At 71.5% G+C, this 56448-nt stretch carries 52 protein-coding genes, 1 pseudogene and 1 riboswitch (2 of these 54 only partly in view); of the genes and pseudogenes, 28 read left to right on the plus strand and 25 right to left on the minus strand.

Features of this window, described 5'->3' with window-relative positions:
• Positions 1-839, minus strand: the 5' portion of a protein-coding gene (locus I8N67_RS04885) for an ABC-F family ATP-binding cassette domain-containing protein (RefSeq protein WP_200301325.1). It extends 760 nt beyond the left edge of the window; the window shows 839 of its 1599 coding nt (coding positions 1-839); its start codon is at positions 837-839; its stop codon lies beyond the left edge, outside the window.
• Between the two features lie 285 nt (positions 840-1124).
• Between I8N67_RS04885 and I8N67_RS04890 the strand changes: the two genes are divergently transcribed.
• Positions 1125-1547 (plus strand): VOC family protein, encoded by a 423-nt coding sequence (locus tag I8N67_RS04890; protein WP_200301326.1) that lies wholly within the window; start codon positions 1125-1127, stop codon positions 1545-1547.
• A gap of 33 nt (positions 1548-1580) precedes the next feature.
• On the opposite strand, the gene I8N67_RS04895 is transcribed toward I8N67_RS04890, so the two are convergent.
• From I8N67_RS04895 to I8N67_RS04905, 3 genes are all read right to left on the minus strand, one after another.
• Positions 1581-2831 (minus strand): hypothetical protein, encoded by a 1251-nt coding sequence (locus I8N67_RS04895; RefSeq protein WP_200301435.1) that lies wholly within the window; start codon positions 2829-2831, stop codon positions 1581-1583.
• Positions 2832-3191: 360 nt separating this feature from the next.
• Positions 3192-4319, minus strand: coding sequence for an alpha/beta hydrolase family protein (locus I8N67_RS04900; RefSeq protein WP_200301327.1), 1128 nt, complete (start codon positions 4317-4319; stop codon positions 3192-3194).
• A 103-nt stretch (positions 4320-4422) separates the two neighbouring features.
• Entirely contained in the window at positions 4423-5154 is a 732-nt protein-coding gene (locus I8N67_RS04905; protein WP_200301328.1) for a class II aldolase/adducin family protein, read from the minus strand.
• A gap of 198 nt (positions 5155-5352) precedes the next feature.
• On the opposite strand from I8N67_RS04905, the gene I8N67_RS04910 reads away from it, so the two are divergent.
• The 5 genes from I8N67_RS04910 (at position 5353) to I8N67_RS04930 (ending at position 9351) form a co-directional block, all read left to right on the plus strand.
• Positions 5353-6105, plus strand: coding sequence for a lysozyme (locus I8N67_RS04910; RefSeq protein ID WP_200301329.1), 753 nt, complete (start codon positions 5353-5355; stop codon positions 6103-6105).
• A 113-nt stretch (positions 6106-6218) separates the two neighbouring features.
• The gene (locus tag I8N67_RS04915) at positions 6219-7469 is read left to right on the plus strand and encodes an inorganic phosphate transporter (RefSeq protein ID WP_200301330.1); all 1251 of its coding nucleotides are present in this window, start codon (positions 6219-6221) and stop codon (positions 7467-7469) included.
• A 27-nt stretch (positions 7470-7496) separates the two neighbouring features.
• The gene (locus I8N67_RS04920) at positions 7497-7718 is read left to right on the plus strand and encodes a hypothetical protein (RefSeq protein ID WP_200301331.1); all 222 of its coding nucleotides are present in this window, start codon (positions 7497-7499) and stop codon (positions 7716-7718) included.
• A 221-nt stretch (positions 7719-7939) separates the two neighbouring features.
• Positions 7940-8797 carry a helix-turn-helix domain-containing protein gene (locus tag I8N67_RS04925; RefSeq protein WP_200301332.1) on the plus strand — a complete coding sequence of 286 codons (858 nt, stop codon included), beginning with the start codon at positions 7940-7942 and terminating at the stop codon, positions 8795-8797.
• Between the two features lie 41 nt (positions 8798-8838).
• Positions 8839-9351 carry a hypothetical protein gene (locus tag I8N67_RS04930; RefSeq protein WP_200301333.1) on the plus strand — a complete coding sequence of 171 codons (513 nt, stop codon included), beginning with the start codon at positions 8839-8841 and terminating at the stop codon, positions 9349-9351.
• A gap of 272 nt (positions 9352-9623) precedes the next feature.
• Here I8N67_RS04930 and I8N67_RS42285 read toward each other — a convergent pair whose 3' ends face one another.
• On the minus strand, positions 9624-9932 hold the full coding sequence (locus I8N67_RS42285; protein WP_307835153.1) for a DUF397 domain-containing protein: 309 nt from the start codon (positions 9930-9932) through the stop codon (positions 9624-9626).
• A 219-nt stretch (positions 9933-10151) separates the two neighbouring features.
• Positions 10152-10271, plus strand: a riboswitch (cobalamin riboswitch).
• A 106-nt stretch (positions 10272-10377) separates the two neighbouring features.
• Between I8N67_RS42285 and I8N67_RS04940 the strand changes: the two genes are divergently transcribed.
• Genes I8N67_RS04940 through cobI form a run of 7 tightly spaced genes read left to right on the plus strand, consistent with a single transcriptional unit; the run spans position 10378 to position 21360 of the window.
• Positions 10378-11367 carry a cobalamin biosynthesis protein gene (locus I8N67_RS04940; RefSeq protein ID WP_200301335.1) on the plus strand — a complete coding sequence of 330 codons (990 nt, stop codon included), beginning with the start codon at positions 10378-10380 and terminating at the stop codon, positions 11365-11367.
• On the plus strand, positions 11364-12872 hold the full coding sequence (locus I8N67_RS04945; protein ID WP_200301336.1) for a cobyric acid synthase: 1509 nt from the start codon (positions 11364-11366) through the stop codon (positions 12870-12872). Before I8N67_RS04940 ends, I8N67_RS04945 begins: the two co-directional genes overlap by 4 nt.
• Complete coding sequence (gene cobN / locus I8N67_RS04950; RefSeq protein WP_200301337.1) at positions 12869-16525, plus strand: cobaltochelatase subunit CobN; 3657 nt, start codon at positions 12869-12871, stop codon at positions 16523-16525. Before I8N67_RS04945 ends, cobN begins: the two co-directional genes overlap by 4 nt.
• Positions 16522-18522, plus strand: coding sequence for a putative cobaltochelatase (locus I8N67_RS04955; RefSeq protein ID WP_200301338.1), 2001 nt, complete (start codon positions 16522-16524; stop codon positions 18520-18522). Before cobN ends, I8N67_RS04955 begins: the two co-directional genes overlap by 4 nt.
• Positions 18522-19121 carry a cob(I)yrinic acid a,c-diamide adenosyltransferase gene (cobO, locus tag I8N67_RS04960; protein WP_200301339.1) on the plus strand — a complete coding sequence of 200 codons (600 nt, stop codon included), beginning with the start codon at positions 18522-18524 and terminating at the stop codon, positions 19119-19121. Before I8N67_RS04955 ends, cobO begins: the two co-directional genes overlap by 1 nt.
• Positions 19118-20629, plus strand: coding sequence for a cobyrinic acid a,c-diamide synthase CobB (locus I8N67_RS04965; RefSeq protein WP_200301340.1), 1512 nt, complete (start codon positions 19118-19120; stop codon positions 20627-20629). The genes cobO and I8N67_RS04965 overlap by 4 nt, the downstream gene beginning before the upstream one ends.
• Positions 20614-21360, plus strand: coding sequence for a precorrin-2 C(20)-methyltransferase (gene cobI / locus I8N67_RS04970; RefSeq protein WP_200301341.1), 747 nt, complete (start codon positions 20614-20616; stop codon positions 21358-21360). The genes I8N67_RS04965 and cobI overlap by 16 nt, the downstream gene beginning before the upstream one ends.
• Before the next feature lie 29 nt (positions 21361-21389).
• On the opposite strand, the gene I8N67_RS04975 is transcribed toward cobI, so the two are convergent.
• Entirely contained in the window at positions 21390-22118 is a 729-nt protein-coding gene (locus I8N67_RS04975) for a ZIP family metal transporter (protein ID WP_200301342.1), read from the minus strand.
• 152 nt (positions 22119-22270) lie between these two features.
• Here I8N67_RS04975 and cobM point away from each other — a divergent pair, with 152 nt between their 5' ends.
• From cobM to cobC, 6 genes are read left to right on the plus strand one after another with little or no spacing between them, the layout of a single operon-like run.
• Positions 22271-23122 carry a precorrin-4 C(11)-methyltransferase gene (cobM, locus tag I8N67_RS04980; protein ID WP_200301343.1) on the plus strand — a complete coding sequence of 284 codons (852 nt, stop codon included), beginning with the start codon at positions 22271-22273 and terminating at the stop codon, positions 23120-23122.
• Positions 23119-24393: a precorrin-6y C5,15-methyltransferase (decarboxylating) subunit CbiE gene (gene cbiE / locus I8N67_RS04985; protein WP_200301344.1), complete on the plus strand. Its 1275-nt coding sequence runs from the start codon at positions 23119-23121 to the stop codon at positions 24391-24393. The genes cobM and cbiE overlap by 4 nt, the downstream gene beginning before the upstream one ends.
• Entirely contained in the window at positions 24390-26165 is a 1776-nt protein-coding gene (gene cobJ / locus I8N67_RS04990) for a precorrin-3B C(17)-methyltransferase (protein WP_200301345.1), read from the plus strand. Before cbiE ends, cobJ begins: the two co-directional genes overlap by 4 nt.
• Complete coding sequence (locus I8N67_RS04995; RefSeq protein ID WP_200301346.1) at positions 26162-26764, plus strand: precorrin-8X methylmutase; 603 nt, start codon at positions 26162-26164, stop codon at positions 26762-26764. The genes cobJ and I8N67_RS04995 overlap by 4 nt, the downstream gene beginning before the upstream one ends.
• Positions 26761-27702, plus strand: a complete 942-nt coding sequence (locus tag I8N67_RS05000; protein ID WP_200301347.1) for a sirohydrochlorin chelatase — start codon at positions 26761-26763, stop codon at positions 27700-27702. The genes I8N67_RS04995 and I8N67_RS05000 overlap by 4 nt, the downstream gene beginning before the upstream one ends.
• Positions 27692-28813, plus strand: a complete 1122-nt coding sequence (cobC, locus tag I8N67_RS05005) for an Rv2231c family histidinol phosphate aminotransferase CobC (RefSeq protein WP_200301348.1) — start codon at positions 27692-27694, stop codon at positions 28811-28813. The genes I8N67_RS05000 and cobC overlap by 11 nt, the downstream gene beginning before the upstream one ends.
• Before the next feature lie 72 nt (positions 28814-28885).
• Here the strand turns inward: cobC and I8N67_RS05010 are convergent, their stop codons facing one another.
• From I8N67_RS05010 to I8N67_RS05040, 7 genes are all read right to left on the minus strand, one after another.
• Positions 28886-29536, minus strand: a complete 651-nt coding sequence (locus tag I8N67_RS05010; protein WP_200301349.1) for a hypothetical protein — start codon at positions 29534-29536, stop codon at positions 28886-28888.
• A gap of 104 nt (positions 29537-29640) precedes the next feature.
• Positions 29641-31560 (minus strand): DUF2264 domain-containing protein, encoded by a 1920-nt coding sequence (locus tag I8N67_RS05015; protein WP_200301350.1) that lies wholly within the window; start codon positions 31558-31560, stop codon positions 29641-29643.
• Positions 31561-31661: 101 nt separating this feature from the next.
• On the minus strand, positions 31662-32747 hold the full coding sequence (locus I8N67_RS05020) for a LacI family DNA-binding transcriptional regulator (protein ID WP_372443635.1): 1086 nt from the start codon (positions 32745-32747) through the stop codon (positions 31662-31664).
• Entirely contained in the window at positions 32744-33427 is a 684-nt protein-coding gene (locus I8N67_RS05025) for a hypothetical protein (protein ID WP_234045080.1), read from the minus strand. The genes I8N67_RS05020 and I8N67_RS05025 overlap by 4 nt, the downstream gene beginning before the upstream one ends.
• 128 nt (positions 33428-33555) lie before the next feature.
• Positions 33556-33843 (minus strand): DUF7848 domain-containing protein, encoded by a 288-nt coding sequence (locus I8N67_RS05030; protein WP_443729039.1) that lies wholly within the window; start codon positions 33841-33843, stop codon positions 33556-33558.
• Complete coding sequence (locus I8N67_RS05035; protein ID WP_234045082.1) at positions 33836-34123, minus strand: hypothetical protein; 288 nt, start codon at positions 34121-34123, stop codon at positions 33836-33838. Before I8N67_RS05035 ends, I8N67_RS05030 begins: the two co-directional genes overlap by 8 nt.
• Before the next feature lie 207 nt (positions 34124-34330).
• Positions 34331-35578 carry a helix-turn-helix domain-containing protein gene (locus I8N67_RS05040; protein ID WP_200301352.1) on the minus strand — a complete coding sequence of 416 codons (1248 nt, stop codon included), beginning with the start codon at positions 35576-35578 and terminating at the stop codon, positions 34331-34333.
• A gap of 345 nt (positions 35579-35923) precedes the next feature.
• Between I8N67_RS05040 and I8N67_RS44500 the strand changes: the two are divergent.
• Positions 35924-36112 (plus strand): annotated as a pseudogene (locus I8N67_RS44500) (transposase); the annotation flags it as partial.
• A 77-nt stretch (positions 36113-36189) separates the two neighbouring features.
• Here the strand turns inward: I8N67_RS44500 and I8N67_RS05045 are convergent.
• Genes I8N67_RS05045 through I8N67_RS05060 form a run of 4 tightly spaced genes read right to left on the minus strand, consistent with a single transcriptional unit; the run spans position 36190 to position 39857 of the window.
• Entirely contained in the window at positions 36190-37281 is a 1092-nt protein-coding gene (locus tag I8N67_RS05045; RefSeq protein ID WP_200301353.1) for an amidohydrolase family protein, read from the minus strand.
• A gap of 10 nt (positions 37282-37291) precedes the next feature.
• A complete protein-coding gene (locus I8N67_RS05050) occupies positions 37292-38095 on the minus strand; it encodes an amino acid ABC transporter ATP-binding protein (protein ID WP_200301437.1) in 804 nt (267 codons plus the stop codon).
• Positions 38096-38115: 20 nt separating this feature from the next.
• Positions 38116-39009 (minus strand): amino acid ABC transporter permease, encoded by an 894-nt coding sequence (locus I8N67_RS05055; RefSeq protein WP_234045083.1) that lies wholly within the window; start codon positions 39007-39009, stop codon positions 38116-38118.
• On the minus strand, positions 39006-39857 hold the full coding sequence (locus tag I8N67_RS05060) for an ABC transporter substrate-binding protein (RefSeq protein ID WP_200301354.1): 852 nt from the start codon (positions 39855-39857) through the stop codon (positions 39006-39008). Before I8N67_RS05060 ends, I8N67_RS05055 begins: the two co-directional genes overlap by 4 nt.
• Before the next feature lie 192 nt (positions 39858-40049).
• On the opposite strand from I8N67_RS05060, the gene I8N67_RS05065 reads away from it, so the two are divergent.
• The 5 genes from I8N67_RS05065 (at position 40050) to thpD (ending at position 44794) form a co-directional block, all read left to right on the plus strand.
• Positions 40050-41150, plus strand: a complete 1101-nt coding sequence (locus I8N67_RS05065) for a pyridoxal-phosphate-dependent aminotransferase family protein (protein ID WP_200301355.1) — start codon at positions 40050-40052, stop codon at positions 41148-41150.
• A gap of 358 nt (positions 41151-41508) precedes the next feature.
• Complete coding sequence (gene ectA / locus I8N67_RS05070; RefSeq protein WP_234045084.1) at positions 41509-42072, plus strand: diaminobutyrate acetyltransferase; 564 nt, start codon at positions 41509-41511, stop codon at positions 42070-42072.
• 68 nt (positions 42073-42140) lie between these two features.
• On the plus strand, positions 42141-43412 hold the full coding sequence (gene ectB, locus I8N67_RS05075) for a diaminobutyrate--2-oxoglutarate transaminase (RefSeq protein ID WP_200301357.1): 1272 nt from the start codon (positions 42141-42143) through the stop codon (positions 43410-43412).
• A 61-nt stretch (positions 43413-43473) separates the two neighbouring features.
• Entirely contained in the window at positions 43474-43878 is a 405-nt protein-coding gene (locus I8N67_RS05080; RefSeq protein WP_200301358.1) for an ectoine synthase, read from the plus strand.
• 19 nt (positions 43879-43897) lie between these two features.
• The gene (gene thpD, locus I8N67_RS05085; RefSeq protein WP_200301439.1) at positions 43898-44794 is read left to right on the plus strand and encodes an ectoine hydroxylase; all 897 of its coding nucleotides are present in this window, start codon (positions 43898-43900) and stop codon (positions 44792-44794) included.
• A gap of 137 nt (positions 44795-44931) precedes the next feature.
• Here the strand turns inward: thpD and I8N67_RS05090 are convergent, their stop codons facing one another.
• The 7 genes from I8N67_RS05090 to I8N67_RS05120 all read right to left on the minus strand — a co-directional run bounded on the left by I8N67_RS05090 (position 44932) and on the right by I8N67_RS05120 (position 51622).
• Complete coding sequence (locus I8N67_RS05090) at positions 44932-45957, minus strand: maleylpyruvate isomerase family mycothiol-dependent enzyme (RefSeq protein ID WP_200301359.1); 1026 nt, start codon at positions 45955-45957, stop codon at positions 44932-44934.
• Positions 45958-46033: 76 nt separating this feature from the next.
• Positions 46034-46642: an RNA polymerase sigma factor gene (locus I8N67_RS05095; RefSeq protein ID WP_200301360.1), complete on the minus strand. Its 609-nt coding sequence runs from the start codon at positions 46640-46642 to the stop codon at positions 46034-46036.
• Between the two features lie 78 nt (positions 46643-46720).
• Positions 46721-47770, minus strand: a complete 1050-nt coding sequence (locus I8N67_RS05100) for an aminotransferase class V-fold PLP-dependent enzyme (RefSeq protein ID WP_200301361.1) — start codon at positions 47768-47770, stop codon at positions 46721-46723.
• Positions 47771-47873: 103 nt separating this feature from the next.
• Positions 47874-48596 carry a DsbA family oxidoreductase gene (locus tag I8N67_RS05105; protein ID WP_200301362.1) on the minus strand — a complete coding sequence of 241 codons (723 nt, stop codon included), beginning with the start codon at positions 48594-48596 and terminating at the stop codon, positions 47874-47876.
• Between the two features lie 79 nt (positions 48597-48675).
• The gene (locus I8N67_RS05110) at positions 48676-49188 is read right to left on the minus strand and encodes a GNAT family N-acetyltransferase (protein ID WP_200301363.1); all 513 of its coding nucleotides are present in this window, start codon (positions 49186-49188) and stop codon (positions 48676-48678) included.
• 169 nt (positions 49189-49357) lie between these two features.
• Complete coding sequence (locus I8N67_RS05115) at positions 49358-49966, minus strand: DUF1349 domain-containing protein (protein WP_200301364.1); 609 nt, start codon at positions 49964-49966, stop codon at positions 49358-49360.
• Between the two features lie 126 nt (positions 49967-50092).
• Positions 50093-51622 carry an aldehyde dehydrogenase (NADP(+)) gene (locus tag I8N67_RS05120; RefSeq protein WP_200301365.1) on the minus strand — a complete coding sequence of 510 codons (1530 nt, stop codon included), beginning with the start codon at positions 51620-51622 and terminating at the stop codon, positions 50093-50095.
• A gap of 146 nt (positions 51623-51768) precedes the next feature.
• Between I8N67_RS05120 and I8N67_RS05125 the strand changes: the two genes are divergently transcribed.
• Together I8N67_RS05125 and I8N67_RS05130 are read left to right on the plus strand one after the other, a co-directional pair.
• Entirely contained in the window at positions 51769-52542 is a 774-nt protein-coding gene (locus tag I8N67_RS05125) for an IclR family transcriptional regulator (protein WP_200301366.1), read from the plus strand.
• 93 nt (positions 52543-52635) lie between these two features.
• Entirely contained in the window at positions 52636-54087 is a 1452-nt protein-coding gene (locus tag I8N67_RS05130) for a peptidoglycan D,D-transpeptidase FtsI family protein (protein WP_200301367.1), read from the plus strand.
• Positions 54088-54160: 73 nt separating this feature from the next.
• Here the strand turns inward: I8N67_RS05130 and I8N67_RS05135 are convergent, their stop codons facing one another.
• Positions 54161-55612, minus strand: a complete 1452-nt coding sequence (locus I8N67_RS05135; RefSeq protein WP_200301368.1) for an NCS2 family permease — start codon at positions 55610-55612, stop codon at positions 54161-54163.
• Positions 55613-55883: 271 nt separating this feature from the next.
• Between I8N67_RS05135 and I8N67_RS05140 the strand changes: the two genes are divergently transcribed.
• Positions 55884-56448, plus strand: the 5' portion of a protein-coding gene (locus I8N67_RS05140; protein ID WP_200301369.1) for a SigE family RNA polymerase sigma factor. Its footprint extends 5 nt past the window's final position; only the first 565 of its 570 coding nucleotides appear in the window; its start codon is at positions 55884-55886; its stop codon lies beyond the right edge, outside the window.

Raw genomic sequence — 56448 nt, forward strand, 5'->3', positions numbered from 1 at the left:
TTGGCGCGCATCTTGTCGGCCTGCGAGTGCAGCGCGGCGGCCTTCTTCTCGGCGTTCTGCCGCTCGCGCTTGCGGCGCTTCTCGTCGGCCTCGCGCTGCTGCTGGTAGAGCCGCCAGCCCATGTTGTAGACGTCGATCTGGGCACGGTTGGCGTCCAGGTAGAACACCTTGTTGACGACCGTCTCGACCAGGTCGACGTCGTGGGAGATCACGATGAAGCCGCCGCGGTAGGTCTTGAGGTAGTCGCGCAGCCAGACGATCGAGTCGGCGTCGAGGTGGTTCGTCGGCTCGTCGAGGAGCAGGGTGTCGGCGTCGGAGAAGAGGATCCGGGCCAACTCGATACGGCGGCGCTGACCACCCGAGAGGGTGTGCAGCGGCTGGCCGAGCACCCGGTCGGGCAGGTTGAGCGCGGCGGCGATGGTGGCGGCCTCGGCCTCGGCGGAGTACCCGCCCTTGGTGAGGAACTCCGTCTCCTGGCGCTCGTACTGCCTCAGGGCCTTCTCGCGGGTGCCGCCCTGGCCGCCTGCGATGCGCTGCTCGTTCTCGCGCATCTTGCGGATCAGTACGTCGAGGCCGCGCGCGGAGAGGACGCGGTCGCGGGCGAGTATGTCGAGGTCGCCGGTGCGGGGGTCCTGCGGGAGGTAACCGACCTCGCCGGAGCGGGTGATGGTGCCGCCGGCCGGGATGCCCTCGCCGGCCAGGCACTTGGTGAGGGTGGTCTTGCCGGCGCCGTTGCGGCCGACGAGGCCGATGCGGTCGCCCTTGGCGACGCGGAAGGTGGCGGACTCGATGAGGACGCGGGCACCGGCACGCAGCTCGATACCGGAGGCGGAGATCACGGACAGACTCCAGGGCGAAGGGGGAGGAGGGCGGGCGGCTGAGGACGTTCCCGCCGTCTAATGCGCGAGGAGAAGGGCCATGGGCCCGATTCTAACTGCGGGCGGCAAGCGGTTTTCCGCCTGTGCCACAAGGGATCACGTGGTATCGGTCACCGGCCCGCGGGAGCACTTCGAGCGGTGGACCTGACGCCGTGGTGGTGGGCGGGGGCCGTTCCCTCGGCGGGGTCTTGTCGGTGGTGGGTGCAAAACTGAGCAGCAGGTCGTATTCCGGACGACGGAGAGGTCGTGATCGGTATGGCAGGCAGGAGCGACGGACGCCCGAGCATCTACCCGACACTGTTGTACGCGGACGCCAAGGCGGCCATCAGGCAGCTCACGGAGGCGCTGGGCTTCACCGAGCTGTCGGTGTACGAGGGCGAGGACGGGACGGTGCTGCACGCCGAGCTGACGCAGGGCAACGGCGCGGTGATGGTCGGCTCCAAGGGCAGCGGCAGTGCCTTCGACGCCGCGATGAAGGGCGCGGGCCCCAGCGGGGTGTACATCGTGGTGGACGACGTGGACGCCCATCACCGGCGGGCCGTGGAGCACGGCGTGGAGATCCTGACGCCCCCGACGGACCAGGAGTACGGGTCGCGGGACTACATGGCCCGGGACGCCGAGGGCAATGTGTGGAGCTTCGGTACGTACGCGCCCGAGACGGGCGGCTGACACCCGCCCGTCCCGGCACCGGCCCCGCCCGGGTCAGCTGCCGCCGGTGTGCACCTGGAAGGCGGCCCGGCGGACGGCCTTGGCGAGCGCCGGGTCGGGGTGGGCGGCGGCGAGGGCGACCAGGACCTGGACGGTACGGGGGTGCCCGACCGCGCGGACCTCGGCGAGCAGCGCGGGGACCGTGGGCTGCACCGCGGACTCCAGATGCCGTACGAGCAGGGGTGCCTCGCCGTGGTCGGCGACGGCGGCGGCGGTGTCCACCCAGAGCCAGGTGGACTCCTCGCGGGTGAGCACCTCGTGGGCGTCCTCGGGGTCGGCGCCGTCGTGCTCGGCGAGCCAGAGCAGGGCGTAGGGGCGCAGCGGGGTCTCGTCGGCGACGGTGCGGACGTCCGGTTCGGCGGGGGCGCCGACGACGCGCAGCGCCTCGAAGGCGAGGCCCCGGATGAGGGCGTCCTCACCGCGGGCGGCGTCGATGAGCTCGGTGACGGCGCCGCCGACGGGGCGGGCGGCCAGCCAGGCGCGGTATTCGGCGCGGGCCGCGTTCGGGCGGAGCTGGGCGCAGCCGCGGAGCATGTCCTCGGCGGAGACCTCGATGTTCCCGGCAGGGCTCTGTGCGGCGACGCAGATCTGCTCCAGCTTCACCCAGACCGCCCAGCTGCCGAGCGGGGTGAGGGTGGCCTGGCCGTCGCCGTAGGTGAGGGCGCCGACGGAGGCGAGGGCGCGCAGGGACCAGTCGAGCAGCGGGGCGAGCGGGGTGTCCTCGGTGTTCGGCTCCGCGCCGGGCTCGGGCTGCGGGCCGTAGGGGATCTCGCAGCGCTCGGTGCGCAGTTCGGTGACCCGCTGTTCCAGGAGGTCGAGGAGCTGCTCGACGGGGACGGGCCCGGCGGAGAGCTGGAGGAAGGAGAGCACCTGGGGCATGGCCGAGACGACCTCGGCCACGGCGGCGGGCGCCCGGTCCGCGGGCTCGGGGTGGGCGATGGACCAGGCGTCGAAGAAGGCGACCCAGCCGCGCAGTACGGCGCTGTCGTCGCGGTGCCAGGCGCGCAGGCGCCAGCCGGGGCGCGCGGTGTCGCCGTGCACCTCGATGAGGCCGGCCAGCCGTGCGGTGTCCCAGTCGTGGCGCACCTGATCCGGGGTCAGCCCCAGGTGGTCGGCGGCCCGTTCCGCGGTCGCGTCGGAGAGGGTGCCGGTGCCGTCGGAGCTCGCGCTCTGGCGGCCCGGGCGCAGGGCGGCGTCGGCCCAGTGGGCGACGCGGGCCGCGTCCGCCAGGACGGCGCGGGCCATGCGGGCGAGTTCCACGGGCGGCGGGGTGCCCTCCGGGGGCCGGGGAGCCGGTCGGCGGCGCTGGGTCACTGCTGCTCGGGGAGCGGCGGCCAGGGTTCGCGGGCTGACGAGTCGGAGCCTGGAGTCGCGCGGGTTACGGGACGTCACGGGGGCAGTCTTCCGGTTGACGGTCCGAAAACCCAAACGGAATGTCACAGCGGGCGACAGGGGTGGCCAACGCACGCGTTCCCAAGGAGGGCGATATGGGTGAGGATCGCCTTGGTCCAGCGCTAAACGGAATGGGTCGTACCTGTCTGTGCGGGCTTGGATTCCGCCCCCCTGCGGCGACTGCGCTCCGCCCCTGGCTCTGCCGCGTCCGCGCTACATGAGCGGGGTGAGGAAGCGGCGCAGGGTTTCTTCATAGGCCTTGGGGTCGGCGTTCCACATGGCGCCGTGCGGGGCGTGGCGGACCGTGCGCAGCGTGACGCGGCCGGGGAGGCGGGCGGCGAGCCGGCGGGAGGGGCCCCAGGGGGCGACGACGTCGTCGGGGCCGTGGAAGATCAGGGTCGGGACCCTGAGGTCCGGGGCGACCGCCGGCTGGTCGACGGGGGCCGCGCGCAGTCCCGTGCGGCCCTGGGCGGCGCGGACCGCGAGGGGCAGCAGGGCGCCGGGGGTGCGGCGGGCGGCGGCGAGGGCGCGCAGGGTGGTCGCCCAGTCGAGGACCGGCGAGTCCAGGACGAGCCCGGTGACGCGGTCGCGCAGCGGGGAGTGGGTGGCGGCGCGCAGGGCCATGGTGGCGCCGGTGGACCAGCCGTGCAGGACGACCCGCTCGGCGCCGGACCGGACGGCGTACCGGATGGCCGCGTCCACGTCCCGCCACTCGGACTCGCCGAGGTGGCTCAGGCCGTCCGGGGAGCGGGGCGCGCCGGCGTCGCCGCGATAGGCGAGGGCGAGCACCGGGAAGCGGTGGCGGTGCAGGAACTCCATGACGTTCATGGTGTGCTCGCGGGTGGCGCCCAGGCCGTGCACGGTGATCACCCAGATGTCGCGGGCCGCGGGCACGAACCACCCGGGCAGGGCACCGAGTTCGCCGGGCACGTCGACGTCGGTGTGGTCGAGGCCGAGCGCGGTGCGCGGGTCGCCGACGTGGGTGTTCGGGGTGAGCCGCACCCGGTCGCCCGGCTCCAGCGTGCCCTGGGTGACCCGTTCCAGGCGGCGTACGACGGTGTCGGGGGCCTGTGCGGCGCCGTCGAGGACATTGCCGACGACCGCGTGGGAGCCGTCGCCGACGAGGCCGTAGACGCCGGGGCGCTGTGCGGCGAAGGCCCGGGTCAGGGCGATCCGGCCCGCCGCGGTGGAGTGCACGGTCAGCCGGGGTTCCGTGGGCAGTGGTCCGCCCGGCGGTGCCTTCAGCGCGGCATCGCTGGCCAGCCGGCCGGCGGCGACACCGGCCGCGCCGGCCGCGAACGCGACCCCTGCAGCCGTGGCTGCCGCTCTGACTGCACGCACGGGTCCAGTGTCCTGGCGGACTCCGTCGGTGGCCAGTGGGCGGGGGTTTCCGGGTGGTCGGGGGTTTCCGGGTGGTCGGGCTGGTCCGGGGGCGAGCAGGGTCTCACCCCGGCTGCCCGTACCCCCGAAGCCGCTCCCCCACCTCCGCCACCTGGTCCGGCGTGAGCAGTGTCGGGGAGAGGCCCGGGACCGAGGACGCCGTCAGCCAGACGCGGGACATCCATTCGAGCTGGGCCGTGCGGTCGTAGGCTTCGGAGAGGGTGTTTCCGTATGTGATCGTGCCGTGGTTCTGGAGCAGGCATGCGGTGCGCCCTGTCAAAGCGCGGAGCATGTTCTCGGCCAACTCAGGGGTGCCGTAGGTCGCATACGGGGCGACTCGGACGGGTCCGCCGAGGGCGCCGGACATGTAGTGGATCAGCGGCAGCTCGCGTACGAGGGTGGAGACGGCCGTCGCGTGGACGGCGTGGGTGTGGACGACGGCGCGGGCGTCGGTGGTGGTGTGGATCGCCAGGTGCATGGGGAGTTCGCTGGTCGGGCGGAGGCGGCCGAGGACCTGCCGGCCGGTGAGGTCGACGCCCGTCGCGTCGTCCGGGGTCAGGCGGTCGTAGGGCACTCCCGTCGGTGTGACCAGGACGGTGTCCCCGACGCGTACGGACACGTTGCCGGAAGTGCCGACGACCAGACCGTCGGCCACCGTCCGGCGGGCCGTCGCGACGAGCTCGTCCCACGCGCGTGCCACGTCGTCCGGCGCGGCTTGCTGTCGTGCCGTTCGCGAATCCTGTGAATCCTCACCCGTGTCCCGCTCGTCCCGGGCGTTCCGCCGCTCCTCAGCCATGCGGCGATCCTGCCAGGCGACCCTCGGCCGGCGCTTCCGGGCGAGCGCACTCCAGGGCGGGAGCCGGACCCTCGATAGGGCTCATATGCACATACATCACCCCCTGTTGGTGATTGGCCGGTGATCGACGGCGATTCGGTGATCTTCCAGTAGCCTCCGGATGTTTTGTCGCACACGTCGCCATTCCGGGGGGAAAACATGGCCCGTGACACCACCCGACCGTCCCGTCGTCGCAACCGCGTATTCGCCGCGTCGGTCGCGGCGCTCGCCCTGGGGGGTACCGCTCTCGTCGAGATCCCCGCCTCGGCCGCCGCCAAGCCCAAGGGGCACGACGTCTCCTCGCACCAGAAGAAGGTGAACTGGCCGAGCGCGAAGTCGAAGGGCGCCAAGTTCGTCTACGTCAAGGCGACCGAGTCCACCACCTACCGCAACCCGTACTTCGGCCAGCAGTACGACGGCTCGCGCAACGCGGGCCTGATCCGGGGCGCCTACCACTTCGCGGTGCCCGACAAGTCGTCCGGCAAGGCCCAGGCCGCCTACTTCGTGCGCAACGGCGGCGGCTGGCGCGCCGACGGCTGGACGCTGCCGCCGGCCCTCGACATCGAATACAACCCGTACGACAAGAAGAAGAAGTGCTACGGCCTGAGCGACAGCAGGATGGTCGGCTGGATCAAGTCGTTCAGCGACGAGGTCAAGCGTCTCACCGGCCGCCGTCCGGTGATCTACACGACCACCCACTGGTGGAAGACCTGTACCGGCAACAGCGCGGCGTTCGCCGGGAACCATCCGCTGTGGCTGGCCCGGTACAACTCCGCCGGGGCGGGAGAGCTCCCCGCGGGGTGGAAGTTCTGGACGATCTGGCAGTACGACAACGGCAGCGGGAGCCTGCCGGGTGACCAGAACCTCTTCAACGGGTCCATGCGCCGGCTGAAGAAGTTCACCAAGGGCTAGACCGACACCCGCACCCGATTACTACATCCACACGCCTGTCCTAGTTCATCTTCCGTTCACCCAGGTTGCCTACGGTCCCCGTACCACTGGACATCCAAGAGAAGCCTGGGTAAATGGAAAACTTCTCGCTGATCCTCGCGATCGTGGTGATCACCGCGCTCGCGTTCGATTTTACGAACGGTTTCCACGACACCGCCAACGCGATGGCCACCACCATCTCGACCGGCGCCATGAAGCCCAAGGTCGCGGTGGCCATGTCCGCCGCGCTCAACCTTGTCGGCGCGTTCCTGTCCATCGAGGTCGCCAACACCATCTCCAAGGGGCTCGTCGACGAGTCCGGCATACAGCCAGAGGTCATATTCGCGGCGCTCGTCGGCGCCATCCTCTGGAACCTGCTGACCTGGCTGGTCGGGCTTCCCTCCAGCTCCTCGCACGCCCTGATGGGCGGCCTCATCGGCGCCACGATCGCCTCGGCCGGCTCCGGCGCGGTGCACGGCGACGCGCTCGTCACCAAGGTGCTGATCCCGGCCGTCGCGGCCCCGCTGGTCGCGGGCCTCGCCGCGATGCTCGCCACCAGGCTGACGTACAGGCTCGGGGAGCACACCAGCGAGAAGGCCTCCGGCAAGGGCTACCGCGTCGGTCAGATCGCCTCGGCGGGCCTGGTCTCGCTGGCCCACGGCACGAACGACGCCCAGAAGACGATGGGCATCATCACCCTGGCGCTGGTCGCCGGCGGTGTGCTCGCGCCCGACTCCGATCCGCCGGTGTGGGTCATCGTCTCCGCCGGTATGGCCATCGCGCTGGGCACCTACCTGGGCGGCTGGCGCATCATCCGCACCATGGGCAAGGGCCTGACCGACCTCCAGCCGCAGCAGGGCTTCGCCGCCCAGACCAGCGCGGCCACGGTCATCCTCGCCTCCTCGCACCTCGGCTTCTCGCTCTCCACCACGCACTCGGTCTCCGGTGCCGTGATGGGCGCGGGCCTCGGCCGCAAGGGCGGTGTGGTCCGCTGGTCCACCGCCACCCGGATGTTCGTCGCCTGGGGACTGACCCTGCCGGCCGCCGCGCTGGTCGCCGCGCTCGCCGAGTGGGTGACCTCCTTCGGCACCTGGGGCACGGCCCTCGTCGCGTTGTTCCTCATCGCCTCCAGCGCCGCGATCTGGGTGCTCTCGCGCCGCGAGGTCGTCGACCACACCAATGTGAACGACGCCGAGGAGCCCCCGGGCGTGGTGACCACGGCGATCGCCGCCGTGACCCCGCCGCCGACCGGTGCGACGGCCGAGGAGCTCACGGCGACCATCCCGGCCCCCGCCGCCGAGTCCACGGCCTCGGCGACCCCGTCCACGCCGACGCCCGCCGTCTGAGCCCCGCGACCCCTGAGGAACACCACCATGCACATCGACTGGGCAGCCCTCGGCTCCGTCTTCGGAGTCAGCCTCGTGGTCACCGTGACCCTCGTCGGCCTCTTCACCCTCGGCATCGTCGGCCTCTCCAAGCGGGAGGCGGCGACCGCCGGCGGCGGCTCGCCGGCAATCGCCACGACAGCGGCGTACGCCTGCTTCGCGGCCTGCGCGGCGGCGGTGGGGTACGGGATCTACCTGATCATGGCCTGAGGCCCCCCGCACCCCTCTCACCTCGCACGACACGCCACACGAAACCCCCGTACCGATTTGACCGGTACGGGGGTTTTGCCTACTGTTCACAACAACTGTGACCCCCGTCGAAATGACACATGTCATTTGGGCAATGGCTGTACGACGGTACCGAATCGGCGTAAGCTATCAGATACTCGCCGTTCGACGATGGCCACCTGACATGCAGACAGGGGAGCGCCATGCCCAGGGACCTCGATCCGAGCCTGAATCGACGCAGGCTCCGCGTCGAGTTGCGCAAGGCCCGTTACAAATCAGGGCTGACCAAACAACAGACGGCTGACGCCCTGGACTGGTCACTTTCGAAGATCATGCGCATCGAGGCCGGCACGGTCGGCGTCAGCGTCACCGATGTCCGGGCGCTGATGCAGCAGTACGAGATCACGGACCCGGTACTCGTCGGCGAGTTGGAGGAGGCCGCGCGGGGCTCGAAGGGGCCGTCCTGGTGGGCTCCGTGGGGCAATCTGGTGTCCCAGCCGTACGCTCAATACCTGGGCTACGAGGGGGCCGCGACCTCCATCCGCATCTACAACCCCATCGTGCTGCCCGGCCTTGTCCAGACCGAGGACTACGCCACCGCCCTCCTCTCACCCACGACCGAGGGCACGGACGTACGGCGGTCGGTGGAGCTCCGCACCACGCGGCAGGAGCGGTACCTCGACTCCGAGTCCGGGCCGCGCGTCGAGATCGTCCTGGACGAAGCCGCCGTACGGCGCGTGATCGGCGGCCCCAAGGTGATGCGTCATCAACTGGAGCACATCAAGACCCTGGCCCAGCGCCCGCGGATGGGCATGCGGCTCCTGCCGTTCACCGTGGGAGCCCACTTCAGTACCCTCAGCCCGTTCATCCTGCTCGGGTTCAAGGACGACGACGACCTGCTGTACCTGGAAGGCCCCAACGGCGGCCTGTCGAACCGCGAGGATCTCGACCTCACGGTTCGCTATCAGGAGTGCTTCGCGAACATCAGTGACAGCGCGTACGAAGGTGACCGGATGATCGAGTTCCTCGACACGGTCAAGGAGAGTCTGGACAACGACTGAGCCCCGGGACGGAACGTCCGGGCGGACACGGGGGAGGGCCGATGGCGGTCTTCGGACAGCGAGAGTGGTGGAGGCGGCTCACGGCGCGCCGCACCGTTCCTGGCAACGGAGATCCAGCCGGTTCTCCCCCACCGGATGCCTCCGATCCCGGCGGCCCGGCCACACTCGACGACTGCACCCTCAAGTCGTACGCCATGCGGCAACAGGAGTGGGCGGAGGCGCTCATCCGGCTGGAGAGCGCCCGTGTCGACGGCGAGATACGGCTCATGTCGGTCCGCATGCTGCTGGGCACGTTCTGCGCGAGCGTCCTGCTGCTGAGCATCGCCGTGACCAGTCGGGTCGTGCCCACGACTCAATTCAACGCCACGACACCACTCGCCACGGCGATCACCGGCGCCATCGGCGCCGCTCTGCTCACGTCGCTCGCCGCGGGTCTCGGCAAGATACTGCGCGCCCGTGCCGACGCCTCGCGCCCCACCGGCCTCAGCGCCGCTCCGGCCCCCGCAGCCGAGCCCCGGCCAGAGCCCGGTCCAGGGCCCTCAGCCGCTCCGTGACCGGAGTCAGTCCCCACCACAGGCCCGCCCCCGCCGCGATGAGGGCGGTCACCACCAACCAGACGACACCCCGCGCTTCCGTCCCTGGCACCAACAGAGCGGCGAGAGCGCCCACACCTACGGCGAGCACTCCGGCAACCGTACTGAAGAGCACCAGCGGGGCCGCGGCGGACAACAGCGTTCGCCGGTCCCTCGACGCCCTCGTGTCCGCCGAGGCGGATCCCTTGGCCCGATCTTCCATCGCGTGTACCTCCCGTCCCCCGGACGGATCTTCAAGAGCCGCCCGCTCCCGGGTCCACAAGCCCCGCCAGAAAACCACACCACGCGGCGTGACGGAAGGCGAGCACAGCGTTCTTCTTCGAGTTTGAGTCACGTACCAGAACCTGCCTCTCCCCGAACGACGCTTCCACACAGAGGCTGGTTTCGCCCGAATAACTGCTCTTGAACCAAGTCCGCGGCACCGACACCCTGTCGAACACTCCGACCTCCACCTCACAAGTCAGCGCACCGACACGGCGTCCACCGCGACGACCCGAGCGCCGTGTCCAGCCGCCGCACGGGCGCGGTGGAGGACCGGCCACACCAGGTTCGTCTCCCAGCAACGAATCACCCAATGCCGCTCGTCGGCGCTCAGTTTTCGTACTGCCGTTCCCTCAAGTGTTCCCAGCTTGGGCGTTGGGAAAGAGCACAGATAGAGCCGATTCGGGCGTCTGACGATATTTCAGCGGTGTGGGGCTCAGCACACCACTGCGCCGCAGGTCAACGGCAAGTTGACGGGTCTTCCGGGCGCGTGGTGGACTGCCGGGGCCATGTACGACGGTAGGAGAGGAAGCCGGTGCGAGTCCGGCGCGGTCCCGCCACTGTCACCGGGGAAGACCTTCCCGGGAGCCAGGAACTCTCGCCGTCGGTCTCGTCGAACCAGGGCGTGGACACCCTGAGTGAGGACACATATCGCCATGCGCGGCTGCCGTTCGAGTCTCGGTACCAGGCCCTCACCCGACCCCGACCTCGCGATCGGCTGAACCGATGCGTGCCGATCGCGTCTTCGCGTACGGCGCCGCCGCCGGACTCCTCGGTGACCTGCTGCTCGGCGATCCGCGCCGGGGGCATCCGGTCGCCGCGTTCGGGCGGGCGGCCGGGGCCGTGGAGCGGGTGCTGTGGCGGGACCACCGCGGGTGGGGCGCGCTGCACACCGCTGTGTGCGCCGGTGGCGCCGTGGCGCTGGGGGCCGTCGCCACAGCCGCCGTACGGCCGTCGCGGGCCGCCTCCGTCGCGTTGACCGCCGCCGCCACCTGGGCCGTCGTCGGGGGGACTTCGCTCGGGCGGGAGGCCCGCGCCATCGGGCGGTACCTGGAAGCGGACGACCTCGCGGGTGCCCGGGCGCGGCTGCCGCATCTGTGCGGGCGGGATCCGCAGGCGCTCGACGCGGACGGGATCGCGCGCGCCGTCGTGGAGTCCGTCGCCGAGAACACGTCGGACGCGGTGGTCGGCGCCCTGGTGTGGGGGGCTGTCGGCGGTGTGCCGGGGCTCGTGGGGTTCCGGGCCGTCAACACGCTGGACGCCATGGTCGGCCACAAGTCGTCGCGATATCGCCGGTACGGGTGGGCGTCCGCCCGGCTGGACGACGTGGCGGGATGGCCGGGCGCCCGGCTCACGGCGGTGCTGGCCGCGGCCACCGGCGGGAACGCGCGGGGTGCCGTCCGGGCCTGGCGTGCGGACGCGGGGAAGCATCCGAGCCCCAACGCCGGGCCGGTGGAGGCGTCGTTCGCGGGTGCGCTGGGCGTGCGGCTTGGCGGGACCCTGTCGTACGGGGGCCGGATCGAGCACCGGCCGGTGCTGAACGGGGACGGGCGGGCCGTCGTCGTCGGGGACATCGAGCGGGCCGTCCGGCTGTCCCGGCGCGTGAGTTGGCTGGCCCTGGGGGTCAGTGCGGGGGCGGCCGTGCTCCTGGACCGGATGGCGAGGCGCCCGGCGCTGTGGGCACAGCGGTCGCGGTGTGTGAAGGGGGCTTCATGAGTGGCGGGTTGCTGGTCGCCGGTACCACCTCCGACGCCGGCAAGAGTGTCGTCACCGCCGGTATCTGCCGGTGGCTGGTGCGGCAGGGCGTCAAGGTCGCGCCGTTCAAGGCGCAGAACATGTCGCTGAACTCGTTCGTGACGAAGGAGGGCGCCGAGATCGGGCGCGCCCAGGCGATGCAGGCGCAGGCCTGCCGGGTCGAGCCCACCGCGCTGATGAATCCCGTGCTGTTGAAGCCGGGCGGCGAACAGAGCAGCCAGGTCGTGCTGTTGGGCAAGGCCGTGGGCGAGATGAGTGCCCGCGGCTACCACGGCGGGCGGCAGCGGAAGCTGCTGGGGACGGTGCTGGACTGTCTCGCCGAGTTGCGGGGCACGTATGACGCGGTGATCTGTGAGGGCGCCGGCAGCCCTGCCGAGATCAACCTTCGGCGGACCGACATCGTGAACATGGGGATCGCCCGGAACGCCGGGCTGCCCGTGCTCGTCGTCGGCGACATCGACCGCGGGGGCGTCTTCGCCTCCTTCTTCGGGACCGTCGCGCTGCTCTCGCCCGAGGACCAGGCCCTCGTCGCCGGGTTCCTCGTCAACAAGTTCCGCGGCGACGTCTCGCTGCTGGAGCCGGGCCTCGACATGCTGCACGGGCTCACCGGACGGCACACGTACGGCGTGCTGCCCTTCCGGCACGGCCTCGGCATCGACGAGGAGGACGGGCTGAGGGTCTCGCTGCGCGGGACGGTCCGGGAGGCGAACGTCGCGCCGCCCGTCGGTGAGGACGTGCTGCGGGTCGCCGTGTGCGCGGTCCCGCTGATGTCCAACTTCACCGATGTGGACGCCCTCGCCGCCGAACCCGGTGTCGTCGTGCGGTTCGTGGACCGGGCCGAGGAGCTCGCCGACGCCGACCTCGTCGTCGTACCCGGCACCCGGGGCACGGTCCGGGCCCTGGAGTGGCTGCGCGAACGGCGGCTCGCGGACGCTCTCGTGCGGCGGGCGGCCGAAGGGCGGCCCGTGCTCGGCATCTGCGGCGGCTTCCAGCTGCTCGGCGAACACATCGAGGACGACGTCGAGAGCCGGCGCGGCCGGGTGGACGGGCTCGGACTGCTGCCCGTACGGGTCCGGTTCGCCCTGGAGAAGACCCTCACCCGGCCCGTCGGCGAGGCCCTCGGGGCGCGGGTCGAGGGGTACGAGATCCATCACGGGGTCGCCTCCGTGGAAGGCGGGGAACCCTTCCTCGACGGCTGCCGGGTCGGGCAGACCTGGGGCACGCACTGGCACGGCTCCCTGGAGTCGGACGGCTTCCGGCGGGCCTTCCTGCGCGAGGTGGCCGCCGCCGCGGGCCGCCGCTTCGTACCGGCCGCCGACACCTCCTTCGCCGCGCTGCGCGAGGAGCAGCTCGACCGGCTCGGCGATCTGATCGAACAGCACGCGGACACCGACGCGCTCTGGCGGCTCATCGAGTCGGGCGCGCCGACAGGACTGCCTTTCATCCCACCGGGAGCGCCCGCATGAGCACTGTGTTGTTGTTGTCCACCGCCGACACGGACCTGTTGGCGGCCCGGGCCGCCGCCGGCGCCTCGTACCGGATCGGCAATCCGACCCGGGTGGACGTGGCGGAGGAGCTGCCCGCGCTCGTCGAGGGCGCGGACATCGCCGTCGTACGGCTGCTGGGGGGCAAGCGGGCTTGGGAGGACGGGCTCGCCGCGCTCAAGGCCTCGGGGGTGCCGACCGTGCTGCTCGGGGGCGAGAGCGTGCCCGACGCCGAGCTGATGGCCGAGTCGTCGGTGCCCGCGGGTGTCGTGGCGGAGGCCCTGCGCTATCTCGTGGAGGGCGGGCCGGCCAACCTGACCGAGCTGGCGCGGTTCCTGTCCGACACCGTGCTGCTGACGGGTGAGGGGTTCGTCGAGCCGCAGAAGATGCCCGAGTACGGGGTGCACGGGGACCGGGAGTTCACCGGGGGACGGCCCACCGTCGGGGTGCTCTTCTACCGGGCGCACCAGCTGAGCGGCAACACCGCCTTCGTGGACACCCTGTGCGACGCGATCGAGGCACACGGGGCCAACGCCCTGCCCGTGTACTGCGGTTCGCTGCGCGGCGCCGATCCCGGACTGTACGAGATCCTTGCCACGGCGGACGCGCTGGTCGCCACCGTGCTCGCCTCCGGCGGCACACACGCCTCGCAGGCGTCGGCCGGCGGTGACGAGGAGGCCTGGGACATCGGGGCGCTCGCCGACCTCGACGTCCCCGTCCTGCAAGGACTCTGCCTCACCTCCTCGCACGCGGCCTGGGCCGCGTCGGACGCCGCCGTCTCCCCCATGGACGCGGCGATGCAGGTCGCGATCCCCGAGTTCGACGGGCGGCTCATCACCGTCCCGTTCTCCTTCAAGGAGCAGGGCCCCGACGACGTACCGGTGTACGTCGCCGACCCGGAGCGGGCCGGGCGGGTCGCCGGAATCGCCGTACGGCACGCACGGTTGAAGCACCTGGCGAACGCGGAGAAGAAGCTCGCCATCGTCTTCACCGCCTACCCGACCAAGCACTCGCGGGTCGGCAACGCGGTGGGTCTGGACACGCCCGCGTCGGCGGTACGGGTGCTGGACGCGCTCCGGGACGCGGGGTACGCCGTCGAGGGCCACCCGGACAACGGTGACGAGCTGATCCACCGGCTCATCAACGCCGGTGGCCACGACGTCGAATGGCTGACCGAGGAGCAGCTGGCCGCCGCGCCCGCGCGGGTGCCGCTCGCCGACTACCGGGCCTGGTTCGACACGCTCGACCCGGCGCTGCGCGACGGGATGCTTCAGGCGTGGGGCGAACCGCCGGGCAACCTGTACGTCGACGGGGACGACATCGTGCTCGCGTCCCTCCAGTTCGGGAACGTCGTCGTGATGATCCAGCCGCCGCGTGGCTTCGGCGAGAACCCGATCGCGATCTACCACGACCCCGACATGCCGCCCTCGCACCACTACATGGCGGCCTACCGGTGGCTCGACAACTCCTTCGGCGCCGACGCGATCGTCCACATGGGCAAGCACGGCACGATGGAGTGGCTGCCGGGCAAGGGGCTGGGGCTGAGCGGCGGCTGCGCGCCGGACGCCGTCCTCGGCGACCTCCCCCTCATCTACCCGTTCATCGTCAACGACCCCGGCGAGGGCACCCAGGCCAAGCGGCGCGGGCACGCCACCGTCGTCGACCACCTCGTACCGCCGATGGCGCGCGCGGACACGTACGGCGATCTGGCGAAGCTGGAGCAGCTGCTCGACGAGTACGCGTTGGTCTCCGACCTGGACCCGACGAAGGCGCCGGCCGTGCGGGCGCAGATCTGGACGCTGGTCACGGCGGCCGAGCTGCACCACGACCTGCATGTCGACGACCAGCCGGGCGACGACGCCTTCGACGAGTTCGTCATGCACATCGACGGCTATCTGTGCGAGATCAAGGACGTGCAGATCCGCGACGGGCTGCACATCCTCGGTGGCGGGCCGGTGGATGAGGCGAGGGTCAACCTGGTACTTGCCGTGCTGCGCGCCTCGCAGGTGTGGGGTGGGAAGGCGAACGCGCTGCCGGGGCTCAGGGCCTCCTTCGCGGCCCATTTCGGGCTCGTCGAGAAGGAGTTGCTGGCCGAGCCCGGAGCGCCGCTGAAGGTGCCGGCCGAGCTGACCGACCTGGTGGACGGGCCGGCCCGTACGGCGGCCGACGCCATCGACCTGCTGGAGCAGCTGTGCCGGCGGGTCGCCGAGGGCATGGAGGCGCGGGACTGGGACGTCGCGGTCGTCCCGGCGCTCGTACGCGGCGTGCTCGGCGTCGAACTCCCGGACGCCGTCGCGGTGTTGGAGTTCGCGTGCGACGAGGTCGTGCCGCGGCTGGCGAAGACCACGGACGAGATCGACCACATCCTCAAGGCGCTCAAGGGCGGGTATGTGCCGGCGGGTCCGTCCGGTTCGCCGACGCGCGGCCTGGTCAACGTGCTCCCCACCGGCCGCAATTTCTACTCCGTCGACCCCAAGGCCATTCCGTCCCGGCTGAGTTGGGAGGTCGGGCAGTCGCTCGCCGACTCGCTCGTGCAGCGGTATCTCGCCGACACCGGGGAGTATCCGAGGTCGGTCGGGCTGACGGTGTGGGGTACGTCCGCGATGCGTACGCAGGGCGACGACATCGCGGAGATCCTGGCGCTGCTGGGGTGCCGTCCGGTGTGGGACGACGCGTCGCGGCGGGTGACGGGGTTCGAGATCATACCGCCGGCGGAGCTGGGCCGACCGCGTGTCGACGTCACGGTTCGTATCTCCGGGTTCTTCCGGGACGCGTTCCCGCATGTGGTGGGGTTGATCGACGACGCGGTGCGTGCCGTGGCCGAACTGGACGAGCCGGCCTCGCAGAACTTCGTGAAGGCGCACGCCGACGAGGACACGGCCGAGCACGGGGACCGGCGGCGGGCGACGGCTCGTATCTTCGGGTCGAAGCCGGGGGCGTACGGGGCGGGGCTGCTGCCGCTGATCGACGCCCGGAACTGGCGCTCCGACGCCGATCTCGCCGAGGTGTACGCCGTCTGGGGCGGTTACGCGTACGGGCGGGGGCTCGACGGGCGGGCGGCTCGGGGGGACATGGAGACGGCGTTCCGGCGGATCGCGGTGGCGGCGAAGAATGTCGATACGCGGGAGCACGATCTTGTCGACGCCGACGACTATTTCCAGTACCACGGCGGCATGGTCGCGATGGTGCGGCATCTGACGGGGGCCTCCCCCGAGGCGTATGTCGGTGACAGCGCGACGCCCGACCAGGTGAAGACCAGGACATTGAGCGAGGAGACCCACAGGGTTTTCCGGGCGCGCGTGGTCAACCCCCGCTGGATGAGCGCCATGAGAAGGCACGGCTACAAGGGTGCTTTCGAGATGGCGGCGACCGTCGACTATCTCTTCGGGTACGACGCGACGGCGGGCGTTGTCGACGACTGGATGTACGAGAAGCTCAGCGCCGAGTACGTCTTCGACGCGGAGAACCAGGACTTCATGAAGAAGTCCAACCCGTGGGCGCTGCGCGGCATCACCGAGCGGCTGTTGGAGGCCGCGGAGCGGGGGCTCTGGGCGGAGCCGGACGCCGACACGCTGGAGCGGTTGCGCGCCACGTACCTGGAGCTCGAAGGCGACTTGGAGGGCGACGAGAAGTGAGTGTTCCCTTTCCGTTCACGGCCGTCGTGGGCCAGGACGACCTGCGGCTCGCGCTGCTGCTGAACGCTGTGTCACCGGCGGTGGGCGGCGTGCTCGTGCGAGGCGAGAAAGGCACCGCGAAGAGTACGGCCGTGCGTGCTCTTTCGGCGCTGCTGCCCGCAGTCGATGTCGTCGCCGGGTGCCGGTTCTCGTGTGATCCTGGCGGGCCCGATCCGGCCTGCCCGGACGGGCCGCATGACGGGGGCCCCTACGAGTCCCGGGCGGCCCGCATGGTCGAGTTGCCCGTCGGTGCGTCCGAGGACCGGCTCGTCGGGGCGCTCGACATCGAGCGGGCCCTCGCGGAGGGTGTGAAGGCCTTCGAGCCGGGGCTGTTGGCCGACGCGCATCGCGGGATTCTCTACGTCGACGAGGTCAACCTCCTTCATGACCATCTGGTCGATCTGCTGCTGGACGCCGCCGCCATGGGTGCCTCGTATGTGGAGCGCGAGGGCGTCTCCGTACGGCATGCCGCGCGTTTTCTGCTGGTCGGGACCATGAATCCCGAGGAGGGCGAGCTGCGGCCGCAGCTCCTCGACCGGTTCGGGCTCACCGTCGAGGTCGCCGCCTCGCGGGAGCCCGATCAGCGGGTGGAGGTCGTGCGGCGGCGGCTCGCGTACGACGACGATCCGGCCGGGTTCGTGGAGAGGTGGGCCGGCGAGGAGACCGCCGTGCGCCAACGGATCGTGGCCGCACGGCAGTTGTTGCCGTCCGTGCGGCTGGGCGACGGGGCGTTGCGGCAGATCGCGGCGACCTGTGCGGCTTTCGAGGTGGACGGGATGCGGGCCGACATCGTGATGGCGCGGACGGCGGTCGCGCTGGCCGCGTGGGCCGGGCGGACGGACGTACTCGCGGAGGATGTGCGGCAGGCGGCGCTGCTCGCGCTGCCGCACCGGCGGCGGCGGAACCCGTTCGACGCGCCGGGGCTCGACGAGGACAAGCTCGACGAGACGCTGGAGGAGTTCGGCGGGTCGTCGCAGGACGAGGACCCCGATCCCGGTCCGGACGGGCCCGGTGGTGGGGGGCAGTCGCCTTCCTCGGAGCCCGAGGGGCCACAGGGTGGTGACGCCGGCGCTCAGCCCGAGGCCGGGGAGGGCGGGGAGCCGCAGCCCGTCGGCGCCGGTGCGGGCGAGCAGTCCGCCGTGCGGGCCGCCGAGCCCTTTCGTACGAAGGTGCTGAGTGTGCCGGGGCTCGGGGAGGGCGCCGCCGGGCGGCGTTCGCGGGCGCGGACCGAGCATGGGCGGACGACCGGGGCCAGGCGGCCCCGTGGGGCGCTGACCAAGCTGCATCTGGCGGCCACTGTGCAGGCCGCCGCGCCGCATCAGCGGGCGCGGGGGCGGTCGGGGCCGGGGCTGGTCGTGCGGCGGGACGATCTGCGGCAGGCGACCCGGGAAGGGCGTGAGGGCAATCTCGTGCTCTTCGTCGTGGACGCCTCCGGGTCGATGGCCGCGCGGCAGCGGATGAGTGCCGTGAAGGGTGCTGTCCTGTCGCTGCTTCTCGACGCGTATCAGCGGCGGGACAAGGTGGGTCTTGTGACCTTCCGGGGGTCGGCCGCCGAGGTGGCGTTGCCGCCGACCTCGTCCGTGGACGCGGCGGCCGTACGGCTGGAGTCGTTGCCCACGGGTGGGCGGACGCCGCTGGCCACCGGGTTGCTGCGGGCGCGCGACGTGCTGCGGGTGGAGCGGCTGCGCGATCCCGCGCGGCGGGCGCTGGTCGTGGTGGTGACCGATGGGCGGGCCACGGGTGGGCCCGAGCCGGTCGCGCTGGCCGGGCGGGCGGCTCGGCTGTTCGCCGCCGACGGGGTCGCTTCCGTGGTGGTCGACTGCGAGTCGGGGCCCGTGCGGCTGGGGCTGGCCGGGCAGCTCGCGGGTGAGTTGGGTGGTACGGCGGTGACGTTGGACGAGCTTCGGGCGGACTCCATCGCCGGTCTGGTGAAGGACGTACAGAGGAGGGCCGCGTAATGCCTCAGGGGCAGCCGAGTGTGGTGCCGGACGACGGGCTGACGACGCGGCAGCGTCGTAATCGGCCTCTTGTGGTCGTGCACACGGGTATCGGGAAGGGCAAGTCCACCGCCGCGTTCGGGCTCGCGCTGCGGGCCTGGAACCAGGGGTGGCCCATCGGGGTGTTCCAGTTCGTCAAGTCGGCGAAGTGGAAGGTCGGCGAGGAGAACGCGCTGCGGGTGCTGGGGGCCAGCGGTGAGGGCGGGTCCGTCGGCTGGCACAAGATGGGTGAGGGCTGGTCCTGGGTCCAGCGGGACTCCCAGATGGACAACGAGGAGAAGGCCCGGGAGGGCTGGGCGCAGGTCAAGCGGGACCTGGCCGCCGAGACGTACAAGCTGTATGTGCTGGACGAGTTCGCGTACCCCATGCACTGGGGGTGGATCGACACCGATGAGGTCGTCGACGTGCTGCGGAATCGGCCGGGGACCCAGCACGTCGTGATCACCGGGCGGAACGCGCCCGAGAAGCTCGTCGAAATCGCCGACCTCGTGACCGACATGTCCAAGGTGAAGCATCCGATGGACGCCGGTCAGAAGGGGCAGAGGGGCATCGAGTGGTGACTTCTTCCGTCCCTCGGCTGGTCGTCGCCGCGCCTTCCTCGGGCAGTGGCAAGACAACCGTGGCCACGGGGTTGATGGCCGCGTTCACCGCGCGGGGGCTCGTCGTGTCGCCGCACAAGGTGGGGCCGGACTACATCGATCCCGGGTATCACGCGCTCGCGAGCGGGCGGGTGGGGCGGAATCTCGACGCGTATCTGTGTGGGGCGGAGCTGATCGCGCCGCTGTTCGCGCACGGGGCGCGTGGGTGTGACATCGCTGTCGTCGAGGGGGTGATGGGGATGTACGACGGGGCCGCGGGGGAGGGTGAGCTGGCGTCCACCGCGCATGTGGCGAAGTTGCTGCGGGCGCCGGTGGTGCTTGTCGTGGACGCCTCGTCGCAGTCCCGGTCCGTGGCGGCACTGGTGCATGGGTTCGCGTCCTGGGATCCGCAGGTGCGGGTCGGTGGGGTGATTCTCAACAAGGTCGCGTCGGACCGGCACGAGGAGTTGTTGCGGGAGGCGTTGGAGTCGGCCGGGGTGGCTGTGCTGGGGGTGTTGCGGCGGGTTGCTCAGGTGGATACGCCGGGGAGGCATCTGGGGCTGGTGCCGGTCGCCGAGCGGCGGGCCGCCGCGGTGGAGGCTGTGGCGGCGATGGGTGCGCAGGTGGGGGCGGGGTGTGATCTGGAAGGGTTGGTCGCGCTGGCGCGTAGTGCGGGGGCGTTGTCTGGGGCGGGTTGGGATGCGGCTGAGGCCGTGGCTTTCTCGCCCCCGCCGCCCCTTCCCCTCCCAACCCTGGGGGCCGCGCCCCCAGACCCCCGCTTTCGGCCTGAACGGCCTTGTCCTCAAACGCCGGACGGGCTGGAAGGGGCTGGGGTGAGGGATCGGGATGGCGACTCCCCTCCTCGGACGCCGGACGGGCTGGAAGGGCCGGCCGTGATCGCTGTTGCCGGTGGGGCCGCGTTCACGTTCTCCTATGCGGAGCATGCGGAGTTGTTGGCCGCTGCCGGGGGCGAGGTCGTCGTGTTTGATCCGCTTCGGGATGAGGGGCTGCCTGAAGGGACGACCGGGCTGGTCATCGGGGGTGGGTTTCCGGAGGTGTATGCCGCCGAGTTGTCCGGCAACGAGGCGTTGCGGAAGGCTGTTTCGGAGTTGGTGCTGGGTGGGGCTCCGGTCGCGGCCGAGTGTGCTGGGCTGCTCTATCTGTGCCGGGAGCTGGACGGGCAGCCGATGTGTGGGGTGCTCGACGCGGCGGCGAGGATGGACGAGCGGCTGACGCTCGGGTATCGGGACGCGGTGGCCGTGAGCGACAGTGTGCTCGCGCCGGCCGGAACGCGGATGCGGGGGCACGAGTTTCACCGGACGGTGGTCGAGCCGGGGGCCGGGGCGGCTCCAGCGTGGGGGGTCCGGTCCCCTCGGCCGCGCGTCGAAGGTTTTGTACAGCGAGGTGTGCACGCGAGTTATCTGCACACGCACTGGGCGTCGGAGCCCGGTGTCGCCCGTCGGTTCGTGGAGAGGTGCCGGACGTCATGAGCAGCAGCAGGTTGATCGGAGTCGGGGTGGGCCCGGGCGATCCCGAGCTGGTGACCGTCAAGGGCGTCAACGCTCTGCGCGCCGCCGACGTCGTGGTCGTACCGGTGATGGACACGGGGGACCAAGGGCGCGCCGAGGCGACCGTGCTGCACTACGTGGGCGCGGAGAAGGTCGTACGTGTCGTGTTCGCGCTCAACGAGCGGACCGACCGGGGGCGGCGCGAGGCCGCCTGGGACGCCGCCGGGGGGCGGGTCGCCCAGCTGCTCAGGGAGCACTCCTCCGTGGCTTTCGCCACCATCGGCGACCCCAACGTGTACTCCACCTTCACCTATCTCGCCCAGACCATCGGGGAGCTGGTGCCGGGGACCGTCATCGAGACCGTGCCCGGGATCACCGCGATGCAGGACCTCGCCGCGCGCTCCGGTGCTGTGCTGACCGAGGGGACCGAGCCGCTCACGCTCGTGCCGGTCACGGCTGGTGCGGCCGTGCTCAAGGACGCCCTGAGCGGGCCGGGGACCGTGGTGGCGTACAAGTTCGGGCGGCAGGCGCAGGCCGTCGTCGAGGCGTTGCGGGAGACCGGGCGGATCGAGGACGCGGTGTGGGGGTCCGCGCTGGGGCTGCCCGAGGAGTCCATCCGGGCCGCCGCCGAGCTGGACGGCCGGCCTCTGCCCTACCTCTCCACCCTCATCGCGCCGGCCCGGCGCGACGGCGGACGCGGTGGGAAGCTGTGAGCGGCTTCAGAGGATGCGCAGGTTTTCGTTCACTCCGCCAGGCCCACCACCAGCCAGATGAAGGCCGCTCCGGCGATCGTGCACAGCAGGGTGGGGCGGGCCGGGTGTTCGTGGTGGGCCTCGGGGAGGATCTCGGCGGCGGCGAGGTAGAGCAGTGCGCCGCCGAAGAAGCCGAGGTAGCAGCCGAGGGGGCCCTCGGGGATCGTGAACAGGAGGGTGGAGGCGGCTCCCACGACCGGGGCCGCCGCGTCCGCGAACAGCATCGCGAGCGCGCGTCGGCGGGCGTTGCCGTACAGGCTCGTGAGTGTGTACGTGTTGAAGCCGTCCGCGAAGTCGTGGGCGATCACCGCGAGGGCGACCGCGATGCCCATGCCCTCGCCGACCTGGAAGGCCGCGCCGATCGCGACGCCGTCCATGGCGCTGTGCCCGACCATCGCCGCGGCGGCCGTCAGGCCCACCTGGGGCGTACGGCCGTTGTGCTCCTCCGCCCCGTGTGCGGCCTGCCGTCCGGCCAGCAGGCGTTCCACCAGGTGGGCGAAGAGGAAACCGGCGACGAACAGCAGCAGTGCGGCCGGTACGCCGAAGACCTCGTCGCCGGCCACCGCCAGGGCCTCCGGCAGCAGGTCGAGGCCGACCACGCCCAGCATCAGGCCGCCGGCCAGGCCCAGCACCAGGTGACGGCGGTCCGTCACGCGTTGTGCCGTCCAGCCGCCGACCAGCGTCATGAGGAACGCGCCGAGCGCTACGAGGACCACCATGTGTCTTTGCTACCGGAAGAGCCGGGCCTCATGGCTGCGGCGCCCCGGGCGGGCGCTTGGCCGATGGGACCGAATTCCTCTGCGGCGCCGTCGTGGCCTGTCGCGCAGTTCCCCGCGCCCCGTCAGGGCGCCGCACTCCCGGAAGAGGAGATATGACCCCCAAGGTGACCTTCGTCGGTGCCGGGCCCGGCGCCGCCGATCTGCTGACGTTCCGGGCCGCGCGCGCGATCGCGGAGGCCGATGTCGTGATCTGGGCGGCCAGCCTGGTGCAGGCGGAGGTCCTGGACCACGCACGGGAGGGCGCGGAGGTCCTCGACTCGGCGGCCATGTCCCTGGAGGACGTCGTCGCCGTGTACGAGCGGGCCGTCGCGGAGGGACTGAAGGTCGCCCGTATCCACTCCGGTGACCCGGCGCTGTGGGGCGGTACGCAGGAGCAGCTGGACCGGTGCCGGGAGATGGGGATCGCCACCGAGGTGATCCCCGGTGTGTCCGCGTTCTCGGCCGTCGCGGCGCTCGCGCAGCGCGAGTTGACGATTCCCGAGGTCGCGCAGTCCGTGATCCTGACCCGGCTGGGCGGTGGCAAGACGCCCATGCCGCCCGGTGAGGAGGTGCGGGAGTTCGCGCGCCACGGTACGACCATGGCGGTCTTCCTGTCCGCCGCGCGCAGCGGGCAGTTGGTGCGGGAGCTGCTGGAGGGCGGCTATCCGACGTCGACGCCGGTCGTGGTGGCGTACCAGGCGACCTGGCCGGAGGAGCTGGTCGTGCGGTGCACGATCGAGACGCTGGAGGAGACCGTCAAGGAGCACAAGCTGTGGAAGCACACGCTGTTCCTGGTCGGCCCGGCCCTCGACGCCAGCGGCACCCGCTCGCATCTGTACCACCCGGGCCACTTCCACGGGTACCGCAAGGCCGACCCGGCCGCGCGCAAGGCCCTGCGGGAGGCCGTGCGTGAGGCGCGTGGCGATGCGCGGAGCAAGGTCCGGGGAGAGGGCGCGGCTCCGTGATCACCGTCATCGGTACGGGCACGGGGGCGCCCCTCCCCCCGGACGCCGAGGCCGTACTGGCCGAGGCGGCGCTCGTCGTGGGCGGCCGGCGCCATCTGGAGGCGGCGCGGCTGCCGGAGAGCGCCGAGCGGGTCGTCCTGGGGCCGCTGGCACCCGCCCTCGACGCGATCGAGAAGTACGCCGAGGGGGACGAGGAGCGGCAGGACGGGGCTGGGCGCGTCGTCGTCCTGGCTTCCGGCGATCCCGGGTTCTTCGGGATCGTACGGGCGCTGGCCGAGCGGTTCGGGGCGGCGGCGCTGGACGTACGGCCGGGGGTGTCGTCCGTCGCCACCGCGTTCGCCCGGCTGGGGCTGACCTGGGACGACGCGGTGGTGGTGAGTGCGCACGGGCGTGAGCCGCGGACGGCGCTGAACGTGTGCCGGGCCCGGCCGAAGGTGGCGGTGCTGACCGGGCCGGGTGCGGGGCCGGCCGAGCTGGGGGCGGGGCTCGTGGCGGCGGAGGCCCGGCGGGTGCTCGTCGTGGCGTCCGCGCTGGGCGACCCGGAGCGGGAGCGCGTGGAGCGGGTGACACCGGCCGAGGCCGCCGGGCGGGACTGGGGTGCGGCGGTGAGCGTCGTGCTGTGCCTGGACGAGGAGCGGACCCTGTCCCCCGTGCGTACCGTTGCCGCAGGCCCGTCGGGGCCCGGCCGATGGGCCCTGGACGAGGGCGAGTTCACCCATCGCGACTCGATGATCACCAAGTTCGAGGTGCGGGCGCTGGCGCTCGCCCGGCTCGGGCCGCGGCCCGGCGAGCTGGTCTGGGACGTCGGCGCGGGCTCCGGCTCGGTCGCTGTGGAGTGCGCGCGGTTCGGCGCGGCCGTCACCGCGGTCGAGAAGTCGGCCGACGCAGTGGCACGTGTCCGCGCCAACGCCGCCGCGCACGGCGTCGACGTCCATGTGGTGCACGGTGCGGCGCCGGACGCGCTGTCCGCTCTGCCGGGCGACCCGGACGCGGTGTTCATCGGCGGCGGGGGGCGCGAACTGCCCGCCATCGTCACCGCCTGCGCACGGCGCGCCCGGCGGACCGTGGTGGTCGCCCTGGCCGCGCTCGACCGGGTCCCGGCGGTCCGGGCGGCACTGATCGCGGCCGGGCTGACCTGTGACGGCGTACTGCTGCAGGCGTCCCGGCTGGCCCCGCTGCCGGGGGACGTGACCCGGCTGGCGGCCGTCAATCCCGTTTTTCTGCTGTGGGGCGTGCGGCCTCCGGCGCACAGTGAAGGAGTTGACCGGTGATCGGCCTGATCTCCGCGACCGCGGCGGGCGCGGTGGCCGCCCAGCGGCTCGCCTCGGCCTGGCCCGAGCGGACACGTGTGTACGAAGGGCCCGTACGGGATGCCGTGCGGCGCGCGTTCGGGGAGTGCGAGCAGTTGGTGTGCTTCCTCGCGACGGGGGCGACGGTACGGCTGCTCGTGCCGCTGCTGGCGGACAAGGCGTCCGACCCGGGTGTGGTGTGCGTCGACGAGGGCGGGCGGTTCGCCGTGTCGCTGGTCGGCGGGCACGCGGGCGGCGCCAATGAACTCGCCCGTGAGGTGGGTGAGTTGCTCGGTGCGGAGCCGGTGGTGACCACGGCCACGGACGCGGTGGAGGTGCCCGGTCTCGACACGCTCGGGTTCCCGGTGGAGGGCGATGTCGCCGGGGTCTCCCGGGCGGTCCTCGACGGTACGGCGGTGGAGCTGGACCTGGAACTCGGCTGGCCGCTGCCCGCGTTGCCCCCGAACGTGTCGTGCGTGTCGAACGTGTCGAACGTGCGCGGTGATCACTCGGAGCGGAGCGGGCGGCCCGTCATCCACGTGACCGACCGGCTGCTCGACGCCGGTGAAGGCCGGGTCGTCCTGCGTCCGCCCTCCCTCGTCGTCGGTGTGGGTGCCTCCAAGGGCGCCCCCGTCGACGAAGTGCTCGGGCTGATCGGGAGCGCCCTCGCCGACGCCGGTCTCTCCGCCAGGTCCCTCGCCGAGCTGGCCACCGTGGACGCCAAGGCCGGCGAACCCGGCATCGTCGAGGCCGCCGCGCGTCTGGGCGTGCCCCTGGTCACCCACTCCGCCGAGGAGTTGGCGGCGGTCGAGGTCCCCAACCCCTCCGACGCGCCCCTCGCCGCCGTGGGCACCCCCTCGGTGGCGGAGGCGGCCGCGCTGGTGCGCGGCGGTGAACTCCTCGTTCCCAAGCGGAAGTCGGAGCGGGCGGACGGGCGGCCGGCGATGGCGACCTGTGCGGTGGTGCGGCGGCCGGCGCGCGGGCGGCTCGCGGTGGTGGGGCTCGGCCCCGGCGCCCGTGACCTGCTGACGCCGCGTGCCAGGGCCGAACTCCGGGGCGCATCCGTGCTGGTGGGCCTCGACCAGTACGTGGACCAGATCCGCGATCTGCTCCGGCCCGGCACCCGCGTCCTGGAGTCCGGGCTCGGCGCGGAGGAGGAGCGGGCGCGGACGGCGGTGGCGGAGGCCCGGAAGGGTCAGGCCGTCGCGCTGATCGGGAGCGGGGACGCCGGGGTGTACGCGATGGCGTCGCCCGCGCTCGCCGAGGCCTCCGACGACATCGACGTGATCGGTGTGCCCGGGGTGACCGCCGCGCTCGCCGCCGCCGCGATCCTCGGTGCGCCGCTCGGGCACGACCATGTGTCGATCAGCCTCTCCGACCTGCACACACCGTGGGAGATCATCGAGCGGCGGGTGCGGGCCGCCGCCGAGGCGGACATCGTGGTGACGTTCTACAACCCGCGCAGCCGGGGCCGGGACTGGCAGCTGCCGAAGGCCCTCTCCATCCTGGCCGGGCACCGGGAGCCGACGACGCCGGTCGGTGTCGTACGCAACGCCTCCCGGCCGGACGGGTCGAGCCGGCTGACGACCCTGGCCTCGCTCGATCCGGCGACGGTCGACATGATGACCGTCGTGACCGTGGGCAACACCGCGACCCGTGAGATCGCGGGGCGCATGGTGACACCGCGGGGCTACCGCTGGCAGGAGGCCGCAGCGACGAGCGGCTCCGCCGCGGGACACGAGGGCGCCCGGTGAACCGTGTGGTCCACCCCATCGAGCAGGAGTCCTTCCGGCGGCTGCGCGCCCGCCTCGACACCTCGCACTTCGCGCCGCTGACCAGGGCGGTCGTGGAACGGGTCATCCACTCCGCCGCCGATCTGGAGTACGCGGACGACCTCGTCACGGACGAGGGCGCGCTGGCGAAGGCGCACGCCGTGCTGCACGCCGGGGCGCCGGTCGTCGTCGACGTGGAGATGGTGGCGGCGGGCATCACCCGCCGCGAGACCGTCTGCCGGCTGAAGGACGCCGTGTCCGGGCCGGGGCTGACCCGTTCCGCGCATGCGATCCGGCTGGCGTACGAGCAGGTCGGGCCGGGGGCGTTGTGGGTGATCGGCTGTGCGCCGACCGCGCTCGAAGAGCTGCTCACGCTGGACGCCGCGCCGGCGCTCGTCATCGGTCTGCCCGTCGGTTTCGTCGGCGCGGCCGAGTCCAAGGCCGCGTTGCGCGAGAGCGGGCTGCCCGCTGTCAGCAACGTGTCCGAGAAGGGCGGGTCCGCGGTGGCCGCCGCCGCGCTCAACGCCCTGCTCTACCACCCTGTTTCAGACTCCGATTCATACTCCGAGGAGAAATCGTGACCACCCCGCCGCCCGCCCTGCTCATCGCCGGACATGGCACCCGGGACGACGCCGGCGCCGAGGCGTTCCGCGACTTCGTGCGGGAGCTGGGGCGCCGCCACCCCGAACTGCCCGTCGCGGGCGGCTTCATCGAGCTGTCCCCGCCGCCGCTGGGCGAGGCCGTGGCCGAGCTGGTGGAGCGGGGGGTGCGGCGGTTCGCGGCCGTCCCGCTGATGCTGGTGTCCGCCGGGCACGCCAAGGGGGACATCCCGGCGGCGCTGGCCCGCGAGAAGGAGCGGCACGCGGGGATCTCGTACACCTACGGCCGTCCGCTGGGCCCGCACCCCGCGCTGCTCGCCGTCCTGGAGCGGCGGCTGGACGAGGCGCTGGAGGAGGGCGGCGGGCGCAGGCCGGACGACCGGGCCGAGGTGACCGTGCTGCTCGTCGGGCGGGGGTCCACCGATCCCGACGCCAACGCCGAGGTGCACAAGGCGGCCCGGCTGCTGTGGGAGGGGCGCGGGTACGCGGGCGTGGAGACGGCGTTCGTGTCGCTGGCGGCGCCGGACGTGCCGAGCGGCCTCGACCGGTGCGTGAAGCTGGGCGCGAAGCGGATCGTCGTGCTGCCGTACTTCCTGTTCACCGGCATCCTGCCGGACCGGGTGCGGCAGCAGACCGAGGGCTGGGCCGCCGCGCATCCGGAGATCGAGGTACGGTCGGCCGATGTCATCGGACCTGAACCGGAGTTGCTCGATCTGGTCATGGAGCGGTACCGGGAAGCGCTGGAGGGGGATCTGCGGATGAACTGCGACTCCTGTGTCTACCGCATCGCCCTGCCCGGCTTCGAGGACAAGGTGGGGCTGCCGCAGCAGCCGCACTTCCACCCGGACGACGACGGGCACCACCACGGCCACGGGCACCACCATCACCACGGGGAGCACACGCCCTCCCATGCACACTGAACCAGGGACCACTGGACCAGGGACCGCCGGCCCGGAGAGCACCGGACCGGGCACCGCGGGCGGTCACGACCTGCGGCATCACGGCGACGCCGAGGTGCGGGACGACGGGGCGAGGCTGATCGATCTCGCCGTGAACGTCCGCGCGGACACGCCTCCCGCCTGGCTGCGGGAGCGGATCGCCGAGTCGCTGACCGGGCTGGCCGCCTACCCCGACGGGCGGGCCGCCCGGGCGGCGGTGGCCGACCGGCACGGTCTGCCGGTCGAACGGGTGCTGCTCACGGCGGGCGCCGCCGAGGCCTTCGTGCTGCTCGCGCGCGCCCTGAAAGTCCGTCAGTCCGTCGTCGTGCACCCGCAGTTCACGGAACCGGAGGCCGCGCTGCGGGACGCCGGGCACACCGTGGACCGGGTCCTGCTGCGGGAGTCGGACGGTTTCCGGCTGGACCCGGCGGCCGTGCCCGAGGACGCCGACCTGGTCGTCATCGGCAACCCGACCAACCCGACGTCGGTGCTGCACCCGGCGGCGTCGATCGCCGAACTGGCCCGGCCGGGGCGGACGTTGGTGGTCGACGAGGCGTTCATGGACGCGGTGCCGGGTGAGCGCGAGGCGCTGGCCGGGCGGACGGACGTGCCCGGCCTCGTCGTGCTGCGCAGCCTCACCAAGACATGGGGGCTGGCCGGTCTGCGGATCGGCTACGTTCTCGCCGCCCCCGGGACGATCGCCGAGCTGGAGCGGGCGCAGCCTCTGTGGCCGGTGTCCACGCCCGCCCTCGCGGCGGCCGAGGCGTGTATGTCGCCGCGGGCCCTGGCGGAGGCGGCCGGCGCGGCCGACCTCGTCGCCGCCGATCGCGCCCATCTGGTCGCCGGGCTCCAGGAGTTCGCCCCCGACGGCCTCGTCGTGGCCGAGCCCGCCGAGGGCCCCTTCGTACTGGTCCGGCTCCCCCGCGCGACGGCCGTACGCCGGCATCTGCGCAGCCTCGGCTTCGCCGTCCGGCGCGGCGACACCTTCCCGGGCCTGGACGAGGAATGGCTGCGCCTGGCGGTCCGTGACCGGACGACGGTCAACGGTTTCCTCCAGGCGCTGGACCAGGCCATGACACTGGCGGACCGCTGAGCGGAGAGGGCTCAGCGGTCCGCCGGTGAGACCACGCGGGTCGGATGATTCAGGTGCTACGGCTGCCGGGCTTCAGCAACGCGGGTCGTGGTTGCAGTTGATCTTCACGCCCATCTTGTGCGCGAACTCCTGCCACTTGCTCGTGGCGAACCGCTTGTTGAGGCTGTCGTTGACGGTCGGCTTCGCGACGTAGGCCCAGACGTGGATCTTCAGGTAGCCGGTCTTCTTCTCGTTGATGAAGTTGAAGTAGACCTTGGAGCCCGCGCCGTCGAAGTGGCCCTTCTCCGCGGTGAAGTACCAGCCGTACTTGTCCTTGCCCTTGTGGTAGCGCACGGGGGCGTTCTTGCAGACGAAGAAGGTCGCGCAGGCCTTCAGGTTGATCCGCTGGTTCTCCGCGGGGTACTTCTTCGGCGCGCCCTTGACAGGGAACGTGCAGTTGAAGCACTTCTTCAGCTCTCTGATCGCCTCGCTGGGCTTCCAGGGCTTCCCGATGAACCTGGCGTTGTTCGGCTTCACGTAGAAGCTGACGTCGTAGAGCTTGCGGAGCTTCACGGCGGCGGTGGCCGTGGTGTCCTGCTCCGCGACCGCGGCCTGGGTCTTCTTGGCCACGGCGGCGTTGCTGCTGGCGGACGCGGCACCCGCCGGAGCGAGAACGGCGAGCATGGCGGCCCCCGCGACCGCCAGGTTCGACAGTCTGCGGAAGAGGGGGGAACGGTTGAGCACGGATGTCTCCCTGTGATGGCACGGACGGTTGGGACGGACGTGCGGTGCACAACCAAGTTAGGGAGTTCGCGGGTTCCCCGAAATTGTTCCTTGGGCCACTGCCCCTAAGGGAGCGTCGGCCCCTCCGACGTGTACGGCAGCTCGTCCCACCGCACCTGGTCCCGGGTGCCGTCCGGGAAGTGGATGTCCACGTTTCCGTCGGCGCCGACCGTCGCGCCGGCGCCCGTACGCCCTGTGTGCGAGGCGTGCGGGTCGCCGCTGAGCATGACGAGGGTGACCAACAGGCGTGCCGCGGTGGCCTGTTCGAGGCAGGGGGTCGCCGAGTGGTGTCCCACGGCGTCGGCGCCGGTGGCGTGCGCGACGGTGCCCTCGGTGTCGCCCCAGCCGTACAGGCCGACGATCGCGCTGGTCAGGCCGTCCGCACGGCGGGCCAGCGCCCAGCCCGGGCCCGACGCGCCCTCGGGCGGCCCGGCATCGTCGGCCACGGCCCAGCCGCCTTCCCGTACGGGAGTGCCGGGCGGGGCGTCGACGCGGTGCACCCTGACCTCCCACGGGCCGTGCACCACGCTGACCGTCTCGATGCCGCGCCCGGGGCCGCCGTGGCGGGAGGCGGCGCGGCGGCCCTCGGCACCCAGGGGATGGATGCGGCCACGCGGGGAGGGCGTGCCGTCGAGGGCGAGCAGGGCGAGGTGGTTGTCGGGGCCCGGCGTCTGAGGTGCCGTGGCACTGGAGTACGCGAACCGGGCGTAGTGCGGGCTGTCGTCGGCGGTGGCGGGCGGCGGCGGCAACCGGTCGCTGCCGTGGTTGACGAGCCGTACGAGCCCGTCGGCGGCGGTGGAGTGCAGCAGCCAGCCGGGGCCGGGCAGGGCCAGGGTGGTGTCGGCCGTGTCGACGGGCGCGGGCTCCTCCGGCGTCGTCCACACGGGGTGGTCCTCGGGCAGGAGCAGCCCGAGGAAGGCCTTGCTCGCCCAGTACGGGGAGGCGGGGCCCGAGTAGCGCTGGGTGACGGGGAGGTAGGGCCGGTACCAGCCCAGTGTGAGCAGGCCCCGCTCGTCGGGCACGCCCCGGTCCGCGAAGTGCTTCAGGGCGCCGGAGGCGAGCCGGCGGGTGCGGCCCGGCGGCAGGGGTGTGGCGTCGGCGAGGGCACCCGCCCACAGCGGGGCGGTGGTCGCGAAGCGGTAGGTGAGCGAGCGGCCCTGATGCACCGGTGCGCCGTCGGAACCGAAGAAGTGCTGGTGGACCCCGAGGAATTCACGCAGCCGCCCGCGATGCCGGGCCACCAGTTCCTGGTCCGCCCCCGGTCCCGCGATCCGCGCCCACAGCACCGGATACAGGTGCAGCGCCCAGCCGTTGTAGTAGTCGAACTTCCGGCCGTCACCGTCGGTGTACCAGCCGCCGCCCCGGTACCAGTCGTCCAGCCGCGCGAGCCCGGCCTCGATCTCGGCGCGGCTGTGCGGGGCGCCGACGGAGGCCAGGAACTCTTCGGTGATCACCTGGAAGAGCCGCCAGTTGGAGTCGTTGACATCCGCGCCGACGAACCCGCCGAGCCAGTCGACGACCCGTTGGCGTACCCGGTCGCAGAGGTGATTCCACAGCCATGCCCGGGACTCGTGCAGCGCGATGGCCACGGACGCGGCCTCCACCATGGGCTGCGCCCGGTCGGTGATGGGCGGCCAGTGCTCCGGATGATGCGGATCGGTACCGGCGGCGAGCCCGGCGGCGTACCGCTCGATGAGGGCGGGGCTCACCCGGCCCCGCGAACCGGCGATACGGAAGGCGGCGAGAAGGAACGAGCGCGCGTACCCTTCGAGACCGTCCGACCAGGGGCCGGAGTGACTGGGCGGTCCGGGCAGCCGGTACTGGGCGAGGCCCGGGGTGGCGTACGGCACCAGCCCGTCGAGAAGCCGGTCGGCGACGGCCTCCCAGTGGGCGCGGGTCCAGCCGGTGACCGGGGAGAGAGTGTGGTCGGGGGCCGGAAGGGGATGCGTCGGATCGTCCGGCAGCGACACATGCGGCGCGGTCATACGGGGTTGAGTCCTCCATCCGTCAGTTGGCGCACTTTGTCATCAGGGCCTGACCAGGGCGCCCCTTCAGGGGCGCGGGGAACTGCGCGACAAGCCACGACTCACCCGCGGCCGCCCACCGACCTGTCCGGCACCCCATTGGGCGAAGCCACACTCCGCCGCACAACGATGTGCGTCCCCAGCAAGTGACGTGTACCGGCCGCGTGTTCGGGATCGCGCAGCGCGATCCGAACAGCGGCCCGCCCCAACTCCTCCGCAGGAGTCCGCACCGTGGTGAGCGGCGGATCGAAGTCCTCGGCCAGCGGAATGTCGTTGTAGCCGACGACGGAAATGTCCTCGGGGACACGCAACCCCGCGTCGGCGACAGCCCGCAGCACCCCCGCCGCCACCATGTCGTCCCCGGCGAACACCGCCGTGAACTCCCGCGTCTCCTTGAGGAGTTCGGTCATCGCCCGCAACCCCGCAGGACGCCCCAGCCCGCAGTCGACCACCCGCGCGGCCTCCGGAGGCACCCCATGCTCGGCCAGCGCCGCCCGGTACCCCGCGACCCGGGCGTCGAGCGCCGTGTTCCCCGGCAGTCCCCCGAGGAAGACGATCCGCCGATGCCCGGCGGACAGCAGATGCCCGGTGATCGCCCGGGCCCCCGCCTCGTTGTCGAACTCCACGACGAGCGCCGGGACTTCGGGCCCCGGAGCGGGCCGCCCGCACAGCACCAGCCGGGCCCCGGCCGCGTCGAGGGCCTGCGCGTAGTGGGCCACGCGGGAGCGGTACGCGTCGTCCTCGACGACCCCGCCGACCAGGATCACCAACCGCGCCCCCTCCTCCCGCATCAACTGCACGAACTCCATCTCGCGCTGCGGATCCCCGCCCGTGGCGCCGACCACGCACAGCCATCCCCGGTCGGCGGCCTCCGCCTCCACGCCCTCGGCGACCTGGGCGTAGAAGGGGCTGGTGACCTGGCGGACGACGACCGCGGCCATCTTGCGGCCCCCGCCGACCAGGGCGCGGGCGTGCGCGTTGGCGACGTAGTCGAGGTCGCGGGCGGCGCGCAGGACGCGGGCCCGGGTCGCCGTCGGCACCGGATGGTTGCCGCTGAGGGCGCGGGACGCGGTCGCCATCGACACGCCCGCCCGCTCGGCGACCTCGCGGATCGTGACCCGTCCCTTGCCCGTCATGTCGTTCCTCATCCCCCGCGACTCCTGTTCCGCCGACGGCGCTCCACGTACGTCACGTGTTGGCCGCGTAGTCCTTCGCGAACTCCTCGGCCATTCTGTCGCCGCCACGCTGCCGCCACTTCTTTACGGTGGCGTCCCACTCGGAGAGGGGGAGGCGGCCGGCGACGATGCCGGTGACCGTGTCGTCGAGGAGGGCCTTGAGGGTGGTGCCCTGGGAGTTCTTCGTGGCGGACTGGAGGCCGAAGGAGGCGTTGCGGATGGCGTGCGGCACGGTTCTCCGCTGCCAGGTGTGCAGGGCCCCGTACGGCGTCCGGCATACCGGGCACGAACAGCACCTGGGGGCCCTCGGCGAGGTACTTCAGCGGCAGGTTGGTGTTGTTCTCGACCTCGCCGAGCTTGGTGGCCTGCGGGGAGCTGTCCTGGCCGCGGGTGAAGTGGGTGCCCTCGACGCCGTAGTGGACGAGTTCCCACTCCTCGCTGCCGAAGGGCGCGGCGAGGTGGCCGAGGACGCGCAGCAGCAGTTCGATCCGTTCCTTCTTCGCCTTCTTCAGGACGGTGTGGCCGAAGGAGCGGCGGGCGCCGACGATCCCGCCGGGCTCTCCGCCGACGCTGTACGGGAGGGCGGCGGCCGGGGTCAGCTTGCCTTTGCTCTCGCGGTACTTGGGGAGGTAGGCGCCGAAGCCGTCCTGCATGGAGCCGACCGTGCCGTTGTAGTAGAGGGTGGTCAGGTCGATCTGCTGGTGTTGCCGTCGCTACTGCCGTCAGTGGGTCGGGCCGCACGGTCGCGTTGCCGCTGGCCTGGTGTCGGCGCAAGGGGACCCTACTGCCATGCGCCGGGCTCGGCGCGGACGAGGGCGCGGACGGTCTGCTCGTACAGTTCGTGGCCGCTCTGGGCACTGTGTCCGGCGATCCAGCGGGTCAGCTCGTCCGGGGTATGCAGCGTGCCTGACGTGGCACCGCAGTTGCGCTCTTCGCCGGTGACGCAGACCGCCTCGATGGTCGGCAGCGCCAGGGGGTCTGGGACGGTGGTCACGTGATACTCACGGAAGCGGTAGCGCCCCCGAGAGGCATTGCGTACTGGTGCGCCGGCGTTCGGAGAGTCAGGCATCTTCGGTCGCCTCTTCCTGATCCGGGATGCGCTGTCCGCGTGAATCCGCGATCCTGAGCGCGTCCCTCAGAGCTTCTGCCAACCGGCGGGCCAGCCAGCGGTATTCGGTCGCCGACAGGGTTTTCATTCCGGGTGCCGTGGCGTCGCGGGCGTACTCCAACAGTTCCTGGCCCATGCCGAGCTGTACCGTCTCGATGCTGTCGGCGAGGGTGGAGAGGTAGCCCCGGCCATCGGTGCTCAGGTAGCAGGGCTTCCCCTCCGGGCTGGTCCCCGGCAGCAAGCGGGGACCTCCCCCACCCGACGGGCGTCGTACAGCTCTCTGCGGCGCATGCGGTCGGCATCGCTCCTGGGCTGGCTCACTGGGCACCCCCGGCCTGGGTCACTGACGGTGGACACACCGACCGTAGGCACTGACTGACCGTCACCCCAGGCAGGAGCCATGGCAGTTCGCGACTCTTGGTTCACGAACTGCCACGCTGCGTGGCAGCTACCCGGCAACGCTCAGGTAGTCGGCCATTTCGCGCATCTCCGTCGTGAGGGTGCGCTTGCGCTTGCGCAGGATCTCCTGCATGGTCTCGGCGGCCCCGTTCTGGTGCCGCAGCCACTGCGGGGCGGCTTCCCGGGCCCGGGTCAACTCGTCCATGGCGGCGGACAGGTCGCCGGTCCGGGTGTGTGCGCGCGCCACTTCGAGGGTGAAGCGGTTCCCGTCGTTGGGGCTAGGCCGGCCCAAGCGCTTCCATGCCTTGGGCGACAACTCCTCCTGCTCGCCCGCCTTGCGTACCACCGCGCGGGCGTCGCCGATGACCATGGAGTCTTCAAGTGCCTTGACCGCGACGGTGACCGGCCCGAAGACGGACCAGTGCCGGGAGATGTTGCGATGCGCCGTCCCAACAGCGGTTGCCGCGACCCGGGCGGCCTGACGATACTCCTTCGCCTCGTCGGGACGGTTGTTCCTCGCGGCTGCGGCAGCGGCCTCCATCGCCAGGCCACCCCAGACCGCGTAGTGATCCGGCTCGGCCCCCGTGATCTTCGGCTCCACCGCGTCCATGCTCCGGGCAGCGGCCTGTTCCGCCTCGTCCAACCTCCCCTGCCTCACCAGCAGCCAGCACATGGCGCCGACGCCGGAGCCCGCCGCAAGCATGTCTCCGGCCTGACGGGCGTCCATGATGGCGCCACGCAGAGCGGCATACGCAATGTCGTACTGCCGTACCTGGGTGAGGTAGGTGCCGGCCAGACGCAGCGCCTCTGCGCGGGCCAACAGGGCCTGCCGGTGCTCATCCCCGCTGTCGTAGTAGGCGACGGCTTGTGCGGCATCACGCAGCAGGCCCGGCAGTTGAGCCGCGACACTCTTGTAACTGTCGGAGAAGTACAACACCCGTGCGTCTTGCAGCGTCCGCCGGAAGATGCGCAGGTTCGGTTCCTCGGCCACGGCCTCGGTGTCCTCGTCCACGAGCCCGACGGCTGGGGTGAGGGCGGCGCGGAGCTGGATCAGGTTGACGCGGTTCGGCTCCTCGGTCCGCCCGACGGGCTCCGGGGCATCGGACGCCATCAAGGCGGCCGTGGTCACCCCCAGGGCTCGGGCGAGAGTGTGCAGGGTCTCCATGCGGAGAGTGCCGCCCTGCTCGGCCTTGCGTACCGTGCCCGGGGATACGCCTGCGGCGTGGGCCAGTTCCTCCTGGCTCATACCCGCGCGACGCCGGTACCTGCGGACGTTGTCGGCCAGCTCCGTAGTCATCAAGTCACCACCTCCCGCTCCACGGTACGCCCGGCCGGCACATCAATCGGGGGCGATCCGGCAGACACCCGCCCACAGGGCTACCCCACCACGTGGCGGGCCGGGCTCCGACAGGATCGGGCCTGAGCGGGAGAGGGTCCCTCGTCGGTCGGGCAGCTTCGCCGTGCCAGGGTTCCCCGGGGGCCGGCCGACGAGGGACCCCCTCCCGCGACCGCGACCCCACACCACGACGAAGCCGAACCCGCACTCGGCCCCCTGCCCCTCCACACCGGCATCTGAGGTTCCCCCGAGATGCGGAGTGTGTTGACAGAGGGTCAGATGGTTCTCATGAGAGGAACATCGACCATGGCTGCCCCCAGAAAGTACTCGTTGGAGTTGCGTGAGCGTGCGGTGCGGATGTATCGCACCTCCGACCCGAAGCCGCAGATCAAGAAGCTTGCTGTCGATCTCGGCGTGCATCCGGAGGCCCTGCGCGGCTGGATCCGTCAGGCCGAGGCGGACGCCGGCGAGCGCGATGACCGGCTGACCACCGATGAACGCGCCGAACTCGCCGTTCCAAGGATCAGCAGCGGACTTCACCAAAGCCGCTTGGCCGGCAGGCCGTGCGGTTGTCACCCCACGACCCGCCCGTTCAGTACCACTCGCAGCGGAGCCCCCAGCACACGCACATCCGTGCGGGGGTCCCGTTCGTACACGACCAGGTCCGCGGCCGCCCCCTCCTCCAGGCCGGGGCGGCCCAGCCACGCGCGGGCGCTCCAGGTGGTCGCCGCGAGGGCCTCTACGGGTGGGATGCCGGCGGTGACCAGTTCCGCGACCTCGGCGGCGACCAGGCCGTGGGCGAGGGAGCCGCCGGCGTCGGTGCCGACGTAGACCGGGATGCCGGCGTCGTAGGCGTCGCGGACGGTGTCGTAGCGGCGTTCGTGGAGGCGGCGCATATGGGCGGACCAGCGGGGGAACCTGCTCTCGCCGCCGGCGGCCATGGACGGGAAGGTGGCGATGTTGACGAGGGTGGGGACGATGGCGACACCCCGGGCGGCGAAGAGGGGGATCAGGTCGGCCGTGAGGCCCGTCGCGTGCTCGACGCAGTCGATGCCCGCCTCCACCAGGTCGCGCAGCGAGTCCTCGGCGAAGCAGTGCGCCGTCACCCTCGCGCCCAGCAGATGGGCCTCCGCGATCGCCGCCTCGACGGCCTCGCGGGGCCAGCAGGCGGACAGGTCGCCGAGGTCGCGGTCGATCCAGTCGCCGACCAGCTTGACCCAGCCGTCGCCGCGCCGGGCCTCCTGGGCGACGTACGCGACCAGTTCGTCCGGTTCGATCTCGTGGGCGAAGTTCCGGATGTAGCGGCGGGTGCGGGCGATGTGGCGGCCGGCCCGGATGATCTTCGGGAGGTCGTCGCGGTCGTCGATCCAGCGGGTGTCGGAGGGGGAGCCCGCGTCCCGGATGAGGAGGGTGCCGGCCTCGCGGTCGGTCAGCGCCTGCTTCTCCGCGACGTCCTGGTCGACCGGGCCGTGGGCACCGAGGCCCACGTGGCAGTGGGCGTCGACCAGACCGGGCAGGGCCCAGCCCTCCACCGTGCGGATGTCCTGGGCGCCGGCCGGGCGGTCGTACGACACCCGCCCGTCGATCACCCACAGCTCGTCACGGACGTCCTCGGGGCCGACCAGGACTCGGCCCTTCACATGCAGCACCGGCTCATCGCTCATGGACCGCACCCTAGTCACCCGGCTGTTCGGCCTTGCCCACCTGGTCCGGCGTCCCCTCCTCCACCTCCGCCATCGCCGGGTCCAGCAGGCGTGACAGGAAGTGGCGGGTGCGTTCGTGCCGCGGACTGCCGATGACCTGGGCCGGGGTGCCGTCCTCGACGATGACGCCGCCGTCCATGAAGACGACACGGTCGGCGACCTCGCGGGCGAAGGTCATCTCGTGGGTCACCACCATCATCGTCATGCCCTCGTTCGCGAGCCGGCGCATGACCGCGAGGACGTCGCCCACCAGTTCCGGGTCGAGGGCGGAGGTCGGCTCGTCGAAGAGCATGACCTCGGGGCCCATGGCGAGGGCGCGGGCGATGGCGACGCGCTGTTGCTGGCCGCCGGAGAGGGAGGAGGGGTAGGCGGCGGCCTTCTCCGAGAGACCGACCCGCTCCAGGTTCTCGGCGGCCACCCGCGCGGCCCGCGCCTTGTCCCGCCTCAGCACCCGGCGCTGCGGCAGGGTGAGGTTCTCGGTCACCGTGAGGTGCGGGAAGAGGTTGAACTGCTGGAAGACCATGCCGATACGGCGGCGTACGGCGTCGATGTCGACGTCCGGGTCGGTGAGCTCGGTGCCGCCGACGAAGACCTGCCCCTTGCTCGGCTCCTCCAGGAGGTTCACACAGCGCAGCAGGGTCGACTTGCCGGAGCCCGACGGGCCGATGACACAGACGACCTCGCCCTGCCCGATCTCCAGGTCGATACCGCGCAGGACCTCGTTGTCGCCGAACGACTTGTGCAGGCCGCGTACTTCGATCTCCGCACGGGCCAGGGCTCCGAGAGACTTCTCGCTCACTTCACGGCCTCCTGGGCCTTCGCCTCCATGCGCCGCACGACGAAGCCGAGCGGGATGGTCACCAGCAGGTAGCACAGTCCTGCGACCAGGATCGGCGTGGAGTTGGCGGTCGTGCTGGCCAGGTCGCGGCCGTACTTGGACAGTTCGCGCTCCTCCAGCGTGACGCCGAGGAACAGGACGAGTGAGGAGTCCTTGAAGAGCAGGACCAACTCGTTGGTGAGCGGCGGGAGGATGATCCTGAACGCCTGCGGGATGATGATCGAGATCATGGCGCGGGCGGGCGAGAACCCCAGTGAACGGGCCGCCTCCAGCTGCCCCCTGGGGACGGCCTGGATGCCCGCCCGGATCGTCTCCGCCATGTACGCGGCGGCCACCAGCCCGAGCGCGAGGGCCACCTTGCCGTAGGTGCCGCCGGGGATCTGCGTGCCGGGGAAGGCGAGCGGGACGGCCACGCCGATGAAGATGAAGATCAGCAGGGCGGGCAGGCCGCGGAAGATCTCGATGTAGACGCCGGCGAACCAGCGGTACGGGCCCACCGACGACAGTCGCATCAGCGCCATGACCATGCCGAGCACCAGGCCGACGGCGAAGCCGGACAGGGTGTAGAGCACGGTGTTCTTCAGCGCCATCGTGATGACGTCCGGGAACATCTGCTCGGCGATGTCCACCTGCGCGAACTGGTTCTTGAGCCGGGCCCAGTCGGCCGAGACCGCGAAGGCGATCACGGCCGCGACGAACACCGCGTACTGCGCGCCCTGGGAGAGGGTGCGCTTCTGGCTGCGGGTCAGGCCCTTCTTCTTCGGCTGGAGCGGTGTGCCCAGCGGTATGTCCTGCTTCGGCGGGAGCGGGGTGTCCCGCCGGGGTCCGCGTGGTGCGTCCTGGTCGCTCATGAGGCGGACGGGGAGGCGGAGGCGGCGCTCTCGTCGTACGGGCCGATCCACTGCTCGTACAGCTTCTTGTACGTCCCGTCGGACTTGGCCTCGGCGAGCGCCTTGTCGATGGCGGCGAGAAGCTCGGTGTTGCCCTTCTTGACCGAGAAGCCGTACTGCTCACCGGTGTTGACCTGCTCGGCGACCTCGAAGGCGTCGGCGGTCGCCTTGTCCTTCAGCCAGCCCTGGACGACCGGGTAGTCGATGACGACGGCGTCGACCTGGCCGGTGCGCAGGCCGTTGAGGACGGCGTCGGAGGACTCGAAGGAGACCGGGTCGAGGCCCTGGCTCGTCGCGTAGTCCTCACCGGTGGTCTGCGCCTGGGTGCCGACCTTCTTGCCCTTGAGGTCCGCGAAGGAGCCGACGCCGGCCTTCTTGGCGGCGAGGACGGCCTGTGTGGCGTCGAAGTACGGGTCGGAGAAGTCGACGTTCTTCTTGCGCTCGTCGGTGATCGTCATGCCGGCCGCGGCGACGTCGCACTCGCCGGAGTTCAGGAACGCGCCCGTCTTGAAGTTCTCGAACGGCGTGTCCACGATCACCTGCTTCACGCCCAGGTCCTTGGCCACGAGGTCGATCAGCGACACGTCGAAACCCTGCACCTCGCCGTCGATCTCCGACTGGAACGGCGGGTACGGGAGGTGGGTGCACGTGGTGAGCTGACCGGCCTTGGCGAGCTCGACCCCACCGGCGGCGGTCTTCGCGGCGCCGTTTCCGCCGTCGTCCGAGGAACAACCGGCCACGAGCAGCAGCCCGGCCGTCGCGCTGGTGGCGGCCAGGATGCGGGACCGGCGTCCGAGGACCGAGTTCACGGGGAGACCTCCTGTGGGGGAACTGTGACATCCGATTATAAGGAGATGCTTGACTTGCCCAAACCAATCCGATGGTCGCTGGGCCGTTTGGCCTCAGAAGCCATCGGTAGCGGTCGGTAGCCATCGATGAGGGCGTTCGGAGACCGTCGGTACCCTCGACACCATCTACCCCGTGAGTGAAGAGAGCACCCCGTGACGCACCCGTTTCTGGACCTCGCCCCGTTGAGCGCCGCGCACTTCGCGTCGATCGAGGACCGGGTGGCCGGGCTGCTCTCCACCGGGCAGGACGTCGTGATCACACAGGGCGAGGCGCTGCTGCCGCTGGAGGGGGCGATCCGCGGGGCCGCCGGGCCCGGTACGACCGCGCTGAACGTGATCACCGGCCCGTACGGGCAGACCTTCGGGAACTGGCTGCGGGACTGCGGCGCGACCGTGATCGACCTGCCCGTCCCCTTCCACACGGCGGTCACGGCCGCGCGGATCCGGGAGGCGTTCGCCGCGCATCCGGCCATCGACTTCGTGTCCCTGGTGCACGCGGAGGCGGCCACCGGCAACACGAACCCCGTGGCGGAGATCGGCGAGGTCGTCCGCGAGCACGGCGCCCTGTTCTACCTGGACGCGGTCGCCTCCGTCGGCGCCGAGCCGGTGCTGCCCGACGCCTGGGGTGTCGACCTGTGCGTCATCGGGGCGCAGAAGGCGATGGGCGGACCGGCCGGGGTCTCGGCGATCTCCGTGAGCGAGCGGGCGTGGGCGCGGATGGCGGCCAACCCGCGGGCCCCGCGCCGCTCGTACCTCTCGCTCCTGGACTGGAAGGAGCGCTGGATCGACGGCGGCCGGCGCGCGCTCCCGCACGCACCCGCGCAGTTGGAGATGCTCGGCCTGGAGGCCTGCCTGGAGCGGATCGAGGCGGTCGGCCTGGACGCGGTGATGTCCCGGCACGCCTCGGCCGCCGCGGCGACCCGTGCGGGCGCGCTCGCCCTGGGCGGCGGCCTGGAGCCGTACGTCCACGAGGCGGCCGACGCGGCACCGGTCGCCACCACCCTGCGGGTGCCCGCCGGCGTCGACGCCTGCGAACTGGTCGCCAAGGCCCTCGCCATGGACCCCGCCCTGCCACTGATCGCGGGCGGCGGCGCCCTCGCCTCGGAGATGGTCCGCGTGAACCACTACGGCCCCGACGCGACCCCGGGCGCCGTGCACTCCAGCCTCGCGGGGCTGGGCGCGGCGCTCGCCGGGTTCGGCGTGACGGTGGATCCGCAGGGGGCTCGCCGGGCGGCGGCGGAGGCCTGGGGGTAGCCGGACCGCTCCCCGATCCCCCTGCTCCCATTCGAATTTCGGGGCCGCTTTTCGGGGCGGAAATTCGAATGGGATTATCAGGGCAGGACCCCGTATTCTCCTGCCCGCTCTCCCTCCATCTAAACGCAAAGGTTTCGCGAACACCACGGGATGCAATTCGAGCAGATCTCGTGAGGGTTACGCATGTGTGACCGACTCCACAGCACGCCCTTTTTGTGTGGTAATTTCCGGACCAATACCGTCGAAACAACCCCCCTTTCACGCACTCACTCACGCCCGCGTGATAACACACGGGCGCTCCACACGTAACCCCACGCGGCGATGCAATTCGAAATTCCCCTGGGTAAATTCAAGCCGCATGACTGCCGCACAAGCAGACCTGCACACCCCACCCTTGAAATCACAGCCAAAAGCACGGACGGAAATCGCGGAAGGGATTCGGATCGACCGCCCGGACGTGGCGGACGGCGCGGCGCTGTGGCGCATCGCCGGGAACTCCGGAGCCCTGGACCTGAACTCCTCGTACAGCTATCTGCTGTGGTGCCGGGACTTCGCGGACACCTCGGTGGTGGCGCGGGACGAGACGGGGGAACCCGTCGGGTTCGTGACCGGGTACGTGCGGCCGGAGCGGCCGGACACCCTGCTCGTGTGGCAGGTGGCCGTCGACGAGGCGCACCAGGGGCGCGGCCTCGCGGGCGCTCTGCTGGACGGGCTCACCGCGCGGGTCGCGCGACGGCACCCCCTGACCACCGTCGAGACGACCATCACCCCGGGCAACACCGCGTCCGAGCGCCTGTTCGCCGCCTATGCGGAACGGCACGACGCCGGCATCGAGCGCACGGTCCTGTTCGAGGCCGGGGACTTCCCCGACGGCTCGCACCAGCCCGAGGTGCTCCACCGCATCGGCCCGCTGTCCCTCTGAGGGACCCCGGCACCGGCCCGCCCAGAGAACGACTCCCCCTCCCCCCACGCATCGAGGAGCGATTCGACGTGACCATCACCCAGCCCGACCTCAGCGTCTTCGAGACCCTGGAGTCCGAGGTGCGCAGCTACTGCCGCGCCTGGCCCACCGTCTTCGACCGCGCGCAGGGCAGCCGGATGTACGACGAGGACGGCCACGCGTACCTGGACTTCTTCGCGGGCGCCGGGTCACTCAACTACGGCCACAACAACCCCGTACTCAAACGTGCCCTGATCGACTATCTGGAGCGGGACGGCGTCACGCACGGGCTCGACATGTCGACGACGGCGAAGCGGGCCTTCCTGGAGTCCTTCCAGAACCTGGTGCTGCGGCCGCGCGACCTCCCGTACAAGGTCATGTTCCCCGGGCCGACGGGCACCAACGCCGTGGAGTCCGCGCTGAAGCTGGCGCGGAAGGTGAAGGGGCGCGAGGCCATCGTGTCGTTCACCAACGCCTTCCACGGGATGTCGCTCGGGTCTCTGGCCGTGACCGGGAACGCCTTCAAGCGGGCCGGGGCCGGCATCCCGCTGGTGCACGGGACCCCGATGCCGTTCGACAACTACTTCGAGGGCAAGGTCCCGGACTTCCTCTGGTTCGAGCGGCTGCTGGAGGACCAGGGCTCCGGGCTCAACAAGCCCGCCGCCGTGATCGTGGAGACCGTGCAGGGCGAGGGCGGCATCAACGCCGCCCGCCCGGAGTGGCTGCGCGCGCTCGCCGAGCTGTGCGAGCGGCAGGACATGCTGCTGATCGTCGACGACATCCAGATGGGCTGCGGGCGTACGGGGGCCTTCTTCTCGTTCGAGGAGGCGGGCATCACCCCCGACATCGTGACCGTCTCCAAGTCCATCAGCGGGTACGGGCTGCCGATGTCGCTGTGCCTGTTCAAGCCGGAGCTGGACATCTGGGAGCCCGGCGAGCACAACGGCACCTTCCGCGGCAACAACCCGGCCTTCGTCACCGCGACCGCCGCCCTGGAGACGTACTGGGCGGACGGGTCCGCCATGGAGAAGCAGACCCGGGCGCGCGGTGAGCAGGTGGAGCAGGCGCTGATCTCGATCACCGAGGAGAACCTCGCCGATGTGAAGGAGTACCGGGGGCGCGGGCTGGTGTGGGGCATCGAGTTCCACGAGAAGGCGCGCGCGGGACGGGTGGCCCACCGGGCCTTCGAACTCGGGCTGCTGATCGAGACGTCCGGCCCGGAGAGCGAGGTCGTCAAGCTGCTGCCCGCCCTCACCATCACCCCCGACGAACTGGACGAGGGCCTGCGCGTCCTCGCCCGGGCCGTACGGGAAACCGTCTGAACTCCCGTTCCGGCGGCCCCCGGCCCCATGTGACACCCGACCTAGGAGGCATCGCAGTACCGTGATCGTCCGTTCGTTCAAGGACATCGAAGGCACCGACCGGCACGTCAGGGCCGCGTCCGGCACCTGGGAGAGCAAACGCATCGTCCTCGCCAAGGAGAGGGTCGGCTTCTCCCTCCACGAGACGGTCCTCTACGCCGGCACGGAGACGTCGATGTGGTACGCGAACCACGTCGAGGCCGTCGTCTGCGTCGAGGGCGAGGCCGAACTCACCGACCAGGAGACCGGGCGGAGTTACTCGATCACACCCGGGACCATGTACCTCCTCGACGGCCACGAGCGGCACACGCTGCGCGTCAAGGAGGACTTCCGCTGCCTCTGCGTCTTCAACCCGCCCGTCACCGGCCGGGAGGACCACGACGAGAACGGCGTCTACCCCCTGCTCACCGAACCCGAGGAGGTGTGACATCACCATGACCACGACCATGCCCACTGCCACCACCGTTCCCGACCTCTACCCGAGCCGCGGGGCCACCGAGGTGTCGGCGCCGCGCCAGGACCCGGTTGTCTGGGGTGCCCCCGGCACCCCCGGCCCGGTCTCCCTCGCCGACCTCCAGGCGTACGAGCGGGACGGCTTCCTGCCCGTCGAGGAGCTCATCGCGGGGGACGAGGTCGCCGTCTACCGGCGGGAGTTGGAGCGGCTCGTCACCGATCCGGCGATCCGTGCCGACGAGCGCTCGATCGTCGAGCCGAAGTCGGGGGAGATCCGGTCGGTCTTCGAGGTGCACCGGATCAGCGAGCTGTTCGCCCGGCTCGTGCGCGACGAGCGGGTCGTCGGGCGGGCCCGGCAGATCCTCGGCTCGGACGTGTACGTCCACCAGTCGCGGATCAACGTGAAGCCGGGCTTCGGCGCGTCCGGCTTCTACTGGCACTCCGACTTCGAGACCTGGCACGCCGAGGACGGGCTGCCGAACATGCGGACCGTGTCGGTGTCGATCGCGCTCACCGAGAACTTCGACACCAACGGCGGGCTGATGATCATGCCCGGCTCGCACCGGACGTTCCTCGGCTGCGCGGGGGCCACCCCGAAGGACAACTACAAGCAGTCCCTGCAGATGCAGGACGCCGGCACCCCCTCCGACGAGGCGCTCACCGCCATGGCCTGCGAGTACGGCATCAAGCTGTTCACCGGCAAGGCCGGTTCGGCGACCTGGTTCGACTGCAACTGCATGCACGGCTCCGGCGACAACATCACACCGTTCCCGCGCAGCAACGTCTTCATCGTGTTCAACAGCGTGGAGAACGCGGCGGTCGAACCGTTCGCGGCGCCGGTACGGCGGCCGGAGTTCATCGGGGCGAGGGACTTCACGCCGGTGCGGTGAGCCGGCTGTCACCCTGACCCCGCCGTCACCCTGACCGGGCTGTCTCCTGACCGGGCCGGGCGGTCGCTACCCCCCGAGCGACCGCCCGGCCCTTCCCGTGCCCCTGCACACAGCGCGGCGGGCCGCCGCAGGCGGCGTCACAGCCACGCCAGCGAAGCCGCCCTCTCCAGTACGGTCCGGGCCGCGCGTTCGTCGCCGGTGACGATCCTCGGTACCTCGTCCGGGGTGTGGCGGCCGCCGACCAGGAGGCAGAAGTCGACGGGGTCCAGGGTCAGTTCGGCCGTGAGGGGTTCGGACTCGTCGCCGAGGACCCAGTGGGTGCCGGCCGGGCCGGTGATGTCGACGAGGACGGGGGGCGCGCCGTGCAGGGCGGGGCCGAGGATGCGGACGGCGAGGCGGACCAGGGTGCGCAGGTGCTCGTCGGCGGGCGGGGGGACGGGGAGACCGAGGGCGCGGCCGATGTCGTCCGTGTGGATCCACGCCTCGAAGCCGCGGATCACGAAGTGGTCGGCGACCGGCAGTCTCAGGCCCATCACCGTGGCGGGGCGGGCGGCGAGTTCGGCGTCGCGGGCCTCGGGTGTGATCAGCAGCTCGGCGGCCTGCGCGGCCCAGGTGGCGACCGTCTCGCCGGGCGTGCGCGTGTGCTCGTGCGCGATGACGTCGGCGGTGCGCCGGTCCCAGGCGTCCCCCGCGGGGGTCCCCGCCGGGATGTTCGAGGCGGGCGGGCGGGCGTCGACGCCGAGGCGTACGGCGAGGTGTTCGTCGGCGGCGATGAGGTGCGCGACGGTGGCGTGCGCGTCCCAGTCGTGGACGACCGGCAGGCCCCAGCGGCCGTCCAGCTCCGGCACCAGCGCCTGGAGTCCGGCCACGGCGGCGGCGTACGGGGCGGCGTGCGGGGCGACCGCGGCGGCGCGGGGGCGGCGTGCGCGGAGGGCCGACGCGAGGACACCGTCCGCGCTCCCGGCCACGGCCGCACCCGCCGGGGCACCGGCACCCCGCGCGCCGTCCAGCAGTCGTACGGTGTCACGGAGTCGCTCGGCCTCCGCCGCGCACGCCTCGCACGCGGCCAGGTGCAGGGGGACCGTCCGGTCGTCGCCGGGTGGGAGCGCGCCGACCGCCCAGGCGGCCAGCAGCTCCCGTACGCCGTCGTGGTCGTTGGTCATCGCGCGCCGCCCTTTCGCCCTGCACCGTCCACGATACGCAGGACCCCTGCGGTCCGGGCGGTCGCGTGCGCCCCCATCACGCGCCCCTCACCGGTGCCGGGTCCGGTGGATCCGCGAGGGACTCCGCGAGCTTGCGCAGGGCCGAGCGGAGCCGGGTCTTCGCGGTGCCCTCGGGTATGCCCAGTTCGACGGCGGCCTGGCGGTAGGTGCGGCCCGCGAAGTAGGCGAGGTGGACCACCTCCCGCTGGGGGCGCGGCAGTTCGGCGAGGGCGGTGTGCAGCAGCAGGGAGCGCTCGCGGTCGACGACCGCCTCGTCCGGGCCGGGCCGGGGGTCGGGGATGCCGTGCAGCACCGTGTCGTCCGCGCGGGGGTCCTTGCGGTGCCGGGCCTCGCCGCGCACCCAGTCCACGGCCCGCCGGTGGGCGAGCATGGACAGCCAGGTGCGCAGCGAGCCGCGGCGCGCGTCGAAGCCGTACGGCCTGCTCCACAGCTGCGCGAAGACCTCCTGCGCCACGTCCTCGGCGGCCGCCGGGCTGCGCGTGACCCGGACGGCCACCCGCCGGACGAGTCCCCCGTACGCCGCGTACGCCTCACGCAGCGCGGACTCGTCCCCGTACACCAGCCGCCGATGCAACTCCACATCGATGGACGGCTGTTCGAGCGTCGGCTCCACCGGCACCACCACCTCGTGATGCCTTCCTAGCGTCCTCGCGCGGTCCGCGCCAGTGGGTCCCGGAAGTTCCGCGCCAGTGGGTCGGGGAAGTCAGCCGGACAGGACGTCCAGGAGCCGGTCGACGTCGGCGGGCGTGTTGTACAGGTGGAAGGCGGCCCTCAGATGGCCCGCGCGGTCGGAGACCTCGACCTCCGCCCGGCTCAATTCGGCCTGCCGCCGGCCGAGTCCGGGCACCGACACGATCGCCGAGCCGGGCGCCGGGACCGGCTCGTGGCCCAGTGCGGCGAGGCCCGCGCGGAAGCGGTCGGCCAGCGCGAGATCGTGATCCCGGACGTTCGCCACGCCCAGCTCCTCGATCAGCGCGAGGGACCGGCGGGCACCGGCGTACGAGAACAGGCTGGGGCTCTCGTCGAACCGGCGGGCGGAGCGGGCGAGTTCCTCGACCGGGCCGTAGCAGCTGTCCCAGGGCTCCTCCCCCGCGACCCAGCCGGCGAAGAGGGGGGTGAGGCCGCCGAGGTCCTCCGGGACGACGAGGAAGGTGACGCCGCGCGGGCAGACGAGCCACTTGAAGGCGACGGAGACGAGATAGTCGTACGCGTCCGTCTCGATCGGCAGCCAGCCGGCGGACTGCGACGCGTCGACGTAGGTACGCGCCCCGTGCGCCCGCGCGGCCTCGCGGATCGCGGCCAGGTCGGCGAGCCGGCCGTCGGCGGACTGGACGGCGCTGACCGCGACGAGCGCCGTGCCGGGGCGCACCGACTCGGCGATCCGCTCCAGCGGCACCTGGCGCACCTTGAGGTCGCCGCGCACATGGAAGGGGTGCACGAGGGAGGCGAAGTCGGCCTCGGCGGTGAGCACTTCGGCGCCCTCGGGCAGCGAGGCCGCGATCAGCCCGCTGTAGACGGCGACCGAGGCGCCGGCCGCCACCCGGCTGTCCGGCACCCCGACGATCCGCCCGAAGGCCGCCCGCGCGGCCTCCACATCGGCGAACATGTCCTGCGGTCGCCCGGCCGCGACGGATTCCACCGCGGCCTTCATGGCATCGACCGCGCGGACCGGCAGCAGCCCGGTGCTCGCGGTGTTCAGATAGGTGTTCTTCGGGGCGAACTCGGTCCGGACGAGGCTCTCGAAGGTCTCCATGACACCACTGTGCGGCCCATGAGTCCTCTCGTCCATTGAGATGTTTTACGTGGTTTACCCAAGCGATGCTTATACATCGCTCCTGGGCCGGCCCCGCACTCGCCTACTGGGGCACGGCGCATCCGTCCGGCCCACAGGCCTCCGCGTCCTCCGCGCCCGCCGTCGTGACCAGCTTCAGCGGAGGCCGCTCGCCCCACGCCTGGGCGAGGGCCCGCTCGAAGACCTCCGCGGGCTGCGCCCCGGAGACCCCGTACTTGCGGTCGAGCACGAAGAACGGCACCCCGTTCGCCCCCAGCTCCGCGGCCTCCCGCTCGTCCGCGCGGACGACGTCGGCGTACGCGGCCGGGTCGTCGAGCACCCCGCGCGCCGCGCTCTCGTCGAGCCCCGCCTCGACGGCCAGCTGGATCAGATACGTGTCGGCGTCGGCGTACACGGACCGCTCCTCGACGAAGTTGGCCCGGTAGAGGGCCTGGAGCAGTTCGCTCTGCCGGCCCTGCTCCTTGGCGAAGTGGAGGAGACGGTGCATGTCGAAGGTGCTGCCGTGGTCGCGGGCCTCGGCGCGGTAGTCGAGCCCCTCGGCGGCGGCCTGTTCGCGGAGGTTGTGCTCGCCGGCCTGGGCCTGCGCCTGGCTCATCCCGTACTTCTTGGTCAGCATGGTGAGGACCGACTGGATGTCGTCCTTGGCGCGGCCCGGGTCGAGCTCGAAGGAGCGGTGCACCACCTCGACGCCGTCGCGGTGCGGGAAGGCGGCGAGCGCCTTCTCGAAGCGGGCCTTGCCCACGTAGCACCAGGGGCAGGCGATGTCGCTCCAGATCTCGACGCGCATGGTTTCAGCTCTCTCCAGGTCGTACGGGTATGGAGGCGCCCTCCGCCTCCATAGTTGATGAACGTTCAAGCAGCCCGGCTCATTCCCCGGCCACCGGGTACGTGAGGAGGAGGTGATGGTCGCCGGGCGCGGGCGGGTTGCGGGGGTCGGGGGTCCAGCCGAGGCCGGTGTAGAAGGCGCGTGCCCGGTGGTTGTCCATGTGCACGGAGAGGGTGGCCGTGCGCTTGCCGTCCGCCTGCCACTCCTCCACGCAGGCCGCGTGCAGGGCACGGCCGGTGCCCCGGCGCCACTGGTCGGGGGCGACGTGGAACTGTGCGAGGTAGACGGTGTCGGCGGGTGCGTCGTCCGCCGTGCGGAACGAGGCGATTCCGGTGATCCGGCCCTGTTCCACCGCGCACAGGACATGGCCGTCCGGGCGTTCGATGGCTCGCTGCCAGGAGGCGAGCCAGTCCGTGCCGTCGTCGGGGACACCGGCGGGGTAGTAGGTCGCGCGGGCGCGGGCGTGCAGTGCGGCGATGCCCTGTGCCTCGGCGGGGAGCGCGGTCCTGATCACGCGCGCTCCGGTGACTCGGGTCACACGGTCCTTGATCATGCCGGGGAGGACGTGACCGGGGGCGGCGTGGTTCCGGGAGTTTCTTCGCCCCCGCCGCCCCTACCCGTCCCATCCCCCAGGGGCTGCGCCCCTTCAACCCCCCGATTCGATTCGGCTGCCCGTCCGGTGGGGGCTGATCGCGCCGTTCCCCGCGCCCCTTCAGGGCGCCTCAGCTGCCGTTTCTCAGGTCCTGGGGCCAGTTCGGGCGGAACTCGATCTCGTCGTACGTGACCACGCAGCCCTCGCCCATCGGTGACTGGGTCATGAAGCCTACGAGGGCGGCGCCGCTCTCCTTCTCGCCGGCGAGGGTGAAGAGCCGGACGAAGGTCCACCGCTTGCCGTCGCGGGAGGCGTGGAAGGCGAACGCCCGGCCGGTGCGGCTGACCCGCAGCCACACCGAACTGCCCTCCACGGTGAAGGAGTTGGCGTCGTCGGAGTGTCCACGCGTGACCACCGTGCACACGGTCGGCACGTCGGGTGAGTACTCCAGGCAGAGCTTCGCCCAGGCCCTTTCCCTCACGTGCACATACAGAACGCCCGCGTCGAACCCGGCGGCGAAGCCGACGGTGACACGGGCGATCAGCTGGAAGTCCCCCTCCGGCGCGCCCAGCAGCCTGGGCGCGTCCGAGGCGGGGTCCAGTCCCTCATCGGTGGGCGGCACGAACCGGTCCTGCCGCCCACCGGCCCACCCGGTGAGCACCCCGTCCTCATGGGACCAGTGCCCATCGGGACCGTATGTGCGAAGAGGGAAGGGGAGTTCGGGAAGTTCGAGATCCATTGGGCGATTCTTACAGCTCCGGGCCTGCGGCAGCAGGCTTTCAGGGGCGCGGGGAACTGCGCGATCAGCCACGACGAACCGACAGCCCGAAGCGGTCCGAACCTCTTACGGCGGCACCGCGGAGCGCTACCGCTCCAGGCGACCCTTGAACCGCCGCGGCAGCCCCAGCGGGTTGTCGTCCTTCAGCTCCGCCGGAAGCAGCGCGTCGGGCGCCCCCTGGTAGGCCACCGGCCGCAGCCACCGCTCGATCGCCGTCCCGCCCACCGAGGTGGACATGGAGGTCGTCGCGGGGTAGGGCCCACCGTGGTGCTGGGCGGCGGCCACGGCGACACCCGTCGGCCAGCCGTTGACGAGCACACGTCCGGCCAGCGGCGTCAGCTCGGCCAGCAGCTCCGGCCCGCGGCCCTCTCCGGCGGCCTCGCCACCGGACAGGTGCACCGTGGCGGTCAGGTTCCCCGGCAGGCGGGACAGGACCGACTTGGCCTCGTCCTCGTCCTCGTAGCGCGCCACGACGGTGAGCGGCCCGAAGCACTCCTCCAGGAGCAGATCGTGCTCGCCCTCGGCCGCCAGCTTGCCGGCGGGGACGGTCAGGAACCCGGGGCTGACGGTGTGCTCGCCGCCCGCGCCGGCGGTCACCGGCGACTCCACGTCGGGCAGCTCCGCGCGCTCGGCGACACCGGCGAGGAAGTTGTCACGCATGCGGTGGTCCAGCAGGACCCCGGAGCCGACGTCGCTGACCGCGTCGGTGAGCGACTTCAGCAGCCGGTCACCGGCGTCGCCGGCGGGCGCCAGCACCAGGCCCGGCTTCACGCAGAACTGGCCGACGCCGAGGGTCATGGAGCCGGCGAGGCCGGTTCCGATGGCCTCGGCGCGCTCCTCGGCGGCGGCCGCGGTGATGAGGACCGGGTTCAGGGAGCCCAGCTCGCCGTGGAACGGGATCGGCACCGGGCGGGCGGCCGCCGCGTCGAAGAGGGCGCGGCCGCCGCGTACGGAACCGGTGAAGCCGGCGGCCGTGACGAGCGGGTGCTTGACGAGCTCGACGCCCGCCTCGAAGCCGTGGACGAGGCCGAGGACGCCCTCGGGGATGCCGTGCTCGGCGGCGGCCCGGCGCAGCACGATCGCGACCAGCTCGGACAGGGCCGGGTGGTCGGGGTGGGCCTTGACCACGACCGGGCACCCGGCGGCCAGCGCGCTCGCCGTGTCGCCGCCGGGGACGGAGAAGGCGAAGGGGAAGTTCGAGGCCGAGTAGACGGCCACCACGCCGAGCGGGACCTTGTAGCGCCGCAGATCGGGGATGGGCGGGGTCGCCGTGTCGTCGGGGTGGTTGATCACCACGTCGAGGAAGGCGCCCTCGTCGACGATGTCGGCGAAGGCCCGCAGCTGATAGCCGGTGCGGGCGAGTTCGCCGGTGAGCCGGACCGGGCCGAGCGCGGTCTCCGCGTCGGCGACCTCGACCAGCTGGTCCTTGGCCGCCTGAAGCTGGTCGGCTGCCGTGCGCAGGAAGGCCGAGCGAACGGTACGGTCGGCCAGCGAAGCACGGGCGGCGTGCGCCGCGCGGACGGCGGCGTCCACCTCCTGGGCTGTGGCCTCCACCGCAACCTGCTCGCGCTGCTTCCCGGTACGGGGGTCGACACTCCAGACTGGTGCTGCTGCCACCGTGGGTCCCTTTCACGTTTACCTGGGTTCATTCACCAGGATTACCTGGGTCCATTCACCAGGGTCGTTCGATATGCTGAACGCTGTCTCTGATGATGAATATGCTGTCGGAGACTATTTCCCGTCGAACGAAGGGGTCAAGGGCGATGTCGGCAGTCGAGACGGGCGGCGGAGCACAGGTCAAATCGGCGGTGCGGACCGTTGAGCTGCTCGAATACTTCGCCGGACGCCCCGGTATGCACTCCCTGGCCGCCGTGCAGGAGGCGGTGGGTTACCCCAAGTCGAGTCTGTACATGCTGCTTCGGACCCTCGTGGAGCTGGGCTGGGTCGAGACGGACGCGACGGGCACGCGGTACGGCATCGGGGTACGGGCGCTGCTCGTCGGCACGTCGTACATCGACGGGGACGAGGTGGTGGCGCTGGCCCGGCCGACGCTGGACCGGCTCTCGGACGACACCACGGAGACGATCCACCTGGCCCGGCTCGACGGCACGAACGTCGTCTACCTGGCCACCCGCCAGTCGCAGCACTACCTGCGCCCCTTCACCCGGGTCGGCCGCCGGCTGCCCGCCCACTCCACCTCGCTCGGCAAGGCGCTGCTGGCCACCCACACCGACGAGCAGGTCCGCAAGCTGCTCCCTGAGACCCTTCCGGCGCTCACCGAGAACACGATCACCGACCGGGAGCAGCTCATCGAGGAGCTGCGCCAGATCCGCGATCAGGGCTTCTCCGTGGACCGCGAGGAGAACACCCTCGGGCTGCGCTGCTTCGGCGTGGCGATCCCGTACCGCACGCCGGCCCGCGACGCCATCAGCTGCTCGGTCCCGGTGGCCCGGCTGACCCCGGCCCATGAACAGCTGGTCAAGGACTCCCTGTTCGACGCGCGCGACCGGCTGACGCTGGCGACCCGGCGGCTCTGACGGGTTCACGGCCGCGGCCGCCGCATGAAGAGCCCATGAGAAAACCGGGCGAAGGGAACGATTGATCGCATCCCGCTCGTCTGCCCGAGTGGAATGAACAAGACGATCAGGCGCTCCGCCGTCTTCACGCTGCTGCTCGTGCTCGCCCTGCTGGTGAGGGCGACATGGGTGCAGTTCTACGAGAGCACGGCGCTCGCGGACGACCAGGACAACCGGCGCAACGCGATCGGGACGTACGCGGACCCGCTGGGGAACATCATCGTGGCCGGTGAGGCGGTCACCGGCTCGGCCCGGACCAAGGACAGCGACCTCGCGTACAAGCGGACGTACACGGACGGCGAGCTGTACGCGGCGGTGACGGGCTATGCCTCGCAGGCGTACGCGCCGACGCAGTTGGAGGGCATCTACGGGGACCTGCTCAACGGCACGGACCTCCGGCTGAAGACCGTGATGGACACGGTCACCGACAAGCGGGCCGACCCGGGCGATGTGATCACCACGATCGACCCGGACGTACAGAAGGCGGCGTACGACGCGCTCGGCGACACCAAGGGCGCGGCCGTCGCGATCGACCCGGCGACCGGGAAGATCCTCGCGGTGGTCTCGACCCCGTCGTACGACCCGTCGTCGCTCACCGACGTCAACACCGCCGGTGCGGCCTGGAAGAAGCTCAACGCCGACGCGGACAAGCCGCTGACCAACCGGGCGCTGCGTCAGCCGCTGCCGCCGGGGTCGACGTTCAAGCTGGTCGTGGCGGCGGCCGCGCTGGAGGACGGCCTGTACGCGTCGGTGGACGAGAAGACCACCAGCCCCGACCCGTACACCCTGCCGGGCACCACCACGGTCCTGCGGAACGAGAACACCTCCGCGCCCTGCGAGAACGCCACGATCCGCACGGCGCTGCGGTACTCGTGCAACAACGTCTTCGCGAAGATGGCCGTCGACCTCGGCCAGGACAAGGTGAAGGCGATGGCCGAGAAGTTCGGCTTCAACGACAAGACGCGGGACGTGCCGGTGCGGGCGTACGAGAGTGTCTATCCGTCCGGCATGGACGAGCCGTCGACCGCACTGACCGGCATCGGCCAGTACGACGTGACGGCGACGCCGCTCCAGATGGCCATGGTGTCGGCGGCCATCGCCAACGGCGGCAAGCTGGTCTCGCCGCACATGGTTTCGCAGATCACCGACAGCGGTGGCGATGTGCTGGAGGACTACGACGCCGAGGCGGACACCACGCAGGTCGTCAGCTCCGGCACCGCCGAGGAGTTGCAGTCGGCGATGCAGACGGTCGTCGAGGACGGCACGGGCACGAACGCGCGGATCTCGGGCGCGACCGTGGGCGGCAAGACGGGGACGGCCCAGCACGGCGAGAACAACAGCAAGACGCCGTACGCGTGGTTCACGTCGTACGGGAAGGCCGACGGCAAGGAGGTCGCCGTCGCGGTCGTCGTCGAGCAGTCGAACGCGGCCCGCTCCGAGGTCAGCGGTAACGGGCTGGCCGCGCCGGTCGCGAAGGCCGTGATGGAGGCGGCGCTGAAGGGCTGAGAGACCACCTGAATAAGAAGGGCCGCCCCACTCCCCCCGGGGGCGGCCCTTCGCCGTCAGCGCATACGCGGTGTCACTTGACCCCGAACAGCTGCTGGACCGGGTCGATCGCGAAGTACACCAGGAACAGCGCCGAGGTGCCCCACAGCAGCCAGTGGACCTCCTTCGCCTTGCCGAGGACCGTCTTGATCAGCACGAAGGCGAGGAAGCCGGCGCCGATGCCGTTGGTGATCGAGTAGGTGAAGGGCATCACGGCGATGGTGAGGAACGCCGGGATGGCGATCTCGTACTTCTCCCAGTCGATGTTCTTGACCTGGGTCATCATCAGGAAGCCGACGGCGACGAGCGCGGGGGCGGCGGCCTGCATCGGGACGATGGTCAGCAGCGGGGTGAGGAAGAGCGCCACCGCGAAGAGGCCGCCGGTGATCAGGTTGGAGAACCCGGTACGGGCGCCCTCGCCGACACCGGCCGCGGACTCGATGTAGGAGGTCGCCGAGGACGAGGAGGAGGCACCGCCCGCGACGGCCGCCGCGCCGTCGATGAGGAGGACCCGGCCGAGGTTGGGGACCTTGCCCTCCTCGTCCAGCAGGCCCGCCTCGGCGGTGATGCCGACGACCGTGCCCATGGTGTCGAAGAAGTCCGACAGCAGCAGGGTGAAGATCAGCAGGACGACCGTGATGACGGTGGTCTCGCCGAACGAGCCGAAGAGGCTGAAGTCGCCGATCAGCCCGAACTCGGGGGCCGCGACGATGTCGTCGGGGACCTTCGGTGTGGTCAGGCCCCAGCTCTTGATGTCGGCCACCGAGTTGATCACGATCGCAACGACCGTCATCGTCAGGATGCTGATGAGGATCGCACCCCTCACCTTGCGGGCGAGCAGCGCGATGGTCAGCAGGACGCCGAGGCAGAAGACCAGGACGGGCCAGCCGGACAGCGCGCCGGTGGCGCCGAGCTGCACCGGGACCGTGGTGCCCGCGATGTCCGGTATTCGGCTGACGAACCCGGCGTCGACGAAGCCGATGAAGGCGATGAACAGGCCGATGCCGACGCTGATCGCCTGCTTGAGGGCCTGTGGAATGGCGTGCATGACGGCCTCACGCAGGCCGGTGGCCACCAGGACGCAGATCAGCAGGCCTTCGAGGACGACCAGGCCCATCGCGTCGGACCAGCTCATCAGCGGAGCGATCTGGAAGGCGACGACCGCGTTGAGTCCGAGGCCGGCCGCGAGGGCGAGCGGCAGGTTGCCGCCGACGCCCATGATGATCGTCATCAGCGCGGCCACGAGGGCGGTGGCGGTGACGAGTTCGGCGCCGTCGAGGGTGTGGCCGTACTTGTCCTTCGCGCTCCCGAGGATGATGGGATTCAGGACAAGGATGTACGCCATCGTGAAGAACGTGGCGAAGCCGCCGCGTATCTCACGGCCGAAGGTGGACCCCCGAGCGGTGATCTTGAAGAAGCGATCGACGCTGCTCGCCCCGGGTGGCGCGGCTCCGGAACGGTCGGCCACCTTCTGTGCGTCGGACATGGACGGTACTCCTAGGGACATGCGTGAGGTACGCGCGGATGCTGGCTGGATTGTTCCCCCGATGAACCCGATTCAGGTTTTCTCCGTGTTACGGAATCGGAGTTCTCCCTGCAAGACGGCGTTCGAAGCCGCGTACGAACAGCTTTCACGATCACTGCTACTCTTCCGGATCTCGTCGGGGGTCGACCCCCGACGATCACGTGTCATTCACATGACACACACAGAAAGCCGGCTCGGCCGCCTGTGGCCGCAGCGAGAAGAGAGGTCGCCCGTGGGCACTGTCGTCGACGACGCAGCCTCCGTGGAGTTCCACGCCTTCTTCGAACGGCACTATGCCGAATTGTCCCGCCTGGCGCACCTCTTGACGGGTGAGGCCGACGCCGCCGACGACCTGGCCGCGGACGCGCTGCTCGCGATGTGGCACCGCTGGGACCGGGTCCGCGCGGCGGACCATCCGGTGGCGTACGCCCGCGGGATCGTCGCCAATCTGGCCCGGACCCGGATCCGCAGCGCGGTCCGTGAGCGCCGCAGGATCACCCTCTTCTGGTCGCAGCGCGAGGAGAAGACCGAGAATCCCGATGTGCCGGGGGTCGTCGATGTCCAGTCGGCGCTGCGCAGACTGCCGTTCCGCAAGCGGGCATGTGTGGTCCTTCGGCACGCTTTCGACCTCTCGGAGAAGGACACGGCGCTCGCCCTCGGCGTCTCGGTCGGTACGGTGAAGAGCCAGACGTCCAAGGGGATGGCCGAGTTGCAGAAGCTGCTCGGCACCGAGGACGCGCCGCTCCGCGTGCAACGGCGTATGCCAGCGGGTGTGAGCAGCACCGGAGGAAGGGACA

The organism is Streptomyces adelaidensis, assembly GCF_016598475.1.
GTDB lineage: Bacteria > Actinomycetota > Actinomycetes > Streptomycetales > Streptomycetaceae > Streptomyces > Streptomyces adelaidensis.

Coding starts and splice junctions, on each gene's coding strand:
- I8N67_RS05135 (WP_200301368.1), bottom strand. CDS start 55,612: ATGTCCGACGCACAGAAGGTGGCCGACCGTTCCGGAGCCGCGCCACCC.
- I8N67_RS05105 (WP_200301362.1), bottom strand. CDS start 48,596: ATGCGCGTCGAGATCTGGAGCGACATCGCCTGCCCCTGGTGCTACGTG.
- I8N67_RS05030 (WP_443729039.1), bottom strand. CDS start 33,843: ATGCCTGACTCTCCGAACGCCGGCGCACCAGTACGCAATGCCTCTCGG.
- I8N67_RS05125 (WP_200301366.1), top strand. CDS start 51,769: ATGTCGGCAGTCGAGACGGGCGGCGGAGCACAGGTCAAATCGGCGGTG.
- I8N67_RS05090 (WP_200301359.1), bottom strand. CDS start 45,957: ATGACCAACGACCACGACGGCGTACGGGAGCTGCTGGCCGCCTGGGCG.
- I8N67_RS04930 (WP_200301333.1), top strand. CDS start 8,839: ATGGCGGTCTTCGGACAGCGAGAGTGGTGGAGGCGGCTCACGGCGCGC.
- I8N67_RS05015 (WP_200301350.1), bottom strand. CDS start 31,560: ATGACCGCGCCGCATGTGTCGCTGCCGGACGATCCGACGCATCCCCTT.
- cobM (WP_200301343.1), top strand. CDS start 22,271: ATGACCCCCAAGGTGACCTTCGTCGGTGCCGGGCCCGGCGCCGCCGAT.
- I8N67_RS04920 (WP_200301331.1), top strand. CDS start 7,497: ATGCACATCGACTGGGCAGCCCTCGGCTCCGTCTTCGGAGTCAGCCTC.
- I8N67_RS05130 (WP_200301367.1), top strand. CDS start 52,636: ATGAACAAGACGATCAGGCGCTCCGCCGTCTTCACGCTGCTGCTCGTG.
- I8N67_RS05115 (WP_200301364.1), bottom strand. CDS start 49,966: ATGGATCTCGAACTTCCCGAACTCCCCTTCCCTCTTCGCACATACGGT.
- ectA (WP_234045084.1), top strand. CDS start 41,509: ATGACTGCCGCACAAGCAGACCTGCACACCCCACCCTTGAAATCACAG.
- I8N67_RS04945 (WP_200301336.1), top strand. CDS start 11,364: ATGAGTGGCGGGTTGCTGGTCGCCGGTACCACCTCCGACGCCGGCAAG.
- I8N67_RS04975 (WP_200301342.1), bottom strand. CDS start 22,118: ATGGTGGTCCTCGTAGCGCTCGGCGCGTTCCTCATGACGCTGGTCGGC.
- cobN (WP_200301337.1), top strand. CDS start 12,869: ATGAGCACTGTGTTGTTGTTGTCCACCGCCGACACGGACCTGTTGGCG.
- I8N67_RS04925 (WP_200301332.1), top strand. CDS start 7,940: ATGCCCAGGGACCTCGATCCGAGCCTGAATCGACGCAGGCTCCGCGTC.
- I8N67_RS05025 (WP_234045080.1), bottom strand. CDS start 33,427: ATGCAGGACGGCTTCGGCGCCTACCTCCCCAAGTACCGCGAGAGCAAA.
- I8N67_RS04915 (WP_200301330.1), top strand. CDS start 6,219: ATGGAAAACTTCTCGCTGATCCTCGCGATCGTGGTGATCACCGCGCTC.
- I8N67_RS04905 (WP_200301328.1), bottom strand. CDS start 5,154: ATGGCTGAGGAGCGGCGGAACGCCCGGGACGAGCGGGACACGGGTGAG.
- I8N67_RS04940 (WP_200301335.1), top strand. CDS start 10,378: ATGCGTGCCGATCGCGTCTTCGCGTACGGCGCCGCCGCCGGACTCCTC.
- I8N67_RS05100 (WP_200301361.1), bottom strand. CDS start 47,770: ATGGAGACCTTCGAGAGCCTCGTCCGGACCGAGTTCGCCCCGAAGAAC.
- I8N67_RS05045 (WP_200301353.1), bottom strand. CDS start 37,281: ATGAGCGATGAGCCGGTGCTGCATGTGAAGGGCCGAGTCCTGGTCGGC.
- I8N67_RS05110 (WP_200301363.1), bottom strand. CDS start 49,188: ATGATCAAGGACCGTGTGACCCGAGTCACCGGAGCGCGCGTGATCAGG.
- cobO (WP_200301339.1), top strand. CDS start 18,522: ATGCCTCAGGGGCAGCCGAGTGTGGTGCCGGACGACGGGCTGACGACG.
- thpD (WP_200301439.1), top strand. CDS start 43,898: ATGCCCACTGCCACCACCGTTCCCGACCTCTACCCGAGCCGCGGGGCC.
- I8N67_RS05055 (WP_234045083.1), bottom strand. CDS start 39,009: ATGAGCGACCAGGACGCACCACGCGGACCCCGGCGGGACACCCCGCTC.
- cobC (WP_200301348.1), top strand. CDS start 27,692: ATGCACACTGAACCAGGGACCACTGGACCAGGGACCGCCGGCCCGGAG.
- I8N67_RS05040 (WP_200301352.1), bottom strand. CDS start 35,578: ATGACTACGGAGCTGGCCGACAACGTCCGCAGGTACCGGCGTCGCGCG.
- I8N67_RS05020 (WP_372443635.1), bottom strand. CDS start 32,747: ATGAGGAACGACATGACGGGCAAGGGACGGGTCACGATCCGCGAGGTC.
- I8N67_RS04895 (WP_200301435.1), bottom strand. CDS start 2,831: ATGGCCCGCGCCGTCCTGGCGGACGCGGCCCGCGTCGCCCACTGGGCC.
- I8N67_RS04910 (WP_200301329.1), top strand. CDS start 5,353: ATGGCCCGTGACACCACCCGACCGTCCCGTCGTCGCAACCGCGTATTC.